The 46,703-nt window shown below is 72.9% G+C and carries 46 protein-coding genes (1 of these 46 cut by a window edge); 16 read left to right on the top strand and 30 right to left on the bottom strand.

The window, feature by feature from the left end; genetic code table 11:
• Together ACWCV3_RS21070 and ACWCV3_RS21075 are read right to left on the bottom strand one after the other, a co-directional pair.
• A protein-coding gene (locus tag ACWCV3_RS21070) for a phosphotransferase family protein (protein WP_451226190.1) crosses the window boundary here: on the bottom strand, positions 1–148 show its 5' end (the start). 794 nt of this gene lie to the left of the window's left edge; only the first 148 of its 942 coding nucleotides appear in the window; it begins with the start codon at positions 146–148; its stop codon lies beyond the left edge, outside the window.
• A 177-nt stretch (positions 149–325) separates the two neighbouring features.
• Positions 326–502 carry a hypothetical protein gene (locus tag ACWCV3_RS21075; RefSeq protein WP_451226193.1) on the bottom strand — a complete coding sequence of 59 codons (177 nt, stop codon included), beginning with the start codon at positions 500–502 and terminating at the stop codon, positions 326–328.
• Positions 503–1,089: 587 nt separating this feature from the next.
• Between ACWCV3_RS21075 and ACWCV3_RS21080 the strand changes: the two genes are divergently transcribed.
• Positions 1,090–2,400 carry a serine/threonine-protein kinase gene (locus tag ACWCV3_RS21080; RefSeq protein WP_451226196.1) on the top strand — a complete coding sequence of 437 codons (1,311 nt, stop codon included), beginning with the start codon at positions 1,090–1,092 and terminating at the stop codon, positions 2,398–2,400.
• Here the strand turns inward: ACWCV3_RS21080 and ACWCV3_RS21085 are convergent.
• The 9 genes from ACWCV3_RS21085 to ACWCV3_RS21125 form a co-directional block, all read right to left on the bottom strand.
• Positions 2,382–3,203, bottom strand: a complete 822-nt coding sequence (locus tag ACWCV3_RS21085) for a TrmH family RNA methyltransferase (protein ID WP_451226199.1) — start codon at positions 3,201–3,203, stop codon at positions 2,382–2,384. The genes ACWCV3_RS21080 and ACWCV3_RS21085 overlap by 19 nt on opposite strands.
• Positions 3,204–3,233: 30 nt before the next feature.
• Positions 3,234–4,469 (bottom strand): uroporphyrinogen-III C-methyltransferase, encoded by a 1,236-nt coding sequence (gene cobA / locus ACWCV3_RS21090; protein ID WP_451226202.1) that lies wholly within the window; start codon positions 4,467–4,469, stop codon positions 3,234–3,236.
• A gap of 139 nt (positions 4,470–4,608) precedes the next feature.
• A complete protein-coding gene (gene cobT, locus ACWCV3_RS21095) occupies positions 4,609–8,043 on the bottom strand; it encodes a nicotinate-nucleotide--dimethylbenzimidazole phosphoribosyltransferase (RefSeq protein ID WP_451226205.1) in 3,435 nt (1,144 codons plus the stop codon).
• Positions 8,044–8,429: 386 nt separating this feature from the next.
• Entirely contained in the window at positions 8,430–9,647 is a 1,218-nt protein-coding gene (cbiE, locus tag ACWCV3_RS21100; protein WP_451226208.1) for a precorrin-6y C5,15-methyltransferase (decarboxylating) subunit CbiE, read from the bottom strand.
• Between the two features lie 97 nt (positions 9,648–9,744).
• On the bottom strand, positions 9,745–10,383 hold the full coding sequence (locus tag ACWCV3_RS21105) for a GNAT family N-acetyltransferase (protein ID WP_451226211.1): 639 nt from the start codon (positions 10,381–10,383) through the stop codon (positions 9,745–9,747).
• 149 nt (positions 10,384–10,532) lie between these two features.
• The gene (locus tag ACWCV3_RS21110; protein WP_451226214.1) at positions 10,533–11,366 is read right to left on the bottom strand and encodes a MetQ/NlpA family ABC transporter substrate-binding protein; all 834 of its coding nucleotides are present in this window, start codon (positions 11,364–11,366) and stop codon (positions 10,533–10,535) included.
• Between the two features lie 55 nt (positions 11,367–11,421).
• Positions 11,422–12,252 (bottom strand): MetQ/NlpA family ABC transporter substrate-binding protein, encoded by an 831-nt coding sequence (locus tag ACWCV3_RS21115; protein WP_451226217.1) that lies wholly within the window; start codon positions 12,250–12,252, stop codon positions 11,422–11,424.
• Positions 12,253–12,325: 73 nt separating this feature from the next.
• Positions 12,326–13,060, bottom strand: coding sequence for a methionine ABC transporter permease (locus ACWCV3_RS21120; RefSeq protein ID WP_130339781.1), 735 nt, complete (start codon positions 13,058–13,060; stop codon positions 12,326–12,328).
• On the bottom strand, positions 13,057–14,097 hold the full coding sequence (locus ACWCV3_RS21125; protein ID WP_451226221.1) for a methionine ABC transporter ATP-binding protein: 1,041 nt from the start codon (positions 14,095–14,097) through the stop codon (positions 13,057–13,059). The genes ACWCV3_RS21120 and ACWCV3_RS21125 overlap by 4 nt, the downstream gene beginning before the upstream one ends.
• A gap of 579 nt (positions 14,098–14,676) precedes the next feature.
• Here ACWCV3_RS21125 and ACWCV3_RS21130 point away from each other — a divergent pair.
• Together ACWCV3_RS21130 and ACWCV3_RS21135 are read left to right on the top strand one after the other, a co-directional pair.
• Positions 14,677–15,036 (top strand): hypothetical protein, encoded by a 360-nt coding sequence (locus tag ACWCV3_RS21130; RefSeq protein ID WP_451226224.1) that lies wholly within the window; start codon positions 14,677–14,679, stop codon positions 15,034–15,036.
• A gap of 1 nt (position 15,037) precedes the next feature.
• The gene (locus ACWCV3_RS21135; RefSeq protein ID WP_451226227.1) at positions 15,038–15,457 is read left to right on the top strand and encodes a hypothetical protein; all 420 of its coding nucleotides are present in this window, start codon (positions 15,038–15,040) and stop codon (positions 15,455–15,457) included.
• Positions 15,458–15,479: 22 nt separating this feature from the next.
• Here ACWCV3_RS21135 and ACWCV3_RS21140 read toward each other — a convergent pair whose 3' ends face one another.
• The 3 genes from ACWCV3_RS21140 to ACWCV3_RS21150 form a co-directional block, all read right to left on the bottom strand.
• Entirely contained in the window at positions 15,480–15,977 is a 498-nt protein-coding gene (locus ACWCV3_RS21140) for a GNAT family N-acetyltransferase (protein ID WP_451226306.1), read from the bottom strand.
• A gap of 44 nt (positions 15,978–16,021) precedes the next feature.
• Positions 16,022–16,528 carry a sigma-70 family RNA polymerase sigma factor gene (locus tag ACWCV3_RS21145; protein ID WP_451226230.1) on the bottom strand — a complete coding sequence of 169 codons (507 nt, stop codon included), beginning with the start codon at positions 16,526–16,528 and terminating at the stop codon, positions 16,022–16,024.
• A 101-nt stretch (positions 16,529–16,629) separates the two neighbouring features.
• Positions 16,630–17,805 carry a glycerophosphodiester phosphodiesterase gene (locus tag ACWCV3_RS21150; RefSeq protein WP_451226233.1) on the bottom strand — a complete coding sequence of 392 codons (1,176 nt, stop codon included), beginning with the start codon at positions 17,803–17,805 and terminating at the stop codon, positions 16,630–16,632.
• 330 nt (positions 17,806–18,135) lie between these two features.
• Between ACWCV3_RS21150 and ACWCV3_RS21155 the strand changes: the two genes are divergently transcribed.
• Positions 18,136–18,765 (top strand): lysophospholipid acyltransferase family protein, encoded by a 630-nt coding sequence (locus ACWCV3_RS21155; RefSeq protein ID WP_374201406.1) that lies wholly within the window; start codon positions 18,136–18,138, stop codon positions 18,763–18,765.
• A gap of 77 nt (positions 18,766–18,842) precedes the next feature.
• Here ACWCV3_RS21155 and ACWCV3_RS21160 read toward each other — a convergent pair whose 3' ends face one another.
• The 5 genes from ACWCV3_RS21160 to ACWCV3_RS21180 form a co-directional block, all read right to left on the bottom strand.
• Entirely contained in the window at positions 18,843–20,363 is a 1,521-nt protein-coding gene (locus ACWCV3_RS21160; RefSeq protein ID WP_451226235.1) for an MFS transporter, read from the bottom strand.
• Entirely contained in the window at positions 20,360–20,911 is a 552-nt protein-coding gene (locus ACWCV3_RS21165) for a TetR/AcrR family transcriptional regulator (RefSeq protein ID WP_451226238.1), read from the bottom strand. Before ACWCV3_RS21165 ends, ACWCV3_RS21160 begins: the two co-directional genes overlap by 4 nt.
• A 54-nt stretch (positions 20,912–20,965) precedes the next feature.
• Positions 20,966–21,937 carry an aldo/keto reductase gene (locus tag ACWCV3_RS21170; protein WP_451226240.1) on the bottom strand — a complete coding sequence of 324 codons (972 nt, stop codon included), beginning with the start codon at positions 21,935–21,937 and terminating at the stop codon, positions 20,966–20,968.
• Positions 21,938–22,162: 225 nt separating this feature from the next.
• Positions 22,163–23,593 carry an argininosuccinate lyase gene (argH, locus tag ACWCV3_RS21175; protein ID WP_451226242.1) on the bottom strand — a complete coding sequence of 477 codons (1,431 nt, stop codon included), beginning with the start codon at positions 23,591–23,593 and terminating at the stop codon, positions 22,163–22,165.
• Between the two features lie 87 nt (positions 23,594–23,680).
• The gene (locus ACWCV3_RS21180; RefSeq protein ID WP_451226245.1) at positions 23,681–24,874 is read right to left on the bottom strand and encodes an argininosuccinate synthase; all 1,194 of its coding nucleotides are present in this window, start codon (positions 24,872–24,874) and stop codon (positions 23,681–23,683) included.
• 91 nt (positions 24,875–24,965) lie between these two features.
• Here ACWCV3_RS21180 and ACWCV3_RS21185 point away from each other — a divergent pair, with 91 nt between their 5' ends.
• The 5 genes from ACWCV3_RS21185 to ACWCV3_RS21205 all read left to right on the top strand — a co-directional run bounded on the left by ACWCV3_RS21185 (position 24,966) and on the right by ACWCV3_RS21205 (position 29,315).
• Positions 24,966–25,553 (top strand): pyridoxamine 5'-phosphate oxidase family protein, encoded by a 588-nt coding sequence (locus ACWCV3_RS21185; RefSeq protein ID WP_451226248.1) that lies wholly within the window; start codon positions 24,966–24,968, stop codon positions 25,551–25,553.
• 3 nt (positions 25,554–25,556) lie between these two features.
• Positions 25,557–26,252 (top strand): L,D-transpeptidase family protein, encoded by a 696-nt coding sequence (locus tag ACWCV3_RS21190; RefSeq protein ID WP_451226251.1) that lies wholly within the window; start codon positions 25,557–25,559, stop codon positions 26,250–26,252.
• Positions 26,253–26,351: 99 nt separating this feature from the next.
• A complete protein-coding gene (locus ACWCV3_RS21195) occupies positions 26,352–27,734 on the top strand; it encodes a ferredoxin reductase family protein (RefSeq protein WP_451226254.1) in 1,383 nt (460 codons plus the stop codon).
• A 17-nt stretch (positions 27,735–27,751) separates the two neighbouring features.
• Positions 27,752–28,519 carry an FMN-binding protein gene (locus tag ACWCV3_RS21200; protein ID WP_451226257.1) on the top strand — a complete coding sequence of 256 codons (768 nt, stop codon included), beginning with the start codon at positions 27,752–27,754 and terminating at the stop codon, positions 28,517–28,519.
• 55 nt (positions 28,520–28,574) lie between these two features.
• Positions 28,575–29,315 carry an FAD:protein FMN transferase gene (locus tag ACWCV3_RS21205; protein WP_451226309.1) on the top strand — a complete coding sequence of 247 codons (741 nt, stop codon included), beginning with the start codon at positions 28,575–28,577 and terminating at the stop codon, positions 29,313–29,315.
• A 13-nt stretch (positions 29,316–29,328) separates the two neighbouring features.
• On the opposite strand, the gene ACWCV3_RS21210 is transcribed toward ACWCV3_RS21205, so the two are convergent.
• From ACWCV3_RS21210 to argC, 5 genes are read right to left on the bottom strand one after another with little or no spacing between them, the layout of a single operon-like run.
• Complete coding sequence (locus ACWCV3_RS21210) at positions 29,329–29,871, bottom strand: arginine repressor (protein WP_350903328.1); 543 nt, start codon at positions 29,869–29,871, stop codon at positions 29,329–29,331.
• A gap of 7 nt (positions 29,872–29,878) precedes the next feature.
• Positions 29,879–31,075, bottom strand: coding sequence for an acetylornithine transaminase (locus ACWCV3_RS21215; RefSeq protein WP_451226260.1), 1,197 nt, complete (start codon positions 31,073–31,075; stop codon positions 29,879–29,881).
• On the bottom strand, positions 31,072–31,986 hold the full coding sequence (gene argB / locus ACWCV3_RS21220; RefSeq protein ID WP_451226262.1) for an acetylglutamate kinase: 915 nt from the start codon (positions 31,984–31,986) through the stop codon (positions 31,072–31,074). The genes ACWCV3_RS21215 and argB overlap by 4 nt, the downstream gene beginning before the upstream one ends.
• Positions 31,983–33,134: a bifunctional glutamate N-acetyltransferase/amino-acid acetyltransferase ArgJ gene (gene argJ / locus ACWCV3_RS21225; RefSeq protein ID WP_451226264.1), complete on the bottom strand. Its 1,152-nt coding sequence runs from the start codon at positions 33,132–33,134 to the stop codon at positions 31,983–31,985. The genes argB and argJ overlap by 4 nt, the downstream gene beginning before the upstream one ends.
• Positions 33,131–34,159, bottom strand: a complete 1,029-nt coding sequence (gene argC / locus ACWCV3_RS21230) for an N-acetyl-gamma-glutamyl-phosphate reductase (RefSeq protein ID WP_451226267.1) — start codon at positions 34,157–34,159, stop codon at positions 33,131–33,133. The genes argJ and argC overlap by 4 nt, the downstream gene beginning before the upstream one ends.
• A gap of 103 nt (positions 34,160–34,262) precedes the next feature.
• On the opposite strand from argC, the gene ACWCV3_RS21235 reads away from it, so the two are divergent.
• Entirely contained in the window at positions 34,263–35,003 is a 741-nt protein-coding gene (locus ACWCV3_RS21235) for a VOC family protein (protein WP_451226270.1), read from the top strand.
• Positions 35,004–35,026: 23 nt separating this feature from the next.
• Here ACWCV3_RS21235 and ACWCV3_RS21240 read toward each other — a convergent pair whose 3' ends face one another.
• Complete coding sequence (locus tag ACWCV3_RS21240) at positions 35,027–36,535, bottom strand: FAD-dependent monooxygenase (RefSeq protein ID WP_451226273.1); 1,509 nt, start codon at positions 36,533–36,535, stop codon at positions 35,027–35,029.
• Between the two features lie 323 nt (positions 36,536–36,858).
• On the opposite strand from ACWCV3_RS21240, the gene ACWCV3_RS21245 reads away from it, so the two are divergent.
• The gene (locus tag ACWCV3_RS21245) at positions 36,859–37,725 is read left to right on the top strand and encodes an AraC family transcriptional regulator (protein ID WP_451226276.1); all 867 of its coding nucleotides are present in this window, start codon (positions 36,859–36,861) and stop codon (positions 37,723–37,725) included.
• A 206-nt stretch (positions 37,726–37,931) separates the two neighbouring features.
• Positions 37,932–38,387: a DUF6314 family protein gene (locus ACWCV3_RS21250; protein WP_451226279.1), complete on the top strand. Its 456-nt coding sequence runs from the start codon at positions 37,932–37,934 to the stop codon at positions 38,385–38,387.
• On the opposite strand, the gene ACWCV3_RS21255 is transcribed toward ACWCV3_RS21250, so the two are convergent.
• Together ACWCV3_RS21255 and ACWCV3_RS21260 are read right to left on the bottom strand one after the other, a co-directional pair.
• Positions 38,369–38,962, bottom strand: coding sequence for a histidine phosphatase family protein (locus ACWCV3_RS21255; RefSeq protein ID WP_451226282.1), 594 nt, complete (start codon positions 38,960–38,962; stop codon positions 38,369–38,371). The genes ACWCV3_RS21250 and ACWCV3_RS21255 overlap by 19 nt on opposite strands.
• 109 nt (positions 38,963–39,071) lie before the next feature.
• Positions 39,072–40,520 (bottom strand): aminotransferase-like domain-containing protein, encoded by a 1,449-nt coding sequence (locus ACWCV3_RS21260; RefSeq protein WP_451226285.1) that lies wholly within the window; start codon positions 40,518–40,520, stop codon positions 39,072–39,074.
• On the opposite strand from ACWCV3_RS21260, the gene ACWCV3_RS21265 reads away from it, so the two are divergent.
• Together ACWCV3_RS21265 and ACWCV3_RS21270 are read left to right on the top strand one after the other, a co-directional pair.
• Positions 40,519–41,430 carry a DMT family transporter gene (locus ACWCV3_RS21265; protein WP_451226288.1) on the top strand — a complete coding sequence of 304 codons (912 nt, stop codon included), beginning with the start codon at positions 40,519–40,521 and terminating at the stop codon, positions 41,428–41,430. The genes ACWCV3_RS21260 and ACWCV3_RS21265 overlap by 2 nt on opposite strands.
• Positions 41,431–41,449: 19 nt before the next feature.
• A complete protein-coding gene (locus ACWCV3_RS21270; protein WP_451226291.1) occupies positions 41,450–41,647 on the top strand; it encodes a DUF1918 domain-containing protein in 198 nt (65 codons plus the stop codon).
• 25 nt (positions 41,648–41,672) lie between these two features.
• On the opposite strand, the gene ACWCV3_RS21275 is transcribed toward ACWCV3_RS21270, so the two are convergent.
• Positions 41,673–42,929, bottom strand: a complete 1,257-nt coding sequence (locus tag ACWCV3_RS21275; protein ID WP_451226294.1) for a glycoside hydrolase family 10 protein — start codon at positions 42,927–42,929, stop codon at positions 41,673–41,675.
• A gap of 170 nt (positions 42,930–43,099) precedes the next feature.
• Between ACWCV3_RS21275 and ACWCV3_RS21280 the strand changes: the two genes are divergently transcribed.
• Entirely contained in the window at positions 43,100–43,972 is an 873-nt protein-coding gene (locus tag ACWCV3_RS21280; protein ID WP_030812859.1) for a 3-hydroxybutyryl-CoA dehydrogenase, read from the top strand.
• A gap of 191 nt (positions 43,973–44,163) precedes the next feature.
• Complete coding sequence (locus tag ACWCV3_RS21285; protein ID WP_030812856.1) at positions 44,164–44,421, top strand: hypothetical protein; 258 nt, start codon at positions 44,164–44,166, stop codon at positions 44,419–44,421.
• Here ACWCV3_RS21285 and ACWCV3_RS21290 read toward each other — a convergent pair.
• Both ACWCV3_RS21290 and ACWCV3_RS21295 read right to left on the bottom strand, forming a co-directional pair.
• Complete coding sequence (locus ACWCV3_RS21290; RefSeq protein ID WP_451226297.1) at positions 44,415–44,954, bottom strand: NUDIX hydrolase; 540 nt, start codon at positions 44,952–44,954, stop codon at positions 44,415–44,417. The genes ACWCV3_RS21285 and ACWCV3_RS21290 overlap by 7 nt on opposite strands.
• A 96-nt stretch (positions 44,955–45,050) precedes the next feature.
• Positions 45,051–46,391 (bottom strand): transcriptional regulator, encoded by a 1,341-nt coding sequence (locus ACWCV3_RS21295; RefSeq protein ID WP_451226300.1) that lies wholly within the window; start codon positions 46,389–46,391, stop codon positions 45,051–45,053.
• Positions 46,392–46,703 lie beyond the last annotated feature (312 nt).

Genomic DNA, 46,703 nt, shown 5'->3' on the forward strand with positions numbered 1-46,703 from the left:
GGGCCTTGGCGACGGTCGCGCCGTGCCGGACGACGGTGGCGTCCGGACGGTCGGCCAGCGCCCCGCAGACGCAGGCACACGGCCCCGTGCCGTGGTGGAGGGCCGCTTCGAGCCGGGCCGTCAGGGCCGGGGCTGTTTCCGCTGTCACGGGAGGTGAGGGTACTGGGGGCGAGAGCCTCCGGGAGCCGGCGGAAACGCAATGCCGGCGCAGCTCCCCAGCTGCGCCGGCATTGCGTGCCGTCCGTCGCACCCCCGTCCCCACGGGGTTTCCTGGATGTGAGGGGGAGGTCCCGCCCGGACCGCTCTTCCGGGCCTGGCCCGCCTCTCAGCGGCCCAGCATCTCACCCACGGACGACGCCTGCGCGGCCACCGTCTCCCAGCCGTCGAAGACGAGCAGGAGCAGGGCCGCCAGGGGAAGGGCCATGAGCGTCGCCACCAGGGGGTGGCGGCGGCCCGCGCGGCGGCGCAGCGGCGTGCCGCGCCTCGGTGCCGTGGGGGCCATGGTTCCTTCTCCCGGCTGATTCGGTTGTCGGCAGCGGCGGGCGTTGGCCTCGGGGGGCGAGCACCGGGCCCGCCGCTTGACCTCAAATCTAGGTTCGTGGCGTGGAGCGGGCGTCATGCCCTCGTACCGAATGGCGGGCCTCCCGGAGGATGAGCCTCCTGTCCGCGCGTACTCCCCTGGTTGGAGACGTGAGGCGCGGTCTCAGGGTCTTCCCGGAGGGGTCGCGGGGGGCCGCCGCGACGTCTCCTCCCAGGGGTGGATTGGCGTGACTTCAGTCACTTTGGGCCCCGCGGGGCACGGGCGGCGGGGGGAGGGTCGGCCGGGCGGCGTGGCGACGGATGGGCGCTCCACCCCCATCCGAGGGGGCCGTGACGGCCGGCGCCGGTTGGCCGGAGGTCAATGTCAGTGCCTGGTGGCAGGGTTGGTGACGTCCTTACATCAACCACACGGCAAGATCCGTGTCGCTGACCGCGTTTCACATCGGACGTGGGGTAGGGGCAATCCATCGGCCCGAGAGGGCGCGGCCTCTGCGCGTGGGCGGCCGTGGAAACGTAAGCTGGGCACGTCACAGGGACCGGGCAGCGGGGATGAACATGGCGATGATGCGCCTGAGGCGCGAGGACCCGCGCGTCGTCGGCTCCTTCAGGCTTCACCGACGGCTCGGCGCGGGCGGGATGGGCGTGGTCTATCTCGGCTCGGACAAGAAGGGCCAGCGGGTCGCGCTGAAGGTGATCCGGCCCGATCTCGCGGAGGACCAGGAGTTCCGGTCGCGGTTCGCACGCGAGGTGTCGGCGGCCCGGCGCATCCGGGGCGGCTGCACGGCGCGGCTGGTGGCGGCGGACCTGGAGGCCGAGCGGCCCTGGTTCGCCACACAGTACGTACCCGGCCCCTCCCTGCACGACAAGGTCGCCGAGGAGGGCCCGCTGTACGCGGCCGACACGGCGGCGATCGGCGCGGCCCTGTCCGAGGGGCTGGTGGCGGTGCACGAGGCCGGTGTGGTGCACCGGGATCTCAAGCCGTCCAACATCCTGCTGTCCCCCAAGGGCCCCCGGATCATCGACTTCGGCATCGCCTGGGCCACCGGCGCCTCCACTCTCACCCATGTGGGTACGGCGGTGGGCTCTCCCGGTTTCCTGGCGCCGGAGCAGGTGCGGGGGGCGGCGGTCACTCCGGCCACCGACGTGTTCTCGCTGGGGGCGACCCTGGCGTACGCCTCCACCGGTGACTCCCCCTTCGGGCACGGCAGTTCCGAGGTCATGCTGTACCGGGTGGTGCACGAGGAGCCGCATCTGCACGGGGTGCCCGACGCGCTGGCGCCACTGGTGCGGGCCTGTCTGGCGAAGGACCCGGCGGACCGGCCGAGCACGCTCCAGCTGTCGCTGCGGCTCAAGGAGATCGCGGCCCGCGAGGCGCAGGGTCTCGGGGAGGTGCGGCCGCCCGGACCGCGGACGCCGGTGTCGGACCGGGCCTCGGTGCGGCTCGCGGACACCTCGCCCGACCAGCAGCGCACCACGCAGCGCCGAACCGTCCCCGGCACCCCGCCACCGCGCGGTGCCGCGCCCTCGCGGGGCGGGGCTGCCTCACGTGGCGGTGTCGCGTCCCGGCCCGGTACCCGGCCGGGGCCGTCCGGGCGGGGTAAGGGCAGCCGGCCCGCTCCGCGCAGTGGCGCGGGCCGCCCGGCTCGTACCACGGGGACCAAGCTGCGCCCGGCCAACCCCCGGCTGCTGCGGCAGCGGCTGACCGTGTTCGTGGTGGTGACGCTGCTGGTCGCCCTGGGCATCGCGGTGGCGCAGGGCTGTTCCGGACCGGCGCGCGGCCTGGGCGGGGACGGCGGCGAGCACCCCGCGGGCGCGCGGCAGGCCCTCGTGCCCGGGGACGGTCAGGGACGGGTGGCGTAGAAGGCGACCGCCGAGGCCGCCGCCACGTTCAGGGAGTCGACGCCTGCCTCCATCGGGATGCGCACATGGACGTCGGCCGCCGCCAGCGCGGCCGGGGAGAGCCCGTCGCCCTCGGTGCCAAGCATCAGGGCGAGCTTCTCCGGGCGGCGGGCGGCGAGTTCGTCCAGGTCGACGGAGTCGTCCGAGAGGCACAGCGCGGCCAGCTCGAAGCCGTGCGCGCGCAGCGTGTCCGCGTCGTGCGGCCAGGCCTCCAGGCGGGCGTACGGCACCGCGAAGACCGTCCCCATGGACACCTTCACCGAGCGCCGGTAGAGCGGGTCGGCGCAGCGCGGGGTGAGGAGTACCGCGTCCACGCCGAGAGCGGCCGCGTTGCGGAAGGCGGCGCCCAGGTTGGCGTGGTCGACCATGTCCTCGAAGAGCGCGACCCGGCGCGGGGCACCGTGGGGGCCTGCGGACTCCAGCAGTTCGGCCGGGGTGGGCAGCGGCTTGCGGGCCATCGAGGCGAGGGCGCCCCGGTGGACGTGGTACCCGGTGACGCTCTCGGCCAGCTCGGGGCTCACGACGTGGACCGGGCAGGTCAGTTCCTCGATGAGGTCGGCCATGGTGTCGACCCACTTGGGGGTGAGCATCATCGAGCGCATGCCGTAACCGGCGTTCCCCGCGCGGCGGATGACCTTCTCGCCCTCGGCGATGAACAGTCCCTCGGCGGGCTCGCGCCTGCGGCGCAGTGCGACGTCGGTGAGGTCGGTGTAGTCGTGCAGGCGCGGGTCGGCGGGATCGTCGACGGTGATGAGCTGGGCCACGGGATGCGGGTGCCTTGTTCTTCTGGAGGGTCAGGGCTGGTCGGTGGTCGGGGTCGCGTCCACCACGGCGCCGATGACGATGACCGCCGGGGGCTTGACGGCCTCGGCGCTCACGGTCTCCGCCACGGTGGCCAATGTCGCGTCCACCCGGCGCTGGGCGGCCGTGGTGCCCTCCTGGACGAGGGCGACGGGGGTCTCGGGAGCCTTGCCGTGGGCGATCAGGGTCTCGGCGATCTTCCCGATCTTGTCGACGCCCATCAGGACGACGAGGGTCCCCCTCAGGCGGGCCATCGCGGACCAGTCGACCAGGGAGCGGGCGTCGTCGGGGGCGACATGGCCGCTGACCACGGTGAACTCGTGGGCGACCCCACGATGGGTGACGGGTATCCCGGCGGCGGCCGGCACCGATATCGAGCTGGAGATGCCGGGGACCACGGTGCAGGGGATGCCGGCCTCGGCGAGCGCCTGCACCTCCTCCATGCCCCGGCCGAAGACGAACGGGTCGCCGCCCTTGAGCCGCACCACGGACTTGCCCTGCCTGGCGTGCTCGATCAGGGCGTTGTTGATGGCCTCCTGGGCCATGTACCGCCCGTAGGGGATCTTGGCCGCGTCGATGACCTCGACGTGCGGCGGGAGTTCCGCGAGCAGGTCCCGCGGGCCGAGCCGGTCGGCGATGACGACGTCGGCCTCGGCGAGCAGCCGCCGGCCGCGGACGGTGATCAGGTCGGGGTCGCCGGGGCCTCCGCCGACCAGGGCGACGCCCGGCGTGCGGGTGCGGTGGTGGGGGGCGACCAGGGTGCCGTCGCTCAGGCCGGCCACGACCGCGTCGCGGATGGCGGCGGTGTGCCGGGGGTCCCGGCTGCGGGCGCTGGTGGTGAGGACCGCGACGGTCACGCCCTCGCTGGTGCCGGTGGCGGGCGTCCAGGCGGTCGCCTGGTCGGCGTCGTCGGAGCGGACGCACCACACACGGTCGGCCTCCGCCTCGGTGGAGGCCGTTGCGTTGGCGACGGGGTCGCTGGTGGCGATCAGGACGTACCAGGCGCCGGAGAGGTCGCCCTCGGCGTACGGGCGGCGCAGCCAGGTGATCTCGCCGGCGTCGGCCATCGCCTCGACGGAGGGGGTGGCCTCCGGGGAGACGAGGAGGACGTCGGCGCCCGCCGCGATCAGCGCGGGGAGGCGACGCTGGGCGACCTGGCCGCCACCGAGGACGACCACGCGGCGGCCGGCCAGGCGGAGGCCCACGGGGTAGGCGGGGTGTTCGGCCATGAGGGGCGGCTCCTCGTGCGGTGTGCGTCGGGCTCGCCGCGCCTTCGGAGCGGCCCTGACGTGCGGATCTTAACGTCTGGGCCCGATGGGGGGCACGGGCGGTCCGGCCGGTGGACTCCGGACCGCCCGTGGCCGCCGGCTACTTCTCGGTGACGCCCGCCGAGTCGAACGTCGCCACCTCGTGCATCGCGCGGGCCGTGCTCTGCACCAGCGGCAGCGCCAGCAGCGCGCCGGTGCCCTCGCCCAGGCGCAGGTCGAGGTCGACCAGCGGGCGCAGCCCCAGCTTGTTGAGCGCGGCCACATGGCCGGGCTCGGCACTGCGGTGACCGGCGATGCAAGCCGCCAGCACCTCGGGGGCGATGGCACGGGCGACGAGCGCGGCGGCACCGGCGCTCACCCCGTCCAGGATCACCGGTGTGCGCAGCGACGCGCCACCCAGCAGCAGGCCGACCATGGCCGCGTGCTCGAAGCCGCCGAGGGCCGCGAGGACACCGATCGGGTCGGCCGGGTCGGGCCGGTGGAGGTCCAGGGCCCGGCGGACGACCTCGGTCTTGCGGACCAGGGTCTCGTCGTTGATGCCGGTGCCCCGCCCGGTGACCTCCGCCGGGTCGGCGCCGGTGAAGACGGAGATCAGGGCGGCGGAGGAGGTGGTGTTGGCGATGCCCATCTCGCCGGTGAGCAGTGCCTTGTTCCCGGCGGCGACCAGGTCGCGGGCCGTCTCGATGCCGACCTCGATGGCGGCCCTGGCCTCCTCGCGGGTCATCGCGGGCCCGGTGGTCATGTCGGAGGTGCCGCCGCGGATCTTGCGGGGCAGCAGACCGGGGGTGGCGGGCAGGTCGGCGACGACACCGACGTCCACGACACACACCTCGGCGCCGACCTGGGTGGCGAAGGCGTTGCACACCGCGCCGCCACCCAGGAAGTTCGCGACCATCTGACCGGTGACCTCCTGCGGCCACGGGGTGACGCCCTGGGCGTGCACACCGTGGTCACCGGCGAACACGGCCACGGCCGCGGGCTCCGGGATGGGCGGCGGGCACTGCCGGGAGAGGCCGGAGAGCTGCGCGGAGATGATCTCCAGCATGCCGAGCGCGCCGGCCGGCTTGGTCATGCGCTTCTGCCGCTCCCACGCCTCGCCGAGCGCCTTGGCGTCGAGCGGGCGGATCTGTGCGACGGTCTCGGCAAGCAGGTCGTGGGGGTCCTCTCCGGGCAGGGCGCGGCGGCCGTACGTCTCCTCGTGCACCACCCAGGACAGCGGGCGGCGCTTGGACCAGCCGGCCTGCATCAACTCGGGTTCGTCCGGGAACTCGTCGACGTACCCGACGCACAGGTAGGCGACGACCTCCAGGTGCTCGGGCAGGCCGAGCGCGCGGACCATCTCCCGCTCGTCGAAGAAGCTGACCCAGCCGACGCCGAGGCCCTCGGCGCGCGCGGCGAGCCAGAGGTTCTCCACCGCGAGCGCGGAGGAGTACGGCGCCATCTGCGGCTGGGTGTGCCGGCCGAGGGTGTGGCGGCCGCCGCGGGTGGGATCGGCGGTGACGACGATGTTCACCGGGGTGTCGAGGATGGCCTCGATCTTCATTTCCTTGAACTGCTTCGCCCGGCCCTTGGGCAGCGACTTGGCATACGCCTCGCGCTGGCTCATGGCGAGGTCGTGCATCGCGCGCCGGGTGTCGGCGGAGCGGATGACGACGAAGTCCCAGGGCTGCGAGTGGCCGACCGAGGGGGCGGTGTGGGCCGCCTCCAGGACGCGAAGCAGCACGTCGTGCGGGATCGGGTCGCTGCGGAACCCGTTACGGATGTCGCGGCGCTCGCGGATCACCTTCAGGACGGCTTCGCGCTCGGCGTCGTTGTACGCGGGCGCGGCCGGGCCCGGCGGGACGGCGGGCCCGGGGTCCTCGTCCTGGCCGGCGCCGGTGGTGGCGAGGTCCTCGGCGTGCTGGACGAGGTCCGGCTCGGGAGCCCCCGCCACGGGGCTCTGCGGGGCCGCGGTCTCGGGGTCGGGGAGGATCAGCGGCCGCGGCGGGGTGGGCGCCAGGTGCGGGGTGGTGGGCACCTGTCCGTCCACGGCCACGAACCGGCCCAGCGGCTGCTCGGGGTGCGGCGCCGGCGGCAGGCCGGAGGGCAGCGGTTCCGCCTGGGCGGGCGCCGCCTCGGGGGCCTGGAGCTGAGGCCCGGACGCGGCTTCGTGCGCCTCCGCCGGGGCCGGGGGCGCGTAGGACTCGAGGACGGCGGGCTGCGGGGCGGCCACCGGGATGTCCCCGGGCCCGGGAAGCGGGAACTCCTCCGCGGGCAGGGAGGCGTCGGGCCGGGGCGCGGGTACGGGGGTGGCCGCGGTTTCGGTCACCGGGGCCGCCGGGGCCTCGGGCTCGGGGGCCGCGACGGTCTCGACGGCGTGCGGGGCGTCCTCGACCGGGGACGCGACAGCCTCGGGCGCCTCCTCGGCGGAAGCCTCCGCGACCTCCACGAGCGCGGGCGCCTCCTCCGCGGAAGCCTCCGCGACCTCCACGAGTGCCTCCTCGACGGCCGCCTCCGCCTCGTGTCCCGGAGCGGCGTCGGGCACGGCCTCCAGTACCGAGTCGGCCACCTCGGGCTCCGGGACCTCGGCCACGGGGGACGTCTCCGGTGCCTCCTCCGCGGCGGCGACACCGGCGACCTCGGCCTGAGCGGTCAGCCGGTCCACGGCGGCCTGCGCGGGCTCGACGGGCTCGGGCTCGGGCTCGGGCTCGGGCTCGGGCTCGGCCACAGGCTGCACCGCCTCCGGCAGGGCTGCCTCCGGGGCGACGGCCTGCTCCGGGGCGGCCTCGTCCGGGACGGCCGCCTCCGGGGCGACCACGTCCGGCAGCACGGCCTCGGGAACGACGACCTCGGGGGCCACGGCCTCCGGAGCCACCGCCTGGACGGCCACGGCCTGCGGACCGACCGCCTCGGGGGCCACCGCCTCAGGGGCGGCAGCCTCCGGACCCACGGCCTCGGGAACTACCTGCTCCGGCGCCGCAGCCTCCGGCAGGGCCGCCTCGGCAACGGCCTCCTCCGGGGCCGGGGCCTTTGGAACAACCGTTTCGGCGGCCGGTGCCACGGCGTCCACCGGCCCCGGGCCCCACGGCGCGGCAGCCTGGGGCGGGACGGGGTCGGGGAGCGCCTGCACATCGAGGTACTCGGGGCCGGCCACGGGCCGTACCGGCACGCCGGCGGGACCCCGGTCGGCGAGGGAGCGGACGGGGCTCGCTGAGGCGTCCGGGATCGGCGGACCGAGGTGCAGCGGACGGCGCAGCGGCTGCACCGGGCCGGGGCCCTGCTCGGGCAGCCGGACACCGCCGAGGTCGACGGAACCGGTGTCCCGGCCCGCCGTCTCGTGGGCGCCGGGCTGATGGACGGCTTCGACGATCGGCGCCGGGACGGGAGGGGGCATCTCGTTGCCCCACGCGCCCTGCGCGCCCGGCAGCAGCAGGTCCTCGTCCTCGGCGGGCGCCTCGGCGAGGTAGGTGTACGCGCCGTGCCCGAGGCCCGGCTGCTCCACCATGCCTGCGCTCTCCGGCTGTCCCTCGGCCGGGACCTGGCCGGTGTCGGTCATGCGTACCCCTCGCCCATCGGTTTAGTGCTCCTACGACCAGCTCACCCGGAACGGCGCACCGACCGCCCCGTAGTGAGAACGAGCGTCCGTGCGCATCGGCACGAACGACCCGCCAGAAATGGCGACAAAGCCATTCGGTGGCATTCTCGCGGCCGTTCGGCCGTCGTGACAGCGAGATCACGCGACAGCCCGTTGTGGACTGCGCCACGTTGCGCGTCCTCCGGTTTTGCCGTACCTCACCCGCCGCCCCAAAGCGGGCGAGGTTTCCGGACATTGACGAACGAACTTCCGGACCGCGGGTGCGGTACAACGATCGGCCAGCCTACCGCGCGCGGTACGACAAACCGATCACGGGGCGAACCGGTCGGGGAAAGGGCGGCGGTGGTTCAGCGCGCGGTCTCGCGCGGGGGCAGTTCGCCGCCGAGGAGGAAGACGACGCTCCGCTCGTTCTCCGTCCAGGACTTGGTGTCCAGTCCGATCGCCTGGAGGAGGGCGCACTCCACGCGGTAGCCGTGCTCGGTGAGGTCCCGGCCGATGAGTTCGGCGGCGTCCCGGGTGGCCGCGTGGGCGACGATGCGCTGCGGACGCCGGTCGGCCACGGCGGAGACGACGGCCGCTCCCCCGCCGCCGACGCGCACGACGTCCGGTTCGGGCAGGTTCTCCAGGATGTGCGGCGCCTCACCGCGCACGATCTGGAGCTGGACCCCGAACTGGCGGGCGGCCGCGTCGGTCCGGGCGCAGGACTCGGGGTCGGCGTCGACGGCGAGCACGGCGGCACCGGCGCGGGCGGCCTCCACGGCGAAGGCACCGGAACCGCAGCCGATGTCCCACACCAGGTCGCCGGTGCGCGGGCCGAGCCGGGCGAGCTGGGCGGCGCGCAGCAGTTCGTTCTCACCCTCACCGAGGACGCCGCCGTACACCTCGTCGGGCTGGGTCCAGCCGCGCGGGCCGGCGCCGGGGTCGCGGCCCGCGATCCAGCCGTCGCCCGCGAGCGCGGTCTGGGGGCCGCCGATGACGATGACGACGTTGGGGTCGCGCCAGGTGTGGTCGGCGGCCTTGTCGGAGGTGAGGACGCTGACGCGCTCGTTCTCGGTGCCCATCTCCTCGCAGACGACGAAGGTGCGGTGCACACCGTCGAGGAGCAGGCCGAGCTCGGCGGGGCCGGCGCCGGGTGCGGTGAGGACGGCGACCTTGCTGTGGGCGCGGCACACATTGACCGCGCGGCGCAGCGTGCGGGGGTGTGCGACGACCACATGGGCGTCGTCCCAGGGCATGCCCGCGCGGGCGAAGGCGGCGGCCACGGAGGAGACGCCGGGGACGACCTCGACCTCCAGGCCGAACTCCGGTGCGCGCAGGGTGCGGACGACGCCGAAGAAGCCCGGGTCGCCGTCGGCGAGCACGACGGCGGTGCCGCGGTGGCCGGCGATCCGGCGGGCGGCCAGGCTCACGCTGCCCAGGCGGACGCGTTCGGCGGCCGCGGGGATCTCCGGGAGCGCCAGGTGGTGGGGGGCGCCCGCCACGAGCGTGGCGGCGCCGAGGGCGCCGCGTGCCGCTTCGGTCAGCGGCGAGCCGTCCCAGCCGATCACCGTGACCCGGTCGGCCATCGTCGTCAGTCTCCAGGTGTCGGTGTGTCGTCGGTGCCCCGGTACGGGCTTGGTGAGGTTACCTGGTGGCCCGGGGCGGCGGGGCGGCGGGGCGGGGTCAGTTCCACTGGGCGTAGGAGCCGAAGCCCCGGCTGTCGGCCAGCTGTTCGTCGCTGCCCTCCAGATCCTCGGGCAGCAGGCTCCACACGATGAAGTCGGTGCGCATGTCGGTCCAGGTGCCGTCCTCGGTGCGCACATGGACTATGCAGGCGTTGCGGAGCACGCCCTCGCTGATGCAGCCGATCTTCTGGGCGACCTGCTGGGAGGCGGTGTTGTCGGCGGCGGTGCGCAGTTCGACGCGCTCGAAGCGCTGGTCGTCGAAGAGCCACCTGGCGGTGGCGAGCGCGGCCTCGGAGGCGTAGCCCTCGCCGCGGGCCCAGGGGGCGATGATGTACGACAGCTCGGTGGACCGGATGCGCCAGTTGGTCTTCCCGAGCTGGACGACGCCGACCAGGCGCTGGGTGAGGAACTCGGTGACGGCGAGGTCGATGCCGCGGCCGGCGGCCCGTTCGGCGGGCGCGTACTGGGTGATCCAGCGGCGGGCGCCGTCCTCGGTGAAGGGCTGGGGCACGTCCGTCCAGGCGGCCACCTGCTCGTCGTTCATCATCTCGGCCAGGGCGGGCAGGTCGTCCTCGTCGAGGGGACGCAAGCCCAACCGCTCCGTCGAGATGGAGATGTTGGGGAAGGTGCTAGTCATGCGCCGCTCCGTAACCTTCGAGGATTCGTGAGGGTCCGTCAGGGCCCCGCTGAACTGCCCAGCATGCAGCATGACAGCTCCCCTGCGCACGTACGGGCCCGCCCCGTGCCACCCGTCGCGGGAGGCGGGGGCGGGCCCGTGCGCGAAGGTCAGCTGCCGCTGACGGGCAGGACCGACCCCTTGTACCTGTCCTCGATGAACTTCTTCACCTCGGGCGAGGTGAGCAGCTTCGCCAGCTTCTTGACCCGCGGGTCGTCCTCGTCGCCCTTCTTCACCGCGAGGAGGTTGGCGTAGGGGTTGTTCCTCGCGGACTCCAGGTAGACGGCGTCCTTGGTGGGACTGAGGCCCGCGTCCTGGGCGAAGTTGTTGTTGACGACGGCGGCGTCCATGTCGTCCAGGGAGCGCGGAAGCTGGGCGGCCTCCATCTCCTGGAACCTCAGGTGCCGGGGGTTGCCGGTGACGTCGGCCGGAGAGGCGTCCGCGCCCGCGCCGGGCCTCAGCTCGATGACGCCGGCCGAGGCGAGCAGCTTCAGCGCACGGGCCTCGTTGGTGAGGTCGTTGGGCACGCCGACGACGGCGCCGTCGCGGAGCTCGGTGACGTCCTTCACCTTGTGGGAGTAGACCCCCATGGGCGGCAGGTACGCCTTCACCACCGAGACCAGGTCCGTGCCCTTGGACTTGTTGAAGTCGTCGAGGAACGGCTGGTTCTGGTAGAGGTTCGCGTCGAGCCTGCCCTCCTGGAGCGCGGTGTTCGGCAGGACGTAGTCCGTGAACTCCTTGATCTCCAGCTTGAGTCCGGCCCTGGCTGCGAGCTCGTCGTCGATGTGGTGGAGCACTTCCCCGGCGGGGACGGGGGTGACGCCGACGACGAGCGGGCCGTCGTCGTCACCTCCCTTGCCGGTGTCCGTGCCCGGGCCGCAGGCGGTCAGGCCGAGCGAGAGGGCCGCGGCGGTGGCCGCCGCGAGCCAGGTGGTCCTGCGCATGGGTCGATCCCCTCGAGAGCGGTCGGGGTCCGGCTGCCGGGTGCGGTCAGGCCGGTCAGAAGGAGGGGATGACGGAACCCTGGTACTTGTCCTGGATGAACTTCTTCACCTCGGGCGAGGTGAGCAGCTTCGCCAGCTTCTTGACCCGCGGGTCGTCCTCGTCACCCTTCTTCACCGCGAGGAAGTTGCCGTAGGGGCTGTCCTTCGCGGACTCCAGGGCGATGGCGTCCTTGGCGGGCTTGAGGCCGGAGGATATGGCGTAGTTGCCGTTGACGACCGCCGCGTCCACGTCGTCCAGGGAGCGCGGGGTCTGGGCCGCCTCGACCTCCTTGAACTTCAGGTTCCTGGGGTTCTCGGCGATGTCGGCGGGGGTGGCCTCGGAGCCGACGCCGTCCTTGAGGGTGATCAGTTTGTCGGCGGCCAGCAGCTTGAGCGCGCGGGCCTCGTTGACGGCGTCGTTGGGGACGGCGACGGTCGCGCCGCTCTTCAGGTCGTCGGCCTTCTTGACCTTGTGGGAGTAGAGGCCGAGCGGCTCCAGGTGAACCGTGACGACGGGCACGATGTGGGTGCCGCGCTTCTTGTTGAAGTCGTCGAGGTACGGCTGGTTCTGGAAGTAGTTGGCACCGACCGAGCCGTCCTCGGTGGCCGTGTTCGGGGTGATGTAGTCGGTGAACTCCTTGACCTGCAGGTCGAGGCCCGCCTTCTTCGCCAGGTTCTTCTGGACGAAGTCGAGGATCTCGGCGTGCGGGGTGGGGCTCGCGGCGACGATCAGCGGTCCGCCGGCGTCGGCGGAGCCGGAGTCCTTTCCGGAGCCGCAGGCGGAGAGACCGAGGGTGAGGGCTCCGGCGGCGAGGACGGCGGTGGTGAGCTTGGCGGTGTTACGCACGAAAAGTGCCTTTCCTGAAGAGGTGGTGCGACCCCGGACTCGGGTGGCCGGGAAGTCTTGCGTGAGGGGGCGCTCAGGCGGCCTTGGAGACGTCGGCGGCGGCCGGCTCCTTGGCCTTGAGCAGGCGCAGCTTCGGCACCGGTCCCGAGCCGCCGCGGCCGTGCAGGGAGCGGGCGGCGAAGTCGCCGGCGAACTGGATGAGGGAGATGACGACGGCGAGGATGCCGACGGTGATCCACATCAGTCCGGTCTCGAAGCGCTGGTAGCCGTAGCGGACGGCGAGGTCGCCGAGTCCGCCGCCGCCGACCGTGCCGGCCATGGCCGAGTAGCCGATGAGCGCGATGATCGTCGTGGTGGTGCTGGCGATCAGCGAGGGCAGCGCCTCGGGGATGAGCACCTTGCGCACGATGGTCCAGCTGTTGCCGCCCATCGCCTGCACGGCCTCGACCAGTCCGCCGTCCACCTCGCGGACGGCCGTCTCGACCAGCCGGGCGAAGAACGGGATGCCGCCGATGGCGAGCGGCACGATCGCGGCGGTGGTGCCGATGGTGGTGCCGGTCACCCAGCGGGTGAAGCTCATCAGCGCGACCATCAGGATGATGAACGGCATCGAGCGGCCGACGTTCACGACCTGGCCGATCACCTTGTTGGCGACGACGTTCTGGAGCAGTCCGCCGCGTTCGGTGAGGACGAGGAGGATGCCCAGCGGCAGGCCGAGGGCGATGGCGATCAGGGTGGACCAGAGCACCATCGAGAACGTCTCGGAACACGCCTGGGACAGCAGCGGCTGTATCTCGGACCAGGTCACTTCGCGCCCTCCTTCACCAGCACGGGCTCGCCCTCGGTGCCCACCACGTCGACCTGGAGGCCCTGCTCGCGCAGGAAGCCGACCGGCACCACGTTGTCCTCGTAGCGGCCGGGCAGTTCGATGCGCATCCGGCCGATCTGGAGGCCGCCGACGGTGTCGATGGCCGCGCCCAGGATCGAGATCTCGATGTTGTAGGTGCGGGCCAGTTGGGAGACGACCGGCTGGGTGGCCGCCTCGCCGTGGAAGGTGATGTCGAGGACGGTGCGGTCTTCGGCACTGGCCTCGCCGCCGACCGGGAACAGGGCGGAGGCCAGCTGTGAGCCGGGGGTGGCCAGCAGTTCGCTGACGGTGCCGGATTCCACGATGCGTCCCTTCTCCATGAGCGCGGCGGAGTCGCAGATCGACTTCACCACGTCCATCTCGTGGGTGATCAGCAGGACGGTCAGCCCCAGTTGCCGGTTCAGGTCGCGCAGCAACTGGAGGATGGAGCGGGTGGTCTCCGGGTCGAGGGCGCTGGTGGCCTCGTCGGAGAGCAGCACCTTCGGGTCGCCGGCCAGGGCGCGGGCGATGCCGACGCGCTGCTTCTGGCCGCCGGAGAGCTGGGCCGGGTAGGACTTCGCCTTGTCGGCGAGACCGACCAGGTCGAGCAGTTCCAGCGCCTTGCGGGAGCGGTCCTTGCCGGACTTGCCGAGAATCTCCAGCGGCAGCTCGATGTTGTCCTGCACGGTGCGCGAGGACAGCAGGTTGAAGTGCTGGAAGACCATGCCGATGTGGCTGCGGGCCCGGCGCAGCTCCCTGCCCGCGCGCGGTCCGCGGCCGGCGAGGGCGGTGAGGTCCTGCCCGGCGACGGTCACGGTGCCGGCGGTGGGGCGCTCCAGCAGGTTGACACAGCGGATCAGGGAGGACTTTCCGGCGCCGGACTGGCCGATGACGCCGTAGACCTCTCCTTCGCGGACGTGGAGGTCGACGCCGTCGAGGGCGGTGACCTCGCGGCCGCGCGAGCGGTAGACCTTGGTCAGGCCCGAGGTGGTGATCACAGGGGGATTCCGTCACTGTCGAGTGCCCGGGCGCGGGTGTGCGCGGGCACAGGTGCATGGGACTGCATTTCAGGGACGCGGCACGGTTCTCGCGGTGGCGAGTGAACCGGTGGAGAACAGCGTGTGCGCGAATGGCACGGGGTTCCGGTACGCCGATGTTCCGGAAGCCGGGCCGGGCCGTGGCTCTCGCTTCGGGGCGCGAGGCTCTCAGGTGGTGCGGGGGCCCTCTAGAAGGCGCGCATTCGGCACGTCGTGCGACACATACAACGAGCACCGGGCGTCTGGGTCGCCTCGGTCGCAAGGGTGCGGCTGCTCGTCGTGGTCATGCGGTCAGTAAACCAGACCGACCGCGCGGACCGGAGAGAGGTGTCCACATGCTGGACACGCGTGGACGGTCACGGTGAGACGCGCCGGCGCAGATGAACGACGGGTCGCCCGCGTCAGCAGGGGGCAGGGGGCGTGTCGGAGGGGTGCGGTGTCCGGCCCTCCCGCGCGTGCGACTGTGGCCAACGCCACGGCCGTCGTTCCCGTGCCGGGGGCGGCGGCGGGCGTCCGATTCGGCCGTAATAAGGTCTCCGCATGCTCAATGCCCTGACGCTGGTGACCGGGGTCGCCGCGCTGCTGCTGGCGGCCTGGTGCGGCTGGGCCGCGCACCGGGACCAGCCGACCAAGGACTGGCACTTCATCGGCATGGCCGTGGTGTCGCTGCTGGCCCTCGTCCAGCTGGTCACCGGGATCGTGCTGCTGGCGCGGGGCGAGAAGCCGGACCAGGGGACCACGATCTTCGTGGCGTATCTGCTGGGCGCGGTGGCGTGTGTCCCCGCGGCGGGCTTCATGTCGCTGGCCGAGCGCACACGCTGGGGTTCGGTGACGGTCGCGGCGGGCGGCGTGGTGCTGGCCGTGCTCGAGGTACGGCTCTTCGACATCTGGGGAGGCTGACATGACGGCGGCGGAGGAGAAGCCGGCCCGGCTGATCGGCGGGCCGGGCATGCTGCTGGTCTGGTTCTACGGCGTGATGGTGGTCGGCGCCGTGTCGCGCTCGGTCTACCAGATCGCCACGGACTTCGGCCGGGCACCGCTCGCGTACTCGCTGTCGGCGCTCGCGGGCGTGGTGTACGGGTTCATCACGTACACGCTGGTCCGGGGCGGCGAGAAGGCCCGCCGGGCGGCGGTGGTGTGCTGCGCCGCCGAGCTGGCCGGGGTGCTGATCGTGGGCACCTGGACGCTGGTCGAGCCGTCCGCGTTCCCGGACGCCACCGTGTGGTCGGACTACGGGATGGGGTACGTCTTCATCCCCGTGCTGCTTCCCCTGACCGCGCTGTACTGGCTGCGCGCGGCGCGGCGGCGGCAGGCGGCCTGAGACCGCCCGCCGCCCGGGCGCGTCAGGCGGTGGCCGCGTAGGCGGTGGCCGGCTTCTCCAGCACGATCATCTCGACGCCGTCGGCGCCCAGTGAGCGGCCGACGGCCCGGTAGCCCAGCTTGCGGCAGAGCCGCAGCCCGCTCTCGCTGCGGTGCCCGGTGTGCATCCGGTACGTGGTGGCGCCGCGCTGCTCGGCCAGCGCCCTCTCGGCCGCGCCCAGCAGGCGGGCGCCGATGCCGTGACCCTGAAGGCGGGGGTGGACGCAGAGCATGCCGATGGCGGCCGCGCCGTCCTCGGTGAGCCGGCCGCGCACCGAGCCGACCACCTCGTCACCGAGCCGGGCGACGACGACGCAGTCGGCGGCGACCTCCTCGCGGACCTGGTCCAGGCTCTGCACCAGCGGGTCGATGCGGTAGTTCCCGTAGCGCGCGGCCTCGCTCTGGAAGCAGAGGTACTGGAGCCGGAAGATCTGCTCCGCGTCCGGCTCGGCCGCCGCCGCGATGGTCACGCTCATGCCCATGTGCGCATGCCTCCCGCTCACCTGATCAGTGTTGTCCCCCACCTCTATCCCCGTGCTTCGGCACCGGCAATCTCCGCCGTCAGCATTCGTCGCAGACATCCCAGACATCTGGAGCGTTCCGGTCCGAGGCTGCCCTGTGAGATGCCCAACTCCCCCGCGATCTCGCGGTAGGTGAGGTCGCGGGGGGAGAGCAGGGCCGCCATGATCCGGGGGCAGCGGCCGGGCAGTCTGCGGACCGCGTCCCGCACCGCCCGGTGACGGGCGGCGCTGAGGGCGAGCTGTTCGGGGCCGGGGCGGGTGTCGTCGGCGGGCTCACCGTCGTAGGGCCGCTCCACGCGGTGGGTGCGGCGGCTCAGCCGGCCCTCGTCGCGTACGGCGTCGCGCAGCCAGCCGGAGGGGTCCGGCGGCGGGCCCTGGCTCTGCAGCCGCTCCAGCAGCCGGAGCCAGACGGCCTGCTCCAGGTCACCGGGTTCGCTCCCGGAGGCATGTGCCTCGGCGGACGCCTCCGCGGTGAGGAGCGGGCGCAGATCGGTCAGCAGGTCGTGGGTCATGTACGCCGAGACGCGCCGTCCCGGCCGGCGGGTTTCCGGGACGGCGCGCTGTCACCCGGATCAGCGGGTGCGCGGCGGCGGAGTTGACGCCCCGGCAGGTCTCAACGGCCCAGGAAGTCGGCGCGGGCCAGCACTCCGGTGTCGGCGTTGTCGGTGAAGACACCGTCGATCCCGGTGGCGAAGTAGGTGCGGTACGCGCCGAACACGTCGCCGTAGCCGTCCGGGTCGGAGCCCTTGCGGAACTCGGCCGGGAGGAAGGGGTTCTCGTTGCGCATGGTGTACGGGTGCAGGATCAGGCCGACCTTGTGCGCGTCGGCGACCAGCCGGGTCGGGTTCCCCAGGGTGCCGTCGGACTTCTTCGGGATGACCAGGTCCAGCGTCGGCCCGATGCCCTGGGCGTATCCCGCGATCTCGCGCAGCCCCTTGGGCGTGACCAGGTCGGCCACGGTGCGGGGGTCGCCGGTGGCGACGAAGTCGTACGGGCGGGTGTTCGCGGCGTCCAGCAGGAGGGACAGCGGATTGTCGACGAGCCGGTTGAGCCGCTGGATGCTGGTCGGCTCGAAGGACTGGATCACGACCGGCGAGTTCCGGGTGTCCTTGCCGTGCTTGCGCAGCAGCTTGGCCAGCCGCTGCTCCGGGTCCAGGCCGAGGCGGCGGAAGTAGGTGGGGTGCTTCACCTCGGGGTAGATCCACACCTGGCGGCCGCGCTCACGGGTGCGGGCGTCCTGCCACTTCAGCACCTCCTCGAACGTGGGGATCTCCCAGCGGCCGTTGTAGAGGGTGTTGTGCGGACGGTTGGCCGGGATGCGCTCGACCGCACGCAGCGTCTTCAGCTCGGCGAGGGTGAAGTCCTCGGTGAACCAGCCGGTGACGGAGACCCCGTCGAGGACCTTGGTGGTCTTCCGGCCGGCGAACTCGGGGTGCGAGGCGACGTCGGTGGTCCCGCCGATCTCGGGTTCGTGGCGGCAGACGAGATGCCCGTCCTTGGTGACCACCAGGTCACCGGCCTCCACGATGTCGGCGCCCAGCTCGAGCGCGAGGTCGTAGGAGCCGAAGGTGTGCTCGGGGCGGTAACCGCTGGCACCCCGGTGGCCGATGATGGTCGGTACCGGCAGGCTCTTCAGACCGCGTCCGCCGGACCCGGCCGTCCGGGTGCCCGCCGCCCGGGCGGCGGAGGGCAGCCCGAGGACTGCTCCGCCCGCGCCGAGGACCGCCGCACCGAGGACCGCGCGGCGTCCGGTCGCGCGCGAGGGCTGGTTGGTCCGGTCGCTTTCCATACGTGTCTCCCGCTGTCGTCTTCGTGTGGCTTGTGGGGTCTGACCTGTGCTGTGTCTCTTGGGGTCCGCGCCGATCGTAGGGGGGTGGACGTGACGGAAGGGAGACCTCGACGGGAACACGCGGGTGCGGGCGGATGGCACGCCGGGGTGTGCCGCGGCGGATGAACCCATGTCAACAACACGTAAGACCTCGGTGAATCGCGCGGCCCGATGTGCGCTTTTCCCACAGCCGCGAGTAATGTCCTCACCTGCACAGACTCATATCGCCCGCTCGGCCTGGAGGACCCGTTGTCCCGCTTCGCGCTCATCAAGGCAGTGCTCGCGCCGGCCATGCGCCTGATGTTCCGCCCTCAGGTGGAGGGCCTCGAGCGCATCCCCGGTGAGGGCCCGGTGATCCTGGCGGGCAATCACCTCACGTTCATCGACTCGATCGTGCTGCCGGTGGTCTCCAAGCGGCAGGTGCAGTTCATCGGCAAGGACGAGTACGTCACCGGCAAGGGGATCAAGGGCCGGGCGATGGCCTGGTTCTTCACCGGGGTCGGCATGATTCCGGTGGACCGGGACGGCGCGAACGGCGGGGTGGCCGCGCTGATGACCGGACGGCGGGTGCTGGAGGAGGGCAGGGTCTTCGGGATCTATCCCGAGGGGACCCGCTCCCCCGACGGGCGGCTCTACCGGGGGCGTACGGGGATTGCCCGGCTGACCCTCATGACGGGGGCGCCCGTGGTGCCGTTCGCCATGATCGGCACGGACAAGCTCCAGCCCGGCGGCAAGGGGTTCCCCCGGCCGGGGAAGGTGACCGTCCGCTTCGGCGAGCCGATGGAGTTCTCCCGGTACGAGGGGATGGACCGGGACCGGTACGTGCTGCGGGCCGTGACCGATTCCGTGATGGCCGAGGTCATGCGGCTGTCCGGGCAGGAGTACGTGGACATGTACGCCACCAAGGCGAAGGCCGCGTGAGCCTTCGTCGACCCGGTTCGCCGGGTGCGCGGGGCCGGCCGCACGCCCCCTCCTCCCGGCGTTCCCCGTAGGCACGGTCAGGCCGTGTTCTCCAGCCGCTGGCCCTTCAGCAGGAACCACGCAGCCAGCGCGGTGACGAGCAGTACCGCTGCTCCCGCTCCCGACGCCAGGTGCAGCCCGTGTACGAAAGACTCCCTGGCCGCGTCCAGCAGAGCCCCTGACGCCGGGGCGGGCATCGCCGCCGACGCCTCCACCGCCGCGCCCAGGGACTCGTGGGCGGATTCCGGCGTGCCCGGCGGAGCCGCGAAGTCGCGGTAGGCCGCCGTGACGATGGAGCCCAGCAGGGCGATGCCGAGGGCCGCCCCCAGTTCGTAGGCCGTCTCCGAGACCGCGGAGGCGGCGCCCGCGCGGTTCTTGTCGACGCTGGAGAGGATCACGTCGGAGGTGACGGTGAAGGAGAAGCCCGCGCCGACACCGACGACCAGCAGAGCGGCGCCGAGCAGCGGGTAGCCGGTGGACGCGTCGAGCGTGGTGAGCACGGCCAGGCAGACGCCGATGGCGGCGAGGCCGCCGGAGACCACCGCGCGTACCGAGAAGCGGCGCGCCGCACGCCCCGCGACCAGGCCGGCCGCCACCGCGCCGACGGCGGCGGGCAGTTCGGCGAGGCCCGCCTCGAAGGGGTGCCTGCCCTGGACCAGTTGCAGGAACTGGGACAGGAAGAACACCAGCCCCGACATCCCGAGCACCGTCAGCAGATCGGCGAGCACCGCCCCGCTGAGGCCCCGGTGCCGGAACAGCCGCATGTCCAGCAGCGGGGTCGGCAGGATGAGCTGGCGGCGGACGAACGCGTACAGCGCGGCGGCGCCCAGCAGGCCGGTGGCCAGGGTGAGCGGGCCGGGGCCGTGGGTGGCGGCCTCCTTCACCGCGTACACCAGCGCGAGCATGCCGATCAGGGAGAGCAGCACGCTCGCCAGGTCCCACGGGCCCGGGTTCGGGTCGCGGGACTCGGGCAGGGTGCGGATGCCGACCAGGACCAGGATCGCCATCACCGGCAGGTTGATCAGGAACACCGAGCCCCACCAGAAGTGCTCCAGCAGGAAACCGCCCACGATCGGGCCGACGGCCGTGCCGGCGGACGCGGTGGCTCCCCAGATGCCGATGGCGAGGCTGCGTTCGCGCGGGTCGTTGAAGAGGTTGCGGATCAGTGCCAGGGTCGCGGGCATCAGGGTCGCGCCGGCGACGCCGAGCAGGGCCCGGGCCAGGATCATCAGGCCGGGCGTGCTCGCGTAGGCGTTCAGCACCGAGACCGCGCCGAACGCGGTCGCGCCGCACAGCAGCACGCGCTTGCGGCCGACGCGGTCGCCGAGGCTGCCCATCGAGACGAGCAGTCCGGCGATGACGAAGGAGTAGACGTCCCCGATCCACAGCAGCTGGGTGCCGGAGGGGTGCAGGTCCTCGCTGATGTACGGGGTGGCGAGGCCGAGGACGGTGGCGTCGACGGCGACGAGCAGGACGGCGAGGACCAGTACCCCGAGCGCCAGCCAGCGGCCGGGCCGCAGCTCGGTTCCGACCTGTACGGGTCGCAGGGTGCTGGTCATGATTCCGTCCTGCGCAGCGCGCCGCCGAGCAGCAGCTCGGCGACCATCGTCGGGAAGTCGCGGGAGGCCACACGGCCGTCGACCGCGGCCCAGGCACACGAGGTGATCAGCCCGTAGAAGGCTTCGGTGAGCCAGCCGGGGGTGAGGTCGATGCGGAGTTCGCCGTCGCGCTGCCCGCGCTGGAAGAGGGCGCTGATCCGGGCGTCCAGGCCCAGCCAGCCGGTGTTCTGCTCCTCGCCCTCCCAGAGCTGGTTCTCGCCGTAGAGGAAGGCGAGCAGTCCGGCGGCCGGCTGGATCTCGCGGACCAGGCGGCGCACGGCGTCGGCGGCCGGGCCCTCGTCCAGCCGGGCGCGGTCGAGCGCCGCCTCGCACTCCGCGATGCCGAGCGCCTCCAGCGCGCGGACCAGCGCGTCCCGGCCCGCGAAGTGGCGGTGGAGCGTGGCTCGGCTGATCCCGGCCGCTCGCGCGACCTCGTCCATCGTCGCGGTGGACTTGCGGGTCAGCAGGGCCGCGGCGCGGCGCAGCACGTGGTCACGGTCGAGAGCCATGAGACAAGGATACCTCGCGTGAGACATTCATGTCTCACGACGGGCATGTGGGTCTCAGTTCCAGGGCAGCTCGCCGCGTCTCGCCCAGTAGGTGCGCGGGTCCTCCGCGAGGCTGTCGAGGCGGCTGCACTGGCCCTCGGTGAGGTCGACGGCGGCGGCGTGGAGGTTGGAGCCGAGCTGGGGGACGGTCGCGGCACCGGACAGGACGACACCGGCCCAGGGGCGGCGGAGGACCAGCGCGAGCGCGACGGCGTCGCAGCCGAGGCCGGTCTCCCCGGCGATGTCCCGCAGGACCCCGGGCGCGTGTTCCGGGGCGAGCCTGCCGTTGGCCATGCCCTCCTTGACGATCACGGTGAGCCCTGCGTCGTGCGCCTCCGCCAGCGCGGGGCCGGCCGAGGTCTCCAGCACGTTGTAGGTGGACTGCACGGTGCCGAAGAGAGGCGTGCCGTCGACGGTGACCTCCAGTGCGGCCCGGATGGTGTCGGCCTGGGCGGGGCCGCTGGTGGAGAAGCCGATGGTGAGGCCGTCCGCGGCCGCCTCCGCGAGCCGGGCGTGCAGGGCGCGGTCGGTGAGGGCGGGGCTGTCGGGGGTGAGGGAGTGGATCTGGTAGAGGTCCAGCCGGTCCCCGAGCAGTCCGGCGGTCTCGGCGCGCTGCCGTTCGAACGTGGGGAGGGTGTGGTCCTTGACCTCGTGCCGGTCGGCGTCGGTGGTCCAGCCGGCGGTGTAGGTGTAGCCCCACTTGCTGCCGACCACCACGTCGTCGGTCTCCGGGCGGGCCTTCAGCCAGTCGGCGAGGAACTCCTCGCTGCGGCCGTAGGAACGGGCGGCGTCGAAGTAGCGGACGCCCTGGGCGTAGGCGGCGTCGAGGAGTTCGTGGGTGCGGGTGCGCAGCGCGCCGGGGCTGCGGTCCTCTCCCAGGTCCCGGTCCCGGCCCAGGTTGATGTAGCCGGGGCGGCCGACCGCGGCCAGGCCCAGGCCGAGGTGGCAGGTGGGGGTGGTGGCGCAGGAGAGGCGGGCGAAGGGCATCGCGGGCTCCGTTCGGTCGGTTGGTCAACCAGCGACCAAGCTAAGGGCTGTCCCGTGATCCCCGGCGGATCAGCGCGCGGCGTCGGATGCGGCGCGCCGTACGGCGCAGGGCCGTCCGCGTACGGGGCGTATGCGGACGGCCCTGCGACCCGGCGAGGCGCCGCGGCTGTCGTCGCGCGCCGGCTGCGGATTGCGGGGCAGCCCTCGGCCCGCGCTGCCCTTCGTTCAGTTCTTCTTGGCGTCGGCCCAGGCGTGCTGCCGGGCGAGGTCGGCCCTGACCTCCGCCAGTTGCGCCGCCACAGCGCTCGGCGCGGTGCCGCCCCTGCCGTTCCGGGAGGCCAGCGCGCCCTTGACGTTCAGGACCGTGCGGACCTCCGGGGTGAGGTGCGGGGAGATCTTGGCGAACTGGTCGTCGGTGAGGGCGTCGAGCTCCTTGTGCTCGGCCTCCGCCACCTTGACGCACTCCCCCGCGACCTCGTGGGCGACGCGGAACGGGACACCCTGGCGGACCAGCCACTCGGCGATGTCGGTGGCGAGGGAGAACCCGGCCGGGGCCAGTTCCTCCATGCGCTCGCGGTGGACGGTGAGGGTGGCGATCATGCCGGTGAAGGCGGGGAGCAGCACCTCGAGCTGGTCGCAGGAGTCGAAGACGGGCTCCTTGTCCTCCTGGAGGTCGCGGTTGTAGGCGAGCGGCAGCGCCTTCAGCGTGGCCAGCAGGCCCGTGAGGTTGCCGATCAGCCGGCCGGACTTGCCGCGCGCCAGCTCCGCGATGTCCGGGTTCTTCTTCTGCGGCATGATCGATGAGCCGGTGGAGAACGCGTCGTGCAGGGTGACGAAGGAGAACTCCTTCGTGTTCCAGATGATGATCTCCTCGGCGATCCGCGAGAGGTCGATGCCGATCATCGCGGTGACGAAGGCGAACTCCGCGGCGAAGTCCCGCGAGGCCGTGCCGTCGATGGAGTTGCCCGCGCTCCCCCGCTCGAAGCCGAGGTCGCGGGCGACCGCCTCGGGGTCCAGGCCGAGAGAGGAACCGGCGAGCGCGCCGGAGCCGTACGGGGAGACGGCCGTGCGTTCGTCCCACTGGCGCAGCCGCTCGGCGTCGCGGCCGAGGGACTGGACGTGGGCCAGCACATGGTGGGCGAAGAGCACCGGCTGGGCGTGCTGGAGGTGGGTGCGGCCGGGCATGGCCACGTCCGGGTGGGCCTCGGCGAGGCCGACCAGGGCGTCCTGGAGGTCAGCGATCAGGCCGCCGATGATCCGGGCGTGGTCACGCAGGTACATCCGGAAGAGGGTGGCGACCTGGTCGTTGCGCGAGCGGCCCGCGCGGAGCTTGCCGCCGAGGTCGGGGCCGAGCCGCTCCAGCAGGCCGCGCTCCAGCGCGGTGTGCACGTCCTCGTCGGCGACGGTGCCCACGAACTCGCCCGAGGCCACGTCGGCCTCGAGCTGGTCGAGCCCCGCGAGCATCCGGGTCAGCTCGTCCTCGGTGAGCAGGCCCGCCGTGTGCAGCACGCGTGCGTGGGCGCGGGACCCTGCGATGTCGTAGGGGGCGAGCCGCCAGTCGAAGTGGACGGACGCGGACAGCTTCGCCAGGGCCTCGGCGGGACCGTCGGCGAAACGGCCGCCCCAGAGCCGTACGTCACCGCTGTTGCTGCTCACTGCGTTGCTCCTCGAGCTCGTGGTGTGCCACCGCCTCCCCGCCCTTCCGGGTGGAGAGGCGGTCGGCCTGCTGCTTGACGACCCCGCTTACGCCAGGTCCCGCTTGGCGGCGATCTTCGAGGACAGACTGTAGATGTCGATGAAGCCCTTGGCCGCGGCCTGGTCGAAGGTGTCGCCGGTGTCGTAGGTGGCGAGGTTGAAGTCGTACAGCGACGACTGGGACCGGCGGCCGGTGACGACGGCGCGGCCGCCGTGCAGGGTCATCCGGACGTCGCCGGAGACGTGCTCGTTGGCCTCGCTGATGAAGCCGTCCAGCGCCCGCTTGAGCGGGGAGAACCACTGGCCGTCGTAGACCAGTTCGCCCCAGCGCTGCTCCACCTGCCGCTTGTAGCGGGCGAGTTCACGCTCGACGGTGACACTCTCCAGCTCCTGGTGGGCGGTGATCAGGGCGATGGCGCCCGGCGCCTCGTACACCTCGCGGGACTTGATGCCGACGAGGCGGTCCTCGACCATGTCGATCCGGCCGATGCCCTGGGCGCCCGCGCGCTCGTTGAGCTGCTGGATGGCCTGGAGGACGGTGACCGGGCGGCCGTCGAGGGCCACCGGGACGCCGCGCTCGAAGGTGACGACGACCTCGTCGGCCTCGCGGGCCTCGGCCGGGTTGGAGGTGTACTCGTAGATGTCCTCGATCGGCGCGTTCCAGATGTCCTCCAGGAAGCCCGTCTCGACGGCACGCCCGAAGACGTTCTGGTCGATGGAGTACGGGGACTTCTTGGTGGTCGCGATCGGGAGGTTCTTCGCCTCGCAGAAGGCGATCGCCTTGTCACGGGTCATCGCGTAGTCGCGGACCGGGGCGATGCACTTCAGGTCGGGGGCGAGGGCGACGATGCCGGCCTCGAAGCGGACCTGGTCGTTGCCCTTGCCGGTGCAGCCGTGGGCGACCGTGGTGGCGCCGTGCTTCTGCGCGGCTGCGACGAGGTGCTTGACGATCGTCGGCCGGGAGAGGGCGGAGACCAGCGGGTAGCGGTCCATGTACAGGGCGTTCGCCTTGATCGCCGGGAGGCAGTACTCCTCGGCGAACTCGTCCTTGGCGTCGGCCACTTCGGCCTCGACGGCACCGCACGCGAGGGCGCGCTTGCGGATGACGTCCAGGTCCTCGCCGCCCTGGCCGACGTCCACCGCAACGGCGATGACCTCGGCGCCCGTCTCCTCGGCGATCCAGCCGATGGCGACGGAGGTGTCCAGTCCGCCTGAGTAGGCGAGTACGACGCGCTCGGTCACGGGTTCTCTCCTCACGTGCATTCGCTGATATGCATGAGTATGCAGAACTCTGCATGATTCGTCAATCGCGCAGGCGGGGTAGGCCCCGGGCATGGGAAAGACATATGAGCGCATCGACGGCAGGCTCCGGAGATTCATCGAGGAGCAGCCCCTCTTCTTCACGGCGACCGCGCCCCTGGCCGGCGACGGCACGGTGAACGTCTCCCCCAAGGGCCTCAAGGGCTCGTTCGTCGTGCTGGACGAGCTGACGGTGGCCTACCTCGACTTCGCGGGCTCCAACGCGGAGACCGTGGCCCACCTGCGGGAGAACGGCCGGATCACCCTGATGTGGTGCGCCTTCCAGGGCCCGCCGAACATCGTGCGCGTGCACGGCCGGGGCGAGCCCGTCTTCCGTGACGACCCGCGCTTCGGCGGGCTGCTGGCCGCCTTCCCCGGCATCGACCCGGCTCCGCACGGACTGCGGGCGGTCATCGTGGTGCATGCCGAGCTGGTGCGGGACTCCTGCGGGTACGCCGTGCCCCGCATGGTCTACGAGGAGGACCGCGATGCGCACCGGCGGCGGTTCAGCAGGGAGGACGACGCCTCGCTCAGCGACTACTTCACCGGTAAGGAGCACATCGCGACGAGCATCGACGGGCTGCCCGGCCTGCCGTTGCCGCTGCCGCCCTCTACGGTCTGAGCCATGCGCCGCCTCCTGGTCACCGCCCTCCTCTCCGCCTCCCTGTGCGCGCTCGGGCCGGCACCGGCCGGCCTCCCGTTGCCCGCGCGCCTCGCGGACACCGGCGGCGGCACCCAGCTCATCACCGCGCAGGCCCCGGACGCCGGCTCCACCACAGGCACCCTGACCTGGTGGGACCGGCGGCACGAGCGGTGGACGGCGGCCGGGACGGCGCCCGCGCGGTTCGGCTCGGGCGGGCTGGTGGACGGCACCACACGGCAGCAGGGCACCGGCACCACACCGGCCGGGCTGTACGACCTGCCCTTCGGCTTCGGCATCAAGGCGCCCCCGGCCGGGACACGTGTCGGGTACCGCCCGGTCGCCGGGAGTTCCTGGTGGTGCCAGGACGCCGACTCCGGCGCCTACAACCGCTGGGCCGACCCCCTTCCCGCCGGCTGCCGCGCCTCGGAGTCCGAGCACCTGGTCTCCTACCCCACCCAGTACGCCCACGCCCTCGTCATCGGCTTCAACTACCACCACCCGGTGCGCGGTCGCGGCGCGGGCATCTTCCTGCACGTCGACGGCAAGGCCGCCACGGCCGGATGCGTCTCCGTACCCCCCGGGGCCATGGCCGAGATCCTCCGCTGGATCGACCCCGCCCGCCATCCGCACATCGCGATCGGGACGGAGCGGGGGGCCACCGCGCTCGTCCGCCTCTGATCCGTGGCGATCCCTCACCAGGCCGCTCGTCGGGGCGCTGAACACTCCGCCCGCACCGCGCGTATGTGTGGGCCAAGGGTCAAGTCCCCCGGAGGAACCGTGACCACCACGCTCGCAGGCGGACGTGCCGCCCGCCGCCAGACGATGCGCCGCATCCGCCCGCGCCGCTCGCCGGCCGTCCCGCTGCTGATCGCGGTGTGGGCGGGCGCGGCGGCCGTGCTGTGGCTCTGGTGGCACAACACCCCCTCGATCGCCGACAACACCGGCCGGGTCCTGAACGCCGGGCGCATCACCGGGCTGCTGGCCGGGTATCTGATGGCGCTGGTCGTGCTGCAGATGGCGCGCGTGCCGGCGCTGGAGCGCCGGGTCGGCTCCGACCGGGTGGCCCGCTGGCACGCGATGAGCGGCCGCTACACGCTCAGCCTGGTGCTGGCGCACGTGTTCCTCATCATGTGGGGGTACACCCTCCAGGCGGGCAAGTCGCTCGGCGACATCGTGCGGCAGACCGTGGACTCGGTGAACCAGCTGCCCGACATGGGCAAGGCGGCCGTCGGCACCGGCCTGTTCGTGGTGATCGGCCTCTCCTCGATCGGCCCGGTCCGGCGCAGGCTGCCGTACGACACCTGGTACCACGTGCACCTGCTGACGTACGCGGCGGTCTTCCTGACCTTCTGGCACCAGATCACCACCGGCAACGACTTCGCGGTCGAGCCGCTGGCGAAGACCTTCTGGTACGGGCTCTACGGCGTGGTGACCGCGCTGGTGCTCTGGTACCGGGTCACCGTGCCGGTCCGGCTCAACCTGCGCCACCGGATGCGGGTGGAGGCGGTGATCGAGGAGTCGCCGGGCATCGTGTCGGTGCTGATCTCCGGGCGGAAGCTGCACCGGATGGGCGCGGAGGCGGGACAGTTCTTCCGCTGGCGGTTCCTGGCGCCGGGGATGCGGTTCAGCTCGCACCCCTACTCGCTCTCGGCGGCGCCCCGGCCGGGCATGCTGCGCATCACCGTGAAGGCGATCGGCGACCACAGTGCGCGGCTGCGCGAGCTGGAGCCGGGCACCCGGGTGTGGGCGGAGGGCCCGTACGGGGCGCTCACCGCGCAGCGCCGCACCCGGGGCAAGGTGCTGCTGGTGGCGGGCGGGGTCGGTATCACGCCGATGCGCGCGCTGTTCGAGACCCTGCCGGGCGCCTCCGGCGACATCACCCTGCTGTACCGGGCCAACACCACCCAGGACCTCGCCCTGTGGGACGAGCTGGCCGCGATCGCCGAGGAGCGGGGCGCCCGGCTGATGTACGCGGTGAACAGCCCCCAGGGCGAGCGGCCGGACATCTCGGCGGAGAACCTCCGGCGCAAGATGCCCGACATCGACCGCCACGACGTCTTCATGTGCGGGCCGCCCGGCTTCGCGCAGTCGGTGTACGAGGCACTGCGCGGCGCGGGAGTCCCCGCCCGGCGCATCCACCACGAGTCGTTCGAGATGTGAGCGGAGCTCCAGAAGCCATGAGGAAGAGCCACCCCGTCCGTCGCGTGGTGCTGGCCACCGCGGCCACCGTGTCCGGTGTCGTGCTGCTGCTGTCGCTGAAGCCCGCGTCCGACCCGGCGTCGGCCTCGGCGGCCGCCCCGCCCGCGTCGGCGGCCGCCGAGCAGTCGCCGCAGGGCGGGTCCGGCGGCGGCGCCCAGGCGTCCGACCGGGCCGGCACGGTCACCGGGGACGCGGCGCAGACGCCGTACGGGACCGTGCGGGTACGGCTGACGGTCAGCGGCGGGAAGATCACCAAGGCGGAGGCCGTCGAGGCTCCGAAGGGCCCGACGAGCGACGAGAAGACCGCGCTCGCCGTGCCCCGGCTGAACCGGGCGGCCGTCGCCGCGGGTAACGCGGAGATCGACTCGGTGTCCGGGGCGACCTACACCAGCACCGGATACAGGAAGTCGCTGCAGTCCGCGCTCGACCAGGTCGAGAAGGGCTCCGGTGGTGGGAGTCCGGGGGCGGCACAGGTCCGTACGGTGACCGGCAGCGCGGAGCAGACACCGTACGGGGCCGTCCAGGTGCGGGTCACGCTCAGCGGGAAGAAGATCACCAAGGCGGAGGCGGTCCAGGCTCCCAAGGGCCCGACGAGCGACGAGAAGACCGCGCTCGCCGTGCCCCGGCTGAACCGGGCGGCCGTCGCCGCGGGTAACGCGGAGATCGACTCGGTGTCCGGGGCGACCTACACCAGCACCGGATACAGGAAGTCGCTGCAGTCCGCGCTCGACCAGGCCGGTGACTGAGACGGTGGCCGAGCGGGCGGGGACACCGCATGTGCTGCGGCACGCGGAGGAGGTCATGGGCACCGTCTTCTCCTTCGACGTGCGCGGCGGCGAGCCCGGCGCGGTGCGCGCGGGGCTCGAGACGGCGGTCGCGGGACTGCACCGGGTGGACACGGTGTTCAGCACCTACCGCGAGGACAGCGAGGTGTCCCGGCTGGCCCGCGGGGAACTCACGCCGGAGCAGTGCTCCCCCGAGGTGCGCGAGGTACTGGCGCTGGCGGCCGAGGCGGAACGGGTGAGCGACGGCTGGTTCAGCACCCGGTACCGGGGGACGCTCGATCCGACCGGGATCGTGAAGGGCTGGTCCGCCGAGCGGGCCGCGCGCACGCTGGCCGCCGTCCCGGGGGTGTGCGGGGTCAGCGTGAACGGCGGGGGTGACGTCCAGATGGTGGGCGCGCCCGAACCGCACCGGGCCTGGCGGGTGGGCGTGGCCGATCCGCTCAGGCCGGGCGGCCTGGCGGCGGTGGTGTCGGCGGCCGGCGCGGACGAGCTGGCGGTGGCCACCTCGGGCACGGCCGAGCGGGGCGCGCACATCGTGGACCCGCGCACCGGCCGCTCCGCGGTGACCGACCTGGTCGCGGTCACGGTGGTGGCGCCCCGGCTGACCTGGGCGGACTGCTGGGCCACCGCCGCCTTCGCGATGGGCTCCCGCGCGGGTCTGGCCTGGCTGGAGTCCCTCCCGGACGTGGAGGGGCTGCTGATCACGGCGGGCGACGAGGTCCGCTGCACGGGGGGTATGGCGACCCGGCTGGGCTGAGCCGGTCCCCGTTCTACGGCGCGTTCTGCGCCAGCCGCAGCAGGTGGTCGGCGAGAGCCTGGCCGCCGGTGGCGTCTCGGCTGATCAGCATGAGGGTGTCGTCGCCCGCGATGGTGCCGAGGATGTCGTGGAGTTCGGCCTGGTCGATGGCCGAGGCGAGGAACTGTGCGGCGCCGGGCGGGGTGCGCAGCACGACGAGGTTGGCGGAGGCCTCGGCGGAGATCAGCAGCTCCTGGGAGAGCCGCCGCATCCGCTCCTCCTTGGCCGAGCCGCCCAGCGGGGCGCGCGGGGTGCGGAAGCCGCCCTCGCTGGGCACCGCGTAGATCAGGTCGCCGTCGGTGTTGCGGATCTTGACCGCGTTCAGCTCGTCCAGGTCACGGGAGAGCGTGGCCTGGGTGACGCTCAGTCCGTCGTCGGCGAGCAGCTTGGCGAGCTGGCTCTGCGAGCGCACCGGCTGCCGGTTGAGGATGTCCACGATCCGGCGGTGTCGGGCCGTCCGGGTCTGCGGTACGGCGGGTCCGCCCGCCGCCTGATCGTGGTCCTGCGCCTGGCTCATCGTCGTCTCATTCTCGGGGTCGTCCGTCCTCGGTGCCTGCGTCGAGGATGCCGGGCAGCGCCTGGAGGAAGGCGTCCACCTCGTCGTCGCGCAGGTTCAGCGGGGGCATGAGCCGTACGACGTCGGGGGTGGGCGCGTTCACCAGGAACCCGGCCTCCTGGGCCGCCGCCTGCGCCTGGTTGGCGTGCGGCCCGGTGAGCACGATACCCAGCAGCAGGCCCGCGCCCCGGACATGGTCGACCAGCGGGTGGTCCAGCGCCTCGATCCCGGCGCGCAGGGCCTCGCTCTGCCGCTTGGTGTTGGCGAGCAGGTCCTCGTCCGCGATGGTGTCCAGGACGGCGAGTCCGGCGGCGCAGGCGACCGGGTTGCCGCCGAAGGTGGTGCCGTGCTGGCCGGGCCGGAGCAGGTCGGCGGCGCGGCCGAAGGCGAGGGTGGCACCGAGCGGCAGTCCGCCGCCGAGGCCCTTGGCGAGGGTGACGACGTCGGGCAGCACGCCGTCGTGGGCCTGGTAGGCGAACCAGTCGCCGGTGCGGCCGACGCCGGTCTGCACCTCGTCCAGCACGAGCAGCGCGCCCGTCGCGGCCGTGATGGCACGGGCGGCCTTGAGGTAGCCGGGCGGCGGCACCACGACCCCGTTCTCACCCTGTACGGGCTCGATGATCACCATGGCGGTGTCCGGGGTGACGGCGGCGGCGAGGGCCTGCGGGTCACCGTACGGGACGTGCGTGACGTCGCCGGGCAGCGGGTGGAAGGGCTCCTGCTTGCCGGGCTGGCCGGTGAGTGCGAGGGCGCCCATGGTGCGGCCGTGGAAGCCGCCCTCGGTCGCCACCATGTGGGTGCGCCCGGTGAGCCGGCCGATCTTCAGCGCGCCCTCGTTGGCCTCGGCGCCGGAGTTGCAGAAGAACACCCTGCCGTCGCGGCCGAACAGCCGCAGCAGGCGCTCGGCGAGGGCGATGGGCGGCTCGGCGACGAACAGGTTGGAGACATGGCCGAGGGTGCCGATCTGCTCGCTCACCGCGCGGACGACCGCCGGGTGGGCGTGCCCGAGGGCGTTGACCGCGATACCGCCGACGAAGTCCAGGTACCGCTTGCCGTCGGCGTCCCAGAGCGTGGTGCCCTCCCCTCGGACGAGGGGGAGCCGGGGGGTGCCGTAGTTGTTCATGAGCGCGCCCTGCCAGCGCGCGGTCAGTTCCTCGTTGCTCATGACTCCCCCGGGGTGTCCGGCTCGTCGGGCACGACCATGGTGCCGATGCCCTCGTCGGTGAAGATCTCCAGCAGGATCGAGTGCTGGACTCGGCCGTCGATGACGCGGGCGGTGCGCACGCCGTTGCGCACGGCGTGCAGGCAGCCCTCCATCTTGGGCACCATGCCCGAGGAGAGGTCGGGCAGCAGTTTCTCCAGCTCGGTGGCGGTGAGGCGGCTGATCACCTCGTCGGAGTGCGGCCAGTCCTCGTAGAGGCCCTCGACGTCGGTGAGGACCATGAGGGTTTCGGCGCCCAGCGCAGCAGCGAGTGCCGCAGCCGCCGTATCAGCATTGACGTTGTAGACATGTCCGTCGTCCTGGGAGCGGGCGATCGAGGAGACGACCGGGATGCGGCCGTCGGCGAGCAGGGTCTCGACGGCACCGGTGTCGATCTCGGTGATCTCGCCGACGCGTCCGATGTCGACGAGTTCGCCGTCGACCCTGGGCCGGTGCCGGGTCGCGGTGATGGTGTGGGCGTCCTCGCCGGTGAGGCCGACGGCGAGCGGTCCGTGCTGGTTGAGCAGGCCGACCAGCTCGCGCTGCACCTGCCCGGCGAGCACCATCCGCACGACGTCCATGGCGTCCTCGGTGGTGACGCGCAGGCCGGCCTTGAACTCGCTGACGATGCCGTGCCGGTCGAGGGCGGCGCTGATCTGGGGGCCGCCGCCGTGCACCACGACGGGCCGGAGGCCGGCGTGGCGCAGGAAGACGACGTCCTGGGCGAACGCGGCCTTCAGGCTCTCGTCCACCATGGCGTTGCCGCCGAACTTGATGACGACGGTGCGGCCGTGGTGGCGGGTGAGCCAGGGCAGCGCCTCGATGAGGATCTGCGCCTTGGGCAGGGCGGTGTGCTTCCGCGCGGGAGTGCTCATGAGCTGTACGCGCTGTTCTCGTGGACGTAGTCCGCGGTCAGGTCGTTGGTCCAGATAGTGGCGGTCTCGGTGCCGGCGGCGAGGTCGGCGACGATGTGCACCTCGCGGTAGCGCATGTCGACCAGGTCGCGGTCCTCGCCGACCGAGCCGTTCCTGCAGACCCAGACGCCGTTGATGGCGACGTTGAGGCGGTCGGGCTCGAAGGCGGCCTTCGTGGTGCCGATGGCGGAGAGCACGCGGCCCCAGTTGGGGTCCTCGCCGTGGAGGGCGCACTTGAGGAGGTTGTTGCGGGCGATGGAGCGGCCGACCTCGACGGCGTCCTCCTCACCGGCCGCGTTGATCACCTCGACCTTGATGTCCTTGCTGGCGCCCTCGGCGTCCCCGATGAGCTGGCGGCCGAGGTCGGCGCACACCTCGCGGACGGCGTCGGCGAACTCGTCGTGTCCGGGGGTGATGCCGGAGGCGCCGGAGGAGAGCAGCAGGACGGTGTCGTTGGTGGACATGCAGCCGTCGGAGTCGACGCGGTCGAAGGTGACCTTGGTGGCGTCGCGCAGTGCCTTGTCCAGCTCGGCGTCGGTGAGGTCGGCGTCGGTGGTGAGCACGGCCAGCATGGTGGCGAGTCCGGGGGCGAGCATGCCGGCGCCCTTGGCCATGCCGCCGACCGTCCAGCCCTCCCGGCTCACCACGGCGGTCTTGTGGTGGGTGTCGGTGGTCTTGATCGCGAGGGCGGCCTTCTCGCCGCCGTGCTCGCTCAAGGACGCGGCGGCCTTCTCGACGCCGGGCAGCAGCTTGTCCATGGGCAGGGGCACGCCGATCAGGCCGGTGGAGCAGACGGCGACCTCGATGGCGCCGCGGCCGAGGACCTCGCCCACCTTCTCGGCGGTGGCGTGGGTGTCCTGGAAGCCCTGGTGGCCGGTGCAGGCGTTGGCGCCGCCCGAGTTGAGGACGACCGCGCTGATCTGCCCGCTTTTGAGCACCTGCTCGGACCACAGCACCGGGGCGGCCTTCACCCGGTTGGCGGTGAAGACGCCGGCGGCGGCTCGGCGGGGGCCGGTGTTGACCACGAGGGCCAGGTCGGGGTTGCCGTTCTGCTTGATCCCGGCGGCGATGCCTGCCGCGGTGAATCCCTTGGCCGCTGTGACGCTCAAGGCGCGACTCCGATCGTGGAAAGCCCGGTGGTCTCGTCGAGCCCGAGGGCGATGTTCATGCTCTGTACGGCACCGCCCGCGGTGCCCTTGGTCAGGTTGTCGATGGCGCTGATCACGATGACCCGGCCGGTCTCCGCGTCCAGGGCGACCTGCACCTGGACGGCGTTGGAGCCGGTCACGGCGCCGGTGGCCGGCCACTGCCCCTCGGGCAGCAGCCGGACGAACGGTTCGTCGGCGTACGCCTTCTCGTAGACCGCGCGGACCGTCTCCGCGGTGACCCCGGCACGCGCCCTGGCACTGCACGTGGCGAGGATGCCGCGGGGCATCGGCGCGAGGATCGGGGTGAACGAGACGCTCACCCGCTCCCCCGCCGCCGCGCTGAGGTTCTGGATCATCTCGGGGGTGTGGCGGTGTCCGCCGCCGACGCCGTAGGGGGTCATGGACCCCATCACCTCGGCTCCGAGCAGATGCGGCTTGGGCGCCTTGCCGGCCCCCGAGGTGCCGGAGGCGGCGACGATCACGGCCTCGGGCTCGATGATCCCGGCGTCGTGGGCGGGGCAGAGGGCGAGGGAGACGGCGGTCGGGTAGCAGCCGGGTACGGCGATACGCCTGACTCCCGCCAACGCGGCACGCGCGCCGGGGAGTTCGGGCAGGCCGTAGGGCCAGGTGCCGGCGTGCGGGGAGCCGTAGAACCGCTCCCAGTCGGCGGGGTCCGTGAGCCGGAAGTCGGCGCCCAGGTCGATCACGAGCACGTCCGGGCCGAGCTGCTCGGCGACGGCGGCGGACTGCCCGTGGGGCAGCGCCAGGAACACCACGTCGTGCCCGGCGAGCGCGTCGGCGGTCGTCTGCGCGAGCACCCGGTCGGCCAGCGGCGCGAGCTGCGGCTGCAGCTCCCCGAGGCGTCGCCCCGCACTGGAGTGCCCGGTGAGCGCCCCGACCTCGACCCCGGCATGCCCGAGCAGCAGTCGCAACAGCTCCCCACCCGCGTACCCGCTGGCCCCGGCCACCGCCACCCGCACCACCATGCCGACCTCCTTCGATTGGCATGACTATACGTAACTTCGCAGATTTATGCAATCAGGTGTGCGAAGGGGGGAGGCTGCGGTCGCGCCGTTTAGGATCACCGCCATGGGACTGCGACCTGTGCACGTCAACATCAAGGCGGTCGATGCCGGGCTGGTCGGGCGGTTCTGGGCGGAGGCGCTCGGGTGGAGTGCCTACAGTCCCGGTGTGACGACCTACGTCGGGCCCCCCGGAGGGCTCGTGTGGCCGGACCCCGGGGTGGTCGGGGTGGATGTCGTGCCGGTGCCGGAGGGCAAGTCGGCGGCGAAGAACCGTACGCATCTCGATCTCGCCACGACCTCCCTGGATCACCAGGCGGAACTGGTCGCGCGGTTGAGGGATCACGGTGCCACGGCGCTCGACATCGGCCAGGGGGACGTGCCGTGGGTGGTGCTCGCCGACCCCGAGGGGAACGAGTTCTGTGTGCTGGAGCCCCGGGAGCGGTACCGGGACACCGGGCCGATCGCGGCGGTGGTGGTGGACTGCGAGGAGCCCCTGGCGATGGCCGGGTTCTGGGGTGCGGCGACGGGATGGACCGTGCACCGGGCGACCGACGACCTCGTACTGCTGCGCTCGGCCGACGGGACCGGCCCCTACATGGAGTTGTTCCGTTCGCCCACCGCCGACACGGCGCCGGACCGCGTCCACCTCGACCTGCTCCCGCAGCCCGGCGGCGACCGGGCGGCGGAGGTCGCCAGGCTGAAGGCCCTCGGTGCCGTCGGCCTCGACATCGGCCAGGGCGAGGTCCCGTGGACCTGCCTCACCGACCCCGAGGGCCACGAGTTCTGCGTGCTCGCGCTGCCCTGAGGGCCCCGTTCCCGGCGGATCGGCTACCGGCCGGGGAGGGCGCCCGCCCCGGGCGGGCCAGGCGCCGCCGGCGGCGTGCCCGGCACCGTGACCCCGGCCTCGCCGAACCACTCGTGCAGACGGGTGCGCAGCCCCTCCTGGCTCTGCCCCGCCCAGGCGACGTGGCCGTCCGGGCGCAACAGCACGGCCGGTACGTCGAGTTCGGCACGGGTGTCGACGAGGTGGTCCACGCGGTCCGCCCATCCCTCGACCGAGAGACGGCCGGTCCGGTCGAGGAGCAGGCCGCGGGCGTCATGGGTGTGCTCGTAGAGGCGCCCCCGCGCGAGCCGGACGTCCCGCAGCCGCCGGCCGACGAGGTCGTGGTCCCCGTCCTCGGCTTCGCCCAGGTCGTAGCGGATGTCCACGGCCGTGATCATGCCGGTGATGTGGCGGTTGACCTCCTCGAAGTCCATGAGCCGGGCGAAGAGTTCGCGCAGTGCGGTGGCGCCGGGGTCGGCGCCGAGGAGGGTCATCGCGGCGCGAGTGGTCGCGAGGACGCGGGCGCCGACCGGGTGGCGTTCGGCGTGGTAGGTGTCGAGCAGGCCGTCCGGGGCCCATCCGCGCACCTCGGCGGCGAGCTTCCAGCCGAGGTTGAAGGCGTCCTGCACACCGAGGTTGAGTCCCTGGCCGCCGGCCGGCGGGTGGACGTGGGCCGCGTCACCGGCCAGCAGGACCCGGCCGGCGCGGTAGCGCTCGGCCTGCCGGGTGGCGTCGCCGAAGCGGGACAGCCAGCGGGGCGAGTGCACGCCGAAGTCGGTGCCGGCGACCGCCCGCAGCCGCTGCCGGAACTCCTCGAGGGTCGGGGCCGCACGGTCCTCGGAGACGCCGTCGGCGGGCACGATGACGCGGTACACCCCCTTCTGCCCGTCCACGTCGGGCGAGAGGCCGAACCGCAACTGCGTCCTGCGCACCTCCTCCACGACGGCCGCGACGGCCGCCGGCTCCTCGGTGGCCTCCATGTCGCCGAGCAGCGTCTCGACCGAGGCGGGCTCGCCGGGGAAGCCGACGCCGAGCAGCTTGCGCACCGTGCTGCGGCCGCCGTCGCAGCCGACCACGTAGCGGGCGCGGAGGCCGGTGCCGTCGGCGAGGCCCACGGTGACCCCGTCCGGCTCCTGGCTCAGCGCGACCACCTCCCGGCCACGCCGGATCTCGGCGCCGAGTTCGCGGGCCCAGTCGCCGAGCAGCCGCTCGGTGACCGCCTGCGGGGTGGCGAGGCCGTACGGGTGGGCGGTGTCCAGCCGGTCCGGCCACGGCTTCATGATGCCGCCGAACAGGCCGCCCACCTGGAACTTCTCGCTCTCCGCGAGGAACCTGCCCAGCAGACCCCGCTGGTCCATCACCTCGACGCTGCGCGCGTGCAGGCCGCGTCCGCGGGACTGCGGGCTCGGCTCGCCCAGCCTCTCCAGCACGACCACGCCCACTCCGGCCAGCCGGAGCTCCCCGGCCAGCATCAGCCCGGTCGGACCGCCACCGACCACGATCACGTCAGTCATCCACCCACCCATCGAAGAACTGGAGCGCGAACCGGAGGAAACCTCACACATTCCACGAACGCGTCATTTCCGTCACTCCCGACCGCGGCCGCCCATTCTGCGACACCACCGGGGCCTTGCCGCAAGGCCCCCTGTGCGCTATATCTTGAAAGTGGCAAGGAGACTCCGAACTCCTTGCCTTCGTTGTTCTCCGGGCCGTTCTCCGGTTTCCGGGCCGCCTTCCGGGCCTCGACCGCCACCCGACAGAATCGGGCACGGATTGTCGGGTGCCGGGTTCCCCCTCGCGCCTAGCGTTCCTGGTGTCAGAAGGAAGGGAACGGGGCGTGCTGGAACGGCTCAACGAGGCGATGGAGCACATCGAGCCGAGGCTCGACGGGTGTGTCGATCCGGAGGAGTTGGCGCGGGTCGCGGGTACGTCGGTGTACCACCTGCGGCGGCTGTTCTCCGCGCTCGCCGGGATGCCGCTGTCGGAGTACGTCCGGCGCAGGCGGCTCACGCTCGCGGCCGCCGAGGTGGCCGCGGGACGGGAGACGCTGCTCGGCATCGCGGTGCGCTACGGGTACGGCTCGGGCGAGGCGTTCGCCCGGGCGTTCCGGGCGATGCACGGCGTCGGCCCGAGCGAGGCCCGGCGGGCCGGTGTCACGCTCAGCTCACAGCCCCGGATGTCCTTCCGCCTCGTCATCGAAGGGAACAGCGGAATGCGACACCGCATCGAGCACAAGCGGGAGTTCGGCGTGGTCGGGTACAGGGCCCGGGTGCCGCTGGTGCACGCCGGGCCGAACCAGGCGATCATGGACTTCGTCCGGGGGCTCGACCGGGAGGATCTGCAGCGGCTGGCGAAGCTGTCGGACCAGGAACCGGAGGGGATCGTCGCGGTCTGCGACGACCTGGACCCGAGCCGGGCCGAGGGCACGGAACTCGACTACTACCAGGGCGTGATCACCTCGGCCCCCGCCCCCGAGGGCACGGCCGCCCTGATCGTCCCGGCCGGCACCTGGGCGGTGTTCACGGTCTCCGGGCCCATGCCGCAGGCGGTCCAGACACTGTGGCGGGACGTGTTCACACAGTGGTTCCCGTCGAACCCGTACGCGAGCCGCCCCGGTCCGGAGATCCTCCGCGTCCGTCCGGCCGGGGACGGGAGCGAGGCGGACGCGGAGCTGTGGCTGCCGGTCGAGCCGGCGGTCGAGTGACCCCGCCGGAGGGCGGCCCGTAAGCTCGTCGGTATGAATGCGTGGGTGACCTACCTGATCCTCCCGGTGGTGCCCGCCCCGACCCGGCCGGCCCGGTTCGTGCGTCCGCGCGGGGGCGGGGGCGGGCTGCTCGCGGCGTACGAGGAGGCTTTCCGGGCCGTCGGTCATCTCGCGCGTCACGAGGCCGGGCCGCGGGGAGGGTCCCGGTGGACGTGGTGAGCGACGGCGGGTACCTGCCCGTTCCCGATGTGCTCGGGTTCCTCGCCGGGCGATGGCGGGTCACCCGTACCGTCCGGGACCTCGCGGGCGCCGACGAGGGGTACTTCACCGGGCACACCGAGTTCGGGCCGCTGGAGGGCGGGCTGCTGCACGAGGAGGCCGGGGAGTTCACCTGGCAGGGCGTGACACGGCCCGCGACCCGGACGCTGCGGTTCCTGGCGGGAGCCGAGCCGGGCACGGCGGACGTACGGTTCGCGGACGGGCGCCCCTTCCACGACCTGGACCTGCGCAGCGGGCGGCACATCGCCGGCCACCCCTGCGCGGCCGACTTCTACCGGGGCGAGTTCACCGTGACCGGCGCCGGCCACTGGCGTTCGGTGTGGCGGGTCGCCGGCCCGGAGAAGGACCTGGTGCTCACCACGGACTACGTGCGCGAGGGCTGAGGCGACACCGCGTCCAGCCGCAGCGTCCAGCGCCCCGCGCGCCCGGCGACGGTGACGGTGGAGAGCGGGCGTACGTCGATGCTCCAGAAGGCGGACGGGGGCGCCTGGAGGGCGTAGACCAGGGCCGCGCGGATCACGGCCGGTTCGGCCACCGCGACGATGCGGGCCCAGTCGTCGCCGGGCCGGGTGTCGAGCCAGCCGCCCACCCGCGAGATGAAGGCCAGCATCGACTCGCCGCCGTGCGGGCTGGCCCTCGGGTCGGTCAGCCAGGCGTCCACCGCCTGCGGTTCGCGGGCCATCGCCTCGGCCAGGGTCAGCCCCCGCCAGCGCCCCATGTCACAGTCACGCAGGGCGAGTTGCGCGAGCGGGGCATAGCCGAGCGCATCGCCGGTGGCGCGGCTGCGCGGAGTCGGGGAGCAGTAGCGCAACTCGGCGGCCGCGAGCGGCAGCAGATATCCGACGGCGCGCTGTACCTCGTCCCAGCCCGCCTGGTCCAGCGGCCGGTCGTCCTGGAACCGCTCCGCCTGCGACGGGGAACCGTGCGCCGCGGCCACGAACGTCACCCGAAGTGGCATGCGGTGATGGTGAGCCCCGGAGGGGGGCCGGTCAAGAGCCCCCGCCCCGGCCACCGCGAGGGTGACCGGAAAACGCCGCCCTCGATGTCTCAACACCCTTGTTTTGAAGTCAACTTGGGCGAGTTAAGCGCACTTCGTCCCACGCCGACCGCAGCCGCCGGACCCCCTCCGCGATCTCCCCCGTGCCGGCCACCGCGGCGAAGCTCAGCCGGATGTGCGCCGCCGGGGGTTCCGCGCTGAAGTAGGGCCGGCCGGGGGTGACGGAGATGCCCGCGCGCAACGCGGCGGCGGTCAGCGCGGACTCCGTGAGGCTCTCGGGCAGCCGGAGCCACAGGTGATATCCGCCGAACGGAACGTGTGGCAGGGCGAGTTCGGGCAGACGCAGGGCGAGTGCTGTGGCCATCGCCTCTCTCCGTACCGCCAACTGGGCGGCCAGCGAACGCAGATGGCGCGGCCAGGCCGGTGAGCCGACGAGTTCGAGCGTCGCCTCCTGGAGCGGCCGGGGCACGAAGAAGCTGTCCACCACCTGGATGGCGCGCAGGCGTTCCAGCACCGGCCCCCGCGCGGCGAGGGCAGCCACCCGGAAGCTGGGCGAGGTCGCCTTGGTGAGCGAGCCGACGTGCACCACGACACCGTCCGGGTCGTCGGCCGCCAGCGGTCGGGGCAGCGGGGGTGCGTCGGCGTGCGCCAGCAGGCGCACGAAGTCGTCCTCGATGACGAAGGCGCCCGAGCCGCGGGCGATGCGCAGCACCTCGGCCCGGCGGTCGGGGGCGAGTACGGCGCCGGTCGGGTTCTGGAACAGGGGCTGGCAGACGAAGACCCGGGCACCGGTGGCGCGGAAGGCGTCGGCCAGCAGGTCGGGGCGTACGCCGTCGGCGTCGACGGGCACCGGTACGGGGCGGAGTCCGGCGGCGCGGGCGAGGTCCAGCATGCCGGGGTAGGTGGGCGACTCCACCAGGACCGGCGCGCCGGGCGGGGCGAGCGCGCGCAGCGCGGTGGCCAGGGCGGACTGGCCACCTGCGGCGACAAGCACCTCTGCGGCGGTGACGGACCCGCCGATGCCGCGCGCGAACCACTCCCGCAGCTCGGGCAGACCTTCCAGCGGCGGCCTCCCCCAGGCGCCGGGCCGGCGTCCGGCGCGGGCGAGCGCCGCGGCCATGGCCCGCTCGGGCTGGAGACCGGGATGCGGGTAGCCGCCGCTCAGCTCCAGCACGCCGGGCGGCGGCGCGGGAAGCGAGATCATCACGCCGGAGGCGTCCACGGTGCGGGGTACCACGTCCCCGGCGGCGTCGGCGCTCAGCGCGACCTCCTGCCAGGAGGTGTCCCCGGCGGGCGGGGCCACCGCGCGCGGTCCGGCCCGGAAGGCACCCGCGCCGGGCCGGGTGACGACGAGCCCCTCGGCGGCGAGCAGCGCCAGCGCCCGTGAGACGGTCACCGGGCTGACCCGGAACCGCTCGACCAGCGCCCGGCTGGACGGCAGCTTTCCACCGGGCGAGTAGCGGTCCAGCTCCCGGCGCAGTTGTTCCGCCAGCTCGCGCACACTGCTACGCTCGTTCATGAGAGCACAGAGTAGCGCTACCGATACGACCGCGATAGCAGTCACCGCGCCTCGCGAGCCCCTCCTCGTGGGGACCGGTCAGGCGGCCCTCGGCGTCATCGCCTTCTCCCTCACCTTTCCCGCCACCGCCTGGGGCCTGGAGAGCTTCGGCCCCTGGTCGCTCGTGGCGGTCCGGGGCGTCCTCGCGGCCCTGGTCGCGGGCGCCTGCCTACTGCTCCTGCGCGTGCCGCTGCCCGAGGCCCGCCACCTGCCGGGCCTCGCCATGGTCGGGCTCGGCACGGTGCTCGGCTTCCCGCTGCTGACCACGCTCGCGCTCGAGACCTCGACCACCGCGCACGCGGCCGTCGTCGTGGGCCTGCTCCCCCTGACCACGGCCGCGGTGTCCGCCCTGCGCACCGGCGTACGCCCCTCGCGCCGCTTCTGGGCGGCCGCGCTCGTGGGCGCCGGTGCCGTGGCAGTGTTCACGGCCACCCAGAGCGGCGGCGCCCTGACCAGGGCGGACGTCTTTCTGTTCGCGGCCCTGCTGATCTGCGCGGCGGGCTACACCGAGGGCGGCCGGCTGGCCCGTGTCATGCCGGGCTGGCAGGTCATCGGCTGGGCGCTGGTGCTGTGCCTGCCCCTGAACGCGCTCGGCACCGCGCTGGCGCTGGGGCACGAACCGGTACGGCTGACCGCGCACGGGATCGCGGGGGTGCTCTGGGTCGCTTTGGGTTCGCAGTTCCTCGGGCTGCTTCTCTGGTACCGGGGCATGGCGGCCGTCGGCATCCCGCGGGCCAGCCAGTTGCAGTTGGCCCAGCCCCTGCTCACACTGGTGTGGTCGGCACTGCTACTGGGCGAGCACGTCCCCGCGGCGGCACCGCTGACCGCGGTCGCCGTGCTCGTGTGCATCGCCGTCACCCAACGGTCGTGACCGTGAGGAGGGCCTGCCCATGCACGCGTCCAAGGGCGACCGCCTTGTCCAGCACGGACGAGTGGTCGGCCAGCACGATCAGGTCAGCGAAGTGGTCGAAGTGATCGGCGAGGAGGGCGAGCCGCCCTACCGCGTCCGCTTCGAGGACGGGCACGAGGCCATCATGTCGCCCGGCCCGGACTGCCAGGTCCGCCACCGCGAGGACGAGACGAGGTAACCGAGGCGCACGAGGGACAACGGGGTCAGCGCGGGGGGCTCGCCGGCCGGCGGTAGTGGTCGGCGACCACCCGTGCCATCGCGCCCAGCGGATCGCGGGCCACGTCCTGGGCGGCGAAGAACACATGCCCGCGCACCTGGGGATATCCGGCGGCCAGGGTGAGATGCCGGGACAGTTCGGCGGGGTCCTGCCAGGCGGGGGGCTGGCCCGCCGCGCCCGCCTTGTACAGCGCCTCTCCCACGTACAGCCGGGTCCGGGTGCCCGCCACCTGCGCCGTCCACCAGTCGAGGAGCTTCGCGTAGTCGGCGGCCGGGAAGCCGATGTTCCAGTAGATCTGCGGGACGACGTGGTCGATCCAGTGCTCGCGGACCCACTTGCGGGTGTCCGCGTACAGGTCGTCGTAGGTCTGCACACCCGCCCGGGTGTCCGAACCGCGCGGGTCGGTGGCCGCGTTGCGCCAGACCCCGAAGGGGCTGATCCCGAAGCGGGTGCCGGGCCGCACCCGCCGGATGCCCGCCGCGACCTCCCGCACCAGCCGGTCGATGTTGTCGCGCCGCCAGGCGGCCCGGTCGTCGAAGCCACCCCCGTACGCGTCGTAGGCGGCGTCGTCGTCGAAGGTCTGCCCGGCGACCGGGTAGGGGTAGAAGTAGTCGTCGAAGTGCACCGCGTCCACCGGGTACCGGGCCACCGCGTCCAGCATGGCCAGCCGGACGAAGCGCCGGACCTCGGGCAGGCCGGGGTCGTAGTACAGCTTGCCGCCGTAGGGCACCACCCACTCCGGGTGGATCCGCGCCGGGTGGTCGGGGGCGAGCCGTGCGGGGTCGGTGTGGTTGGCGACGCGGTACGGGTTGAACCAGGCGTGCAGTTCGAGTCCGCGCGCGTGGGCCTCGCGCACGGCGGTGCCCAGCGGGTCCCAGCCGGGGTCGCGGCCCTGGGTGCCGGTCAGGTATTCCGACCAGGGCTCGTAGGGGGAGGGCCACAGGGCGTCGGCGGTGGGGCGCACCTGGAAGATCACGGTGTTGAGCCGGTCGGCCGCGGCCCGGTCGAGGTGTGCGGTCAGCTCGGCCCGCTGTTGCTCGGGCGGGAGCCCCGGCCGCGAGGGCCAGTCCCGGTTGGCGACCGTGGCGAGCCAGACACCGCGCATCTCGCGGCGATGCCGCCCAAAGGCGTACGCCGGGGAGGTGCCGGCCGTCGCCATGGCTGCCAGCGCGCCCAGGGCGAGCGTCCGCCGCGAGACCCCCGCCACCCCCGTACGCGCTCCGGTCACCGCGCGAGCCGTCATCGGTACCTCCCACACGCTCCGAGTCCGCCCCGTGACGGACCGTCCCGGAGGCACGGCTTGTCCCTACCCCGCCGATCGATCATCGATACTTGGCGGTAACGTGCACGATCGGAGCAGGCACCGAAACCCGGGCGCCCTGCACGAGCCGGAGAACCAGCGAAGGGGACGATGTGACGGACTTCCGAGCCGGAGACATCTCGCGCGTCGGAGTCGTGGGCTGCGGCCAGATGGGCGCGGGCATCGCCGAGGTGTGCGCACGCGCGGGGCTGGACGTGATGGTCGCCGAGACCACCGGCGACGCCCTGGAGTACGGCCGCACCCGGCTGCACAACTCCCTGGCCAAGGCCGCCGAGCGCGGCAAGATCAGCGAGGAGGAGCGCGACGCGGCGCTCTCCCGGCTGAGCTTCACCACCGACCTGGGCGAGTTCGCCGACCGCGATCTGGTGATCGAGGCCGTGGTGGAGAACGAGCAGGTGAAGACGGAGATCTTCCAGGTGCTCGACCAGGTGGTGACCCGTCCGGACGCGATCCTGGCCTCCAACACCTCCTCCATCCCCCTGGTCAAGCTGGCGGTCGCCACCTCGCGCCCCGACCACGTGATCGGCATCCACTTCTTCAACCCGGCCCCGGTGCAGAACCTGGTCGAGCTGATCCCGGCCCTCACCACCTCCGAGGGCACGCTCAGCCGGGCGCAGATCTTCGCCGAGAAGACGCTGGGCAAGCACGCGATCCGCGCGCAGGACCGCTCAGGCTTCGTCGTCAACGCGCTGCTGGTGCCGTACCTCCTGTCCGCGATCCGGATGTTCGAGTCCGGGATCGCCAGCCGCGAGGACATCGACAACGGCATGGAGATGGGCTGCGCCCACCCGATGGGCCCGCTGAAGCTCTCCGACCTCATCGGTCTGGACACCATCGTCTCGATCGCCAACTCGATGTACGCGGAGTACAAGGAGCCGCTGTACGCCGCTCCCCCGCTGCTCCAGCGCATGGTCGAGGCGGGCCGGCTGGGGCGGAAGTCCGGGTCGGGCTTCTACTCGTACTGAGTGTGGACGGACCACGTGGACCCGGCGCCCTGGTGGGTGCCGGGTCCATGTGTTTCACACTCCGTGTGCGCCGGGGGCTCGCATATGCCGTTCGCACACGCTCCCCTCAGGCCCACCAGGGCGGTTGACTCTGCATGCGCATGCAGAGGGATGCGGAGTCGTCCCGTCCGACCACGGAAAGGAGTGGACCCGTGACCGTCGAACCCGAGCAGGCCGTGGTTCACGGAGAACTGGCCGAGTTACGCCGCCGCCTCGACGTCGCCTACGCGCGCGTCGAAGGCGGGCTGGCTCTGCTCAGTCACCGTACCGAGGAGACCGCCAAGGAGCTCGACGAGCTGAACTCCCGGGTGAAGTCCCTCGAACACGCGCGCTGGCCACTGACCTCGGTGGCCGCGCTCACCGCCCTGGGGGCGCTTGCCGTCGCCGTCTGGCAGGCGCTGGCTCACTGACCGTCGGCCAGCCGCAGATGGTGCAGCAGGAGTAACGCGGCCGCCATGTTGGCGGCCGGGACCTCCCCACGGGCGATCATGTCGGGGACGAGCTTGAGCGGGACCCACTCCCGGCGGTCCGACTCGAAGTCGTCCACGGGGTGACCGGTGTACTCACCCTGGTCGGACCAGTAGACGTGGTGCCGGGCGTCGGTGAGGCCGTTGGACGGCTCCACGCTCATCAGGTGGTGCAGAGGCCCCGGCCGCCAGCCCGTCTCCTCCTCCAGCTCCCGCGCGGCCGCGGTCGTGATGTCCTCGCCGTCCTCCACGACGCCCGCGGCCAGTTCCCAGCCCCAGCTGTCCGTGATGAAGCGGTGCCGCCACAGCAGCAGGACCTCGTTGGCCTCGTTGACCACCGTGGCGACGGCGACCGGCCGGAGCCGGATCAGGAAGTGGTCCAGATGTGAGCCGTTGGGCAGCTCGACATCCGCCAGATTGACGCTGAACCAACGGTTCGCGTACACGGTTTGTTCGTTCTGTTTCGTCCACTGCACGGTTCTGCCACCTTCCGCCGAGTAAGTGGCAATATCGCAGCAGGGACTCTTCCCGGCCCACAGGGCGCTCGCATCGGCGGCGCGCGCCCCCGCCCGCTACAGCGGGACGCGCAGCGCGCCGTCGATCAGTTCCGCCGCGTCAGCGGTGCCGGCCGAGCCGCAGCGCACCAGGTACTCGCGCACCGCCCGGAGGCGGTCACGCAGCCGCTGGGACTCCATGCCGCGCGCCTGCTCGGCCATCTGCACAGCGGTCGCCACCGCCTTGTCCGCGTTTCCCTGCCGCAGCTCGATCGTGCTCAGCATCGCCAGCCGGTGCACCCGCCCCCGGTCGTGCGCCGGGGTGTCCACGGCCGCCGCCGCGTGCTCCCTCGCGGCCGACAGCTCCCCGAGGCTCAGCAGCGCCTCGGCCACCTGGACGTTCACCAGCCCCGGCTGCACGTACCCCGTCTCGTCGGGCTCTGTACCCGGCCGGATCTGCCCGGCCGCGGACTCCGCCCGCCGGATGCAGGAGAGCGCGCCGCCCCCGTCGCCGAGGTGCGCGTACGCCTTGGCCTGCATCGCGTACAGGTCCGAGGCGAGCGCGGGGGTGATCTGGCGGCCCGCCGTGCGCAGCGCGGCCTCGGCGAACGCGACCGCCTGGCGGTACTCCCGCATGAACAGCGACTGGTTGACCAGCAGCGCTATCACGTACGCGCCGAGGCCCCGGTCCCCGCTCGCCTTGGCCAGCCGCAGTGCCTGGTGGAAGTAGCGCTGGGCCAGGCCGTGCGCGTCGGAGTCGTAGGCGCAGATGCCCGCGACGGCCACCAGCCCGCCGGTGGCCCGGTGCAGTCGACGGCCGGTGTCGTCGGGGTAGCTGCCGCGCAGCAGGGGCGCGGCCTCGGCGTTGAGGAAGCCGACGATGCGGGTGCGGGTCGCCACCCCGCCCGTCTTGCGGTACATCTGCTCGTAGTGGGCGCGGGCCGCCCGCAGGGTGCCGATGTCGGCCTCGGTGACCCGGAGTCGGCCGCCGCGGGAGACGTCGACGTCCTCCGGCGGGTTCTCCCACTCCCACACAGGCATCACCGCGGGCGTACCGGTGACGGCGGGGGCGCCCAGCACGTGCGGGCGCTGCTGTTCGTCGGAGCGCCACAGCGCGGTGGCCCGCTCCACGAAACCGGAGAGCGAGCCGGCGTGCGCGGTGGCCGGTTCACCCGGTACGCCGAGACCGATGTCGTCCAGCGTGACCGGGCGCCGTAACCGTCCCGCGAGCACCTCGCAGATCAGGTCCGGCACCTGGCCCCTGGGCCGCTGGCCCTTCAACCACCGGGCGACGGCGGTGTGTTCGTATCTGAGGGCGAGTCCCCGGCGGCGGCCCGCCTGGTTGACGTGGGCGGCGAGCCCGGCGTGCGAGATCCCCGCCTCGTCCAGGATCGCGTCGAGCAGGGTGTTGGGCTGCATGGTGGCCCCCCGAGTGGCGTGGTGCCGTAAGCGTAGTGCGAACGGGTTCACACGGGGTGTGAACGGAGTGCGCGCATCCGCGCCCCGCGCGCACTGTCCGGCGCGCCGGGCGGGCCGCTTCACTGGGTCCCCCGCCTCACCAGAGGCGGGACGGGCCGCCCGCACCCCCTCACGAGGCGGCGGTCCGGCCGAGCGCCCCCGGGCGTCGGGCGGAGCCCCGCACCTTCGCCGCCGCGCGGAACCGGTACCGCGTCGCCGGTACGGCCCCCCCTGGGCCACCGGCCCCGCGTTCGCGCGGCGGCGGCCGGGCAC

It is taken from the genome of Streptomyces sp. NPDC001781 (assembly GCF_053596035.1).

Bases quoted from the DNA above. Each gene is read 5' to 3' on its own strand.
- ACWCV3_RS21075 (WP_451226193.1), bottom strand. From the start codon at position 502: ATGGCCCCCACGGCACCGAGGCGCGGCACGCCGCTGCGCCGCCGCGCG.
- ACWCV3_RS21080 (WP_451226196.1), top strand. From the start codon at position 1,090: ATGAACATGGCGATGATGCGCCTGAGGCGCGAGGACCCGCGCGTCGTC.
- cobA (WP_451226202.1), bottom strand. From the start codon at position 4,469: ATGGCCGAACACCCCGCCTACCCCGTGGGCCTCCGCCTGGCCGGCCGC.
- cobT (WP_451226205.1), bottom strand. From the start codon at position 8,043: ATGACCGACACCGGCCAGGTCCCGGCCGAGGGACAGCCGGAGAGCGCA.
- cbiE (WP_451226208.1), bottom strand. From the start codon at position 9,647: ATGGCCGACCGGGTCACGGTGATCGGCTGGGACGGCTCGCCGCTGACC.
- ACWCV3_RS21105 (WP_451226211.1), bottom strand. From the start codon at position 10,383: ATGACTAGCACCTTCCCCAACATCTCCATCTCGACGGAGCGGTTGGGC.
- ACWCV3_RS21110 (WP_451226214.1), bottom strand. From the start codon at position 11,366: ATGCGCAGGACCACCTGGCTCGCGGCGGCCACCGCCGCGGCCCTCTCG.
- ACWCV3_RS21130 (WP_451226224.1), top strand. From the start codon at position 14,677: ATGCTCAATGCCCTGACGCTGGTGACCGGGGTCGCCGCGCTGCTGCTG.
- ACWCV3_RS21135 (WP_451226227.1), top strand. From the start codon at position 15,038: ATGACGGCGGCGGAGGAGAAGCCGGCCCGGCTGATCGGCGGGCCGGGC.
- ACWCV3_RS21140 (WP_451226306.1), bottom strand. From the start codon at position 15,977: ATGGGCATGAGCGTGACCATCGCGGCGGCGGCCGAGCCGGACGCGGAG.
- ACWCV3_RS21145 (WP_451226230.1), bottom strand. From the start codon at position 16,528: ATGACCCACGACCTGCTGACCGATCTGCGCCCGCTCCTCACCGCGGAG.
- ACWCV3_RS21150 (WP_451226233.1), bottom strand. From the start codon at position 17,805: ATGGAAAGCGACCGGACCAACCAGCCCTCGCGCGCGACCGGACGCCGC.
- ACWCV3_RS21155 (WP_374201406.1), top strand. From the start codon at position 18,136: ATGCGCCTGATGTTCCGCCCTCAGGTGGAGGGCCTCGAGCGCATCCCC.
- ACWCV3_RS21160 (WP_451226235.1), bottom strand. From the start codon at position 20,363: ATGACCAGCACCCTGCGACCCGTACAGGTCGGAACCGAGCTGCGGCCC.
- ACWCV3_RS21165 (WP_451226238.1), bottom strand. From the start codon at position 20,911: ATGGCTCTCGACCGTGACCACGTGCTGCGCCGCGCCGCGGCCCTGCTG.
- ACWCV3_RS21170 (WP_451226240.1), bottom strand. From the start codon at position 21,937: ATGCCCTTCGCCCGCCTCTCCTGCGCCACCACCCCCACCTGCCACCTC.
- ACWCV3_RS21185 (WP_451226248.1), top strand. From the start codon at position 24,966: ATGGGAAAGACATATGAGCGCATCGACGGCAGGCTCCGGAGATTCATC.
- ACWCV3_RS21190 (WP_451226251.1), top strand. From the start codon at position 25,557: ATGCGCCGCCTCCTGGTCACCGCCCTCCTCTCCGCCTCCCTGTGCGCG.
- ACWCV3_RS21200 (WP_451226257.1), top strand. From the start codon at position 27,752: ATGAGGAAGAGCCACCCCGTCCGTCGCGTGGTGCTGGCCACCGCGGCC.
- ACWCV3_RS21205 (WP_451226309.1), top strand. From the start codon at position 28,575: ATGGGCACCGTCTTCTCCTTCGACGTGCGCGGCGGCGAGCCCGGCGCG.
- ACWCV3_RS21210 (WP_350903328.1), bottom strand. From the start codon at position 29,871: ATGAGCCAGGCGCAGGACCACGATCAGGCGGCGGGCGGACCCGCCGTA.
- ACWCV3_RS21215 (WP_451226260.1), bottom strand. From the start codon at position 31,075: ATGAGCAACGAGGAACTGACCGCGCGCTGGCAGGGCGCGCTCATGAAC.
- argB (WP_451226262.1), bottom strand. From the start codon at position 31,986: ATGAGCACTCCCGCGCGGAAGCACACCGCCCTGCCCAAGGCGCAGATC.
- argC (WP_451226267.1), bottom strand. From the start codon at position 34,159: ATGGTGGTGCGGGTGGCGGTGGCCGGGGCCAGCGGGTACGCGGGTGGG.
- ACWCV3_RS21235 (WP_451226270.1), top strand. From the start codon at position 34,263: ATGGGACTGCGACCTGTGCACGTCAACATCAAGGCGGTCGATGCCGGG.
- ACWCV3_RS21240 (WP_451226273.1), bottom strand. From the start codon at position 36,535: ATGACTGACGTGATCGTGGTCGGTGGCGGTCCGACCGGGCTGATGCTG.
- ACWCV3_RS21255 (WP_451226282.1), bottom strand. From the start codon at position 38,962: ATGCCACTTCGGGTGACGTTCGTGGCCGCGGCGCACGGTTCCCCGTCG.
- ACWCV3_RS21265 (WP_451226288.1), top strand. From the start codon at position 40,519: ATGAGAGCACAGAGTAGCGCTACCGATACGACCGCGATAGCAGTCACC.
- ACWCV3_RS21260 (WP_451226285.1), bottom strand. From the start codon at position 40,520: ATGAACGAGCGTAGCAGTGTGCGCGAGCTGGCGGAACAACTGCGCCGG.
- ACWCV3_RS21270 (WP_451226291.1), top strand. From the start codon at position 41,450: ATGCACGCGTCCAAGGGCGACCGCCTTGTCCAGCACGGACGAGTGGTC.
- ACWCV3_RS21275 (WP_451226294.1), bottom strand. From the start codon at position 42,929: ATGACGGCTCGCGCGGTGACCGGAGCGCGTACGGGGGTGGCGGGGGTC.
- ACWCV3_RS21295 (WP_451226300.1), bottom strand. From the start codon at position 46,391: ATGCAGCCCAACACCCTGCTCGACGCGATCCTGGACGAGGCGGGGATC.